Genomic DNA, 57,671 nt, shown 5'->3' on the forward strand with positions numbered 1-57,671 from the left:
GATGCCGCTGCGCCTCGCCCGGTACGGCGTCCCGCTCTCGGACACCGCCCCGGCCGGCCTCGCCGGCGGAATCGAACTCCCCGAGCAGTTCCCGCCGACGGACGCCCGCAGCAACCAGGACAGCGCAGCAGCGATGGAAGCGACTCAAGCGGCGCGGCTCGATGTAAGTGCCCTCGCGCACCTGGATTCTCAACATCCGCAACCAGACATGGCCACGGCCCAGGGATCCTCGTTCGCAGAACCAGTTCACACAGTCCATGACCAAAGCGCCGACTCCATAGGCTCCTTCGAGGCCCGCCAGCGTTGCGATTCCGAAGATCCCGTCGGGTCGGTGCAGGTGCCGCCCACACGCCAGCTGCCCGATGGGCACGACCACCGGCCACTTGACGACAACTCCCCATCCCCGCACGTAACGGCCCCGCTCGAAGCCGCCGACCGCGCCCAGAAATCTGCACCACACCCCGCGATCCTGGATCCCCGCGAGCATCGGTCCGCCGACACCCACCGGGCCACACCCGGCAGCCAGCAGGCCGTACCGCACGAGCAGTTGGCCGATGCGCACCCGGATGAGACTGGGGGAAGCCGGCCCGACGCCCCGGGCCCCGCTGACCGGCACACACCGGACAATCCGAATGCGGGGCTGCTGCCCGACCACTCCCCCACCGAGGCGAACCCACGTGGACCCGGCACAGACCGCCCCGCAGCCGCGCAACAGGAGCACGGCCAGCATCGGAAGCCAGCCCCGGTGCCCACCCAACGGCAGCGGGCCACCGTCGACGCCCCCCTGCAACCCACCAGTACTCAGCCCGGCGAGCACGCCGCCGAAACAGACTCCTCACCGGAGCTGCCGGCGATGAAGGCCCCCGACCACTACTACCTCGCCTACACCCACTACCTGGACCGGCACGGCCGAGAACCTAAAGGCGCCACCGCCTACACAGAACTGGCCCAACACCTCGCCAACCAAGGCATATTCGGACCGACAGGACGCCCCGTCAGCGCCAGCACCCTGCGCCGCTACGCCCTCGAACAACGCATCTATCACCGCTGGACCCACGCCTACGACACCCACGGAAAGCCGCCGACCTCAGAACAACTGCTGCAACGCCTCGCCGACGACCGCGTCAAGGCAGGCAACCGCCCCCTCACCGTCCACGACCTTCAACGCGCCGAACACCTCGCCACCGGCTTCCACCGCCGCCACACCACCCTCCACCACCACAACCACCCCCCACAACAACCACCACGCCCCACACACACCCCACCCGAAGACACCGCCACGACACCAGAACCCGCCGGCGAACGACAGCACCACACCACGGACGACCACCCACCCCTCCCTACGGAAAGGTGAATCCACCGGCATGACTGCTCTACGCATCGGCACCGACCTGAAGATGTCCCCCATCACGCTGCCCGACCACCCACAGAAGGCCCACGAGATCATCCAGTCGGTCGCCTACCTCCTCGCAAGCGGGCATTCCAGTTAGGGCGTGTATCGAAAGTGGATCTTGAGCGGTGCATGATCTCGGTTCATTAGTCGGGGAGATCTCACGGACGAGCAGTGGGCGACGCTGGAGCCGTTGCTGCCGAAGGGGACGAGGACGGGGCGGCCGCCGGTCTGGCCTCGGCGGCAGTTGATCGACGGCATACGGTTCCGTGTCCGGACCGGTGTTCCATGGCGGGACGTGCCTGCCGAGTACGGACCGTGGAGTCGGGTCTACGACTTGTTCCGCCGATGGCAGCGAGGCGGAACCTGGCAGCGGATACTTACACGGCTCCAGTCCCAGGCCGACGCGAAGGGTGCGATCGTGTGGGACCTGAGCGTCGACTCCACGGTCTGTCGTGCTCACCAGCATGCTGCCGGGGCGCGCAAGCAGGGTGACCTGCAGAAAGAACCACCGGGCGGAGTGCTCGCCGAGCCTGGTGATCACGGGCTGGGACGCTCGCGCGGCGGGTTCACCACCAAGCTGCACCTGTCCGTCGAGCAAAGCCAGAAACCCCTGTCGATCGTGGTCACCGCAGGACAACGCGGGGACTCACCTCAGTTCGAACCCGTGCTGGAGAAGGTCCGCGTGCCTCGCATCGGGCCGGGCCGGCCGCGCGTCCGCCCTCATCGCGTGCGGGCTGACAAGGCGTACGCGTCTCGCAGGAACCGCGCTTACCTGCGCCGACGCGGGATCCGTTGCACCATCCCGGACAAGGCTGACCAGGCGCGCAACCGCCGAAAGCTCGGCGCCCGTGGCGGCCGACCGCCACGCTTCGACCCGGTCGACTACCGGAAACGACATGCGGTCGAGTGCGGGATCAACCGTCTCAAACGGCACCGTGCGGTCGCCACCCGGTACGACAAGCTTGCGGTCCGCTACGAGGCAACCGTCCATGTCGCCGCCATCAACGAGTGGCTGTGACCTCTGTGCGAGCGTCATCCGTGGGTGGGCAGTGCGGGGCGGGCAGGCTGAGCATCGCGAGGGGCCGAATAGACGGTCGGCGAGGGCTTCGGTGCGGTCGGTGGAGTGAAAGTCGTGAGGCGAACGGTCGACGCTGTCGCGGCGTCTTATACGGTCGGCGGCTCACCCGATGGGACTGCGTGCGAACCGTGCTGCGCGGGCCGTGTCAGGTGGGGGGCACCTGGCCGAGCCGGCTCTGGTAGGCGAGGACGACGAGCTGGGCGCGGTCCCGGGCGCCGAGTTTCGTCATGGCGTGCTGGATGTGGGTGCGGACGGTCAGGACGCTGACGACGAGTTGTTCGGCGATGTCCTGGTTGGACTTGCCGAGGGCCGCGAGGGCGGTGATCTCGCGTTCGCGGGGCGTGAGTATGGCCAGCTGGTCCGGATCCACGTGCGGGGCACTGGGGCGTGGGGTGCTGAGGAAGCGGGCGATGAGGGTGCGGGTGGCGCCCGGGGAGAGGAGGGCGTCGCCGGCGGCGATGGTCCGGATGCCCGCGAGGAGGGTGTCGGTGGTGACGTACTTGCCGAGGAACCCGCTGGCGCCGGCGCGCAGGGCCCGGGCGACGTGTTCGTCGGTCTCGAAGGTGGTCAGGACCAGGACCCGGGTGGCCGCGAGTGCGGGGTCGGCGCAGATCGTCGCGGTGGCGGTGAGGCCGTCGGATCCCGGCATGCGGATGTCCATGACCACCACGTCGGGGTGGTGGGCGCGGGTGAGTTCCACGGCGTCGTCGCCGTTGGCGGCTTCGGCGACGACTTCGAGGTCGGGGCAGGAGTCGATGAGGAGCCGGAAGGTTCCCCGCAGGAGGGCCTGGTCGTCGGCGAGGAGAACGCGGATGGTCAACGGGGGGCCTGTCCGTTCAGGGTGTGGGGTTGCAGGGGCAGGGCGGTGGTGACGAGGAACCCGCCTTCGGGACGGGGTCCGGCGCGCAGGTCCCCGCCGACGGAGTGGGCGCGTTCCCGCATGCCGATCAGTCCGTAGCCGCCCCGCCCGGTGCCGATTGCCGGCGCCGACGGGGCGGTGGTGCCGTCGTCGGTGACGGTGAGGACGATCCGGTTGCCGGTGTAGGCCAGGGTGACGTGGGCCGTGGTGCCGGCCGCGTGCTTGGTGACGTTGGTCAGGGCTTCCTGGATGATCCGGTAGGCCGTCAGGTCCACCCCGGGCGACAAGGGCTCGGGGGTCCCCTGGGTGGTGAGGGTGACGTCCAGCCCGGCGCCGCGGTAGGCGTCGAGCATGGCGGGAAGCTGATCGAGACCGGGAGCGGGCTCCAGAAAGTCCGTATCGCTCTCACCGTCCTGGCGCAGGAGCCCGACCACGGAGGTGAGTTCGTACAGGGCCGAGGACGTGGTGCGCGACAGATCCGACAGGATGCGCTGCGCCTGCTCGGGGTGGGTGGGGGCGAGATGGGCGGCGGTTCCGGCCTGGGCGTTGGCGAGGGCCATGTGGTGGGCGACGACGTCGTGGAGTTCGCGGGCGATGCGCACGCGTTCCTCGGTGACGCGCAGCCGGGCTTCTTCCTCGCGGGTGTGTTCGGCGTGTTCGGCGCGGGCGTGCACGGAGTCGAGGTAGGCGCGGCGCAGGCGGACCCGGCTGCCGATGACGAGCGGGAGCACCAGCCAGAGGAACGGGCCGGTGATCTGCAGGGCGGGTGAGGTGTCCGGCGGGAGGCGGAGCAGGCTGGTGCCGATGACGACGACGATGATGACGCCGCCGTACAGGCGGGCGGTGCGCTGCTCGTTGAGGGCGGCCATCCAGTACAGGGCGACCATGGCAGGGGCCAGGGTGAGCGGGGTCAGGAGGTAGCCGAGGTCGGTGGTGGTGATCGCGCCCGCGGCGGTCAGGACGGCGATGGTGCGCGGGGCGCGCCGGCACGCGAGGATGCCGAGGCAGGCGACGGCGGCGACGAGCTGCGCCGGCCATTCCCGGCTGGGGTAGGGGGTGCCGGGCGTGCTGATCTTGGATCCGTAGACGGCGCAGCCAAACAGCGCGAGCGCGATCAACGCGTCGGCGATGTGGGGGTGCCGCTCGGTGTGTCGTTCCAGCTTCGAGGCCATGGCCACAGGTCTTCTCCAGGGGGTGGTGCCCTTTCCATGCTCCCCGACGCGCGTGCCCGCGACCCCCGGGACCTGCCGGTGACATGTGTCTCGGCGGGTCCCGGGGGCCGGCGGGCCGTCGTCAGCCGCGCGGGGAGCCGATCGTGTGCAGGGGGTGGGCCTCTGCCGGGGTGGGCGCCGGGGCGGAGTGGGACAGGGACTCGCCTTCGATGTCGACGCGGGGAAGGACACGGTCGAGGCGGGCCGGGAGCCACCAGGCCCGGCTCCCCAGGAGGGCGAGGACGGCGGGCACGATCGTCATCCGGACCACGAAGGCGTCCAGCAGGACGGCCGCGGCGAGACCGAAGCCGATCATCTTCATCATCGCGTCGCTGCCGCTGACGAACCCCGCGAAGACCGCGATCATGATCAGAGCGGCGGCGACCACGACCCGCGCGCTCTGCCCGAAGCCCGACAGGACGGCCTGGCGGGCGTCCTCCCCCCGGGCGTGGGATTCACGAATGCGGGAGACGAGGAACACCTCGTAGTCCATGGCCAGACCGAAGGAGATCCCGGCGAGGAAGATCGGCATCATCGACTGGATCGGCCCGGTGGCGTTCACCCCGAGCAGACTGCCGAGCCACCCCCACTGGAACACGGCGACGAGCATGCCCAGCCCGGCCAGCAGCGACAGGACGAAACCGACCGTCGCCTTCAGCGGCACCAGCAGCGACCGGAAGACGACCAGCAGCAACAGGAACGCCAGACCGACCACGGCCAGGACGTAGGGCAGCAGCGCCCCGCTGACCTTCTGCGCGATGTCGATGTTGGCGGCGGTCAGTCCGGTGACGAGGTAGCCGGCGCCGGTCTCCTTCTCGATCGCGTCGCGGTGGTCGCGGATCGTGTTGACCAGGTCGGTGGTCTCCTGGGCGTCCGGCGCGGCGGCCGGGATCGCGCTGACCACCGCGGTGTTCCCCCGCTCGTCGAACTGGGGCGGGGAGACGGACACCACGCCGGGCAGATCACCGATCTTCTCGGCGACGGCAGCAGCCGCCCGCGCCGGGTCCGGCGCGTCGCCGGCGGTGACCACGAGGGTGAGCTGCCCGTTGTAGCCGGGGCCGAACGCGCGGCTGATGTCGTCGTAGGCCCGCCGCTGGGTGTCCGACGTCGGAAGAACGGCGTTGCCCGCTTCGCCGAGCTTGAGGCTCGCGGCGGGCACGGCCAGGACTCCCAGGCCGATGACGGACACCAGCAGCACCGTCAGCGGGCGGCGCATGACGAACGCGGCCCACCGGCTCCCGAGGTTCGGCTTGACCCGCCCCACCGCCACCGGCTTCTTGCGGCGGGTGGCGCGCGGCAGGACCGCGCGCGGCCAGAACCCGAGCAGCGCGGGAGTGACCGTCACCGCGACCAGCACGGCCACCGCAACCGTCGCGGCGGCGGCCAGCCCCATCTTCGTCACCGACGGAATCCCGACCACGGCCAGGCCCCCCAGCGCGATGATCACGGTCAGCCCGGCGAACACCACCGCGGAGCCCGCCGTGCCCACCGCCCGCCCGGCGGCCTCACGCGGATCGTGCCCCGCTTCCCGTTCCTCACGGAAGCGGGAAACGATGAACAGCCCGTAGTCGATCCCGACCGCGAGCCCGAGCATCAGCCCCAGCGACAACGCCGACCCCGACAAACCCAGAGCACTGGAGAGGGCCATGATCGCGGCGAGGCTCAGACCCACCCCGATCGCCGCCGTGAGCAACGGCAGCCCGGCCGCCACCAGCGACCCGAACGTCAGCACCAGCACGAGCGCGGCGATCGCCACACTCACGATCACCCCGGCCCCCTCCGACGGAGCGGTGTGCAGCGCGTTGCCACCGATCTCGACCGTGAGCCCCGCCGCGTGCCCCCGGTCGACAGCGTCCTGCAACGCGTCCTTCGTGGCCGTGGTGAGATCGTCCGAGACAGCCGTGTAGTTCACGGTCGCCAGCGCCGTGGAACCGTCCTCGCTCACCGTGTGATCGGCGAACGGATCACTCGCACCGGCCACCTGCGAGGAATTCGCCGCCTCACCGACCGCCTCGCCGATCGCCTTCTCGTACGCCGAAGCCGTGACCTTGCGCCCGTCCGGCGCCACGAACACCAACTGCGCGCTCGCACCGTCCGCGTTCGCGTGGAAATCCCGATCCAGCAGATCGTTCGCCTGCTGAAGCTCCGTCCCAGGAATGGTGTCGTCGTCCGGCGGGGCCGCGGGAGCCTGAGCAGCAGCCGCCGCCACACCCCCCACCACCGCCAGCCACAGCACCACCACGAGCCACCGGCGTCGGAAGGCACCCCGGCCCAGCCGGTACAACAAAGCTGCCATCAGCAGAACACCCCAGATCAGAGCAGAAACGAACCTGCCCAGCCTCACCCCCGAACCCGGCGCGGGTCTTCATGCTCCTGCGGGTACTTCCCCACTACCGCAACCGCACGAGCCCTACTGCCAGAGCAGTAGGTCAACTCTTCACAACCGCGTCAGTCACTGATCTGGATTCACTTTCGATACACGCCCTAGCGGGCTCAGCTGGCTCACCCTCCCCGCCACGGCTGAGCGAGTCCCAAATTGCCCAATTGAACTTCGAGTTGATTAAGGGCCCGCTTGCACATGGCTGGCCTGATCAACTGAAGTCGGCCTCGCTCAGCGGCTGTTGCCGGTCAGTCAGAGCGTGGGGCTTGGCGAGGTCGGCACGAACACTGGAGCCTGATTTCTGACCTCCAGGCGCCAACTAGTAGTCCCGGAACTCATCGATGGATCCCGCGCTGTCGCCACACAGGCCAATGACACCCAGGTCTTCCTCGGCCCGGATTAAGACGCTGTCGTGGAGAACCTTTATGGCTTCGGCGGACGTACCTCAATGGGCCCCGTCGGGCCTCCGGCGGAAACTACCGTTCCTCGCTCGCGCAGCTGATCTTCTGATGTCCAACGGCTGGCCATGGATGCCTGTTCGGCTCAAGTCACCCGCTGGTCGGCGTGGTCGTTTTCGAGCGTACGACGGCGTTCCTGTTCGCGCTTGGAGTAGGCGGTCGCCCGGATTGCCTCATCGCTCTCCAGGCCCGATCCCAGCGCACCGCCCACGGTAGCGACCGAAGCAACGAACCATGCCAGCGTCACGTAGTCCGCCGCGCCCAACGGGGACCGTGTGAGAGACGCGAATACGCGGTCGTTGAGAATGAACAGCGCCCACAGGAAGTTGATGACCATCAAGCCGATGTAGCAGACAAGTACTCCGATGCCGACGGTCACGATCGTCGAGGTGTTGTAGAGCCTCGCCTTCTGTCTCGCCTCCGGCGAAATCTTCGACGGGTGATGCCATAGCTGCGCGTCCACGATCAGCCATCCGATCATGATCGCGAGAGATCCGACCGTGGCAATGACAAGACGGGGCGTACTGAGAGCTTGAGCCAGACTCCAGACGGTCGAGTTCACGGTGGCGATGGCCCCGGTTGCGAGCGCGGCCGCCAGCGCTTTCGACAGGCCCGGTACCAGCCGCCACGGCCGGTTGGCGCGGACCATCCCCAACAGCACCCGTAGATTGCCCCTCAGGCCGCTGACGACGTACCGAAGATCAGCCGCACCTTCGCCGCCGGCCGGGTCCGGGTGGACAGATCTGAAACGTCCGGCCAACGGTGCCGGCAGCTGTTGGCGTCGCAGTCCCCCGCCAGCCTCCTTGATCTGCGAATCCACCAGGCCGAGTACGGCTTCTTCCACGATCCGCCTAGTAGGACTTTGTTAGGTGGTGTCGTAGGGCTGCCAGGGTGCGGGTTGGTGTCAGGTCGGGCAGTGTCCTGACCAGGTGGCCAGCATCTGCTGGAGGAGGTCGAGGGCCTGGTAGAGGGTCAGGCCCCGGCAGGGGCTTTTGGGGCGGTGCGCTGTTCGGTCAGGAACAGGTGGGCCGCGGTCACCAGGGTGACGTGGCGGTGCCAGCCGTCCCAGGACCGGCCCTCGAAGTGGTCGAGACCGAGGGCGGTCTTCAGCTCGCGGTAGTCGTGCTCGATGCGCCAGCGGGTCTTGGCGAGCCGGACCAGGACACGGGGTGGCAGGTCGGCGGGCAGGTTGGAGAGCCAGTACCTGACCGGCTCGTCGGCATCGTGGGGCCACTGGGCGATCAGCCAGCGCAGGCCGATGGTGCCGTCGTCGGCCGGTTCGGGGCGACGACCGGCCGGACGGACCCGCACGAACACGAACCGGGCCCGCATCCGGCCTCTTGAGCCCCGCCGCCAGTCGACGGTGACGGCCTGGCCGCGGCCCGCGGCCCGCACGTGCTCGCGCAGGCTGACCGGACGGGTCCGGTAGCGGGGCAGCGACCGTGGCCCCAGTCCGCTGTAGGGCAGGGTGACGGGTTCGCTGTCCGCCGGGTAGGCGGTCAACTCGCCCTTGACCTGCAGAACATAAGCCAGCTGCCGCTCCTCCAGCCCTCTGCGGAAGAAGGCACTGTTGCCGTATCCGGCATCCGCGGCCACCACCGCGGGCCGCAGGCCGAGCCCGGCCAGCTCATCCAGCATCGCCAACGCCAGCGTCCACTTGGGCCGGTGGTGCACCTCGGGCGGGATCCGGCAGGCCCGGCGCCGCTCGGCAGCCGCCGGCCGGTCCCAGCTCTCGGGCACGAACAGCCGCCAGGCCAGCGGGCAGGACGCGCGGTCGGTGGCCGCGTGCACGCTCACCGCGACCTGGCAGTTGGCGGTCTTACCCAGCGGCGGGCAGTACTGCGCCGCCGCTGCGGGCGAATGGCCGCCATCCTTGGGGAAACCGGTGTCGTCCACCACCCACGCCTCGGGCCGGACCACGGCCACCGCCCGGCGGGCCAGTCGCTGCTGAACCGCGGCGACGGACCAGGTCGACGACGTCACGAACTGCTGCAGCCCCTGGTGATCGACACCGAGCCGACGGGCCATCGGCAGCATCGACTTACGCCGCCCGTCCAGCAGCAGGCCCCGCAGATACAGCCCGCCCTTGGCCCGCTGATCCGACCGCACCAAAGGTGCAAACACCTCCGCCGCAAAGTCCTCCAGCCGGTCACGGCAACCGGCAAGCTCCTCCGGAGTCATACACCCAGCGAACTACCAGATCCTCAACCTGACCAGCCACCTAACAAAGTCCTACTAGCTCGTGTCTGAAGCCGAAAGCCACCCAGCGGAGGCAGGGACAAAAGTGCCAGGCCGCGCTCGTGATGCACATCGACGACCAGCGTGTGTCCATCGGCGTGCAGGGGAAGGTCTGTGAGAGCCACGACCACGTCCCAGCTCTCCGCGCCCGCGCGGTCCCTGATCCGTCGCATCAACGTGAGCGGGTCCTCACTGCCCGAGGTGAAGGGCTCGCTCACCACCTCTACATCGAACCGCCGGCCTCGGCCGGACTTGGCGGCGAGCCGGGCCGGAAGAACGCGAGCCATGCGCTGCGCCACCTCCGTCGGCGCGTCCGGATCCGCCAGAAGAGCAACGACCGCAACTTTTGAAGAAGACACCCGCACGACCCAACCTCCTCACGACTGCCGCTGGAACACATAGGCCGCCAGGATGCCCCAGCGGGTGGTGGCACGGCCAGGCGAGGGTGATCGTCAGAAGGGTGCCCGGTGAACCGGAAGGCGTCCTGACGTGCCGGACCACTGCATGCCGTTGACATCCTCGGCGGCGCAGCGCGCTCGCCGCCGGGCACCACCACCTGTTCAAACCGGCACCTCGACTGGGGCGGGCGTTCACCGGCGCGGCCTTGGGCGAGGGACTTGAGGAGGACCTCCGTCCGGCGGCAGCACTCGGTCGGCCCCGCTGGACGCCCCCGGCAGTCGGCGCGCAGGCCGCCTGCGTCGGCGGGGCGCCGGAGCCGTAAGACGGGGCCTGGTGGCGGCGCCTGTCGCGCGGTTCCCGGGGTGATGAGGTAGTCAGGAACGGTGAGCAAGGACTCGATCGACGCCTTCGTGCGTGTCCGGGGCGCCAGTGAGAACAACCTGCGGAACGTCGATGTCGACGTTCCGCGGGACGCGATGGTCGCCTTCACAGGCGTCTCCGGTTCAGGCAAGTCCTCGCTCGCGTTCGGCACGCTCTATGCGGAGGCCCAGCGGCGTTACTTCGAGTCCGTGGCACCGTACGCCCGACGGCTGCTGCAACAGGTCGGGGCACCGCACATGCAGGAGATCACTGGGCTGCCACCCGCTGTGGCCCTGCAGCAGCGGCGCGGGTCGCCCAGCTCGCGCTCGACGGTCGGCACCATCACCACGCTGTCCAATCTGCTGCGCATGCTGTACTCCCGCGCCGGAACCTATCCGCGCGGGGCCGACCGGCTGGAAGCCGAGTCGTTCTCGCCCAACACCGCGGCCGGCGCCTGCCCGGAATGCCACGGGCTGGGCGTCGTGCACGACGTCGCCGAGGACCTGCTCGTCCCAGACCCGTCGCTGAGCATCCGCGAGGGGGCGATCGCCGCCTGGCCGGGGGCATGGCAGGGCGCCAACCTGCGCAGTGTCGTGAGCGGCCTGGGGATCGACATCGACCGGCCATGGCGCAGGCTCAGGAAGAAGGACCGGGACTGGCTGCTGTACACGGAAGAGCAGCCCTCCGTGTACATCGAGCCGGAGGAGGACCGCGTCGACTACGGGTACCAGGGCAGGTTCTGGAGCGCCCGCAGCCACGTCATGCACGTCCTCGCCGACTCCAAGAGCGAGAAGATGCGCGAACGGGCGCTCCGGTTCGTCAGGAGTGTGCCCTGCCCCGCCTGTCACGGGAGCGGACTGCGGCCCGAGGCGCTCGCCGTGACCTTCGCCGGACGCTCCATCGCCGAGATCAACGGGATGCCGCTCACCGAGGTCGTGGCGCTGCTGCGGCCCGTCACGGGGCGGTCCGAGGCCGACGCCACTACGTCGACCGCCGGATCCGGCGAGACGACCGAGGTCGCGGTCCGGATCTGCGGCGACCTGGTCGCGCGGGTCGACGTCCTGCTCGGCCTGGGCCTGGGGTACCTCAGCCTCGGGCGCCGCTCGACGACCCTGTCTCCCGGCGAGGCGCAACGCCTGCGGATCGCCACCCAGCTGCGCTCGGGGCTGTTCGGCGTCGTCTACGTCCTCGACGAACCCTCCGCGGGCCTGCACCCGGCTGACGCGGAACCGCTGCTGGACGTGCTGGACCGCCTCAAGGCGGCGGGCAACTCGCTGTTCGTCGTGGAGCACGACATGGACGTCGTACGGCGGGCGGACTGGGTGGTCGACATCGGCCCCGGCGCGGGCGAGGGCGGCGGACGCGTGCTGTACAGCGGCCCGGTCGCCGGTCTCGAACGGATCGGGGAGTCGGCCACGAGCCGGTACCTGTTCGGGCGCGCCCGGCCGCGCGGCCACCGCCCGCGCACACCGCACGGCTGGCTGCACCTGCGCGGCGTCTCCCGCCACAATCTGCACGACGTGTCCGTCGACGTACCCCTCTGCGTACTGACGGCGGTGACGGGCGTGTCCGGTTCCGGAAAGTCGACGCTGGTGACGCAGGTGCTCGCCGAGGTCGTCCGTGGCCACCTCGGGCTCGCACCCGAGGAGCCCGACGAGGCGCAACTGGAAGTCGACGTCCAGGACACGTCGGGGGTCGAGTCGTTCGACCGGCTGGTCCGGGTCGACCAACGGCCCATCGGCCGGACCCCCCGGTCCAACCTGGCCACGTACACGGGGATGTTCGACGCCGTGCGCAAGCTGTACGCGGCGACGGACGAGGCCCGGGCACGTGACTACTCGGCCGGGCGGTTCTCCTTCAACATGCCCGACGGGCGGTGCGAGACCTGCCAGGGCGAAGGATTCGTCGCGGTAGAACTGCTGTTTTTGCCCGGCACCTACGCCCCCTGCCCGACCTGCCAGGGCGCCCGGTACAACGCCGAGACGCTGGAAGTCACCTACCGCGGCAAGAACATCTCAGAGGTGCTGGCCATGCCCGTCGACGCCGCCGCCACGTTCCTGTCCGGCGTTCCAGCCGCCTCCCGCAGTCTGGAGACGTTGCGCGACGTGGGCCTGGGGTACCTGCGTCTGGGCCAGCCCGCCACGGAACTCAGCGGCGGTGAGGCGCAACGCATCAAACTGGCCACCGAACTGCAGCGGGCACGCCGCGGGCACACGCTCTACCTTCTCGACGAGCCCACAGCGGGACTGCACCCCTCGGACATCGCTCTGCTGCTGCGCCAGCTGCACCGGCTCGTCGACGCCGGCAACACGGTCGTCCTCGTCGAACACGACTTGGACACGATCGCCACCGCCGACTGGGTCATCGACCTCGGCCCGGGCGGCGGCGACGCGGGTGGGCGGCTGGTCGCGGCGGGACCGCCGGCCAAGGTGGCAAGGTCCCGCCGCAGCGCCACCGCGCCCTACCTCGCCGCCCGCCTCGCCCGCTCCTGACAACGATGCAAAGGGCAGATGCAGCTCTCGCTGCCGGGCTACCCACCCGAGACCGGATGACTGCCTGGGCGAACTGCTCGACGATGGCGGCGAAGAAGGCCGGCAGGTCAGTGGGTGATCAGCTGCAAGTGACCCGGCCGTCGGTGACGACCTCCTCGTCGAAGTATGGGTTCTCACCACGACGTCGCTGCCCGCGTCTTCACCGACCGGCCGATGATCGAGGCCCTGACGACCGTCTCCCTGACAGTGGTTGCCGCCGAGGAGAAGGACCGCACCGTCGGCGTGTTGGATTTGTTCATGTCCCAGGAGAGGCAAGGTCGAGTTCCTGCCGGATGCGGTTGGCGACGGCTCTGGCGCCATCAGGTCGGATGGCTTCTCCAGCGTGTCACCACGCACTTCAGTGACTGGACGAAGACGTTCACGCAACAGCGCCTTCGCCCAGACCGGCACCAAGTCCTTCCGCCTCGCCCGCACCAAGGCCCAGAACGAACAAACCCGGAGACACTGCGTCGTTGCGACGCACTCGGCCTGCTGACCGATGCGCGCGTCGACCCGGTGACCGGCTACCGCCTCTACGCACCGGAACAACTGGACCAGGCTCGACTGGTCGCCTGGCTCCGCCGCCAAGTAATGCCCCTGACTCGCATTCAACACGTCCGCACGCTGAGTGCAGGCGCGGCAGCCCTGAAGGTCCGCGCGATCTGGGCCCAGGTCGAGGCCGCCACGCCGCACAGCGGGATGTGGCCACCTTCCTCATCGGCCATCTGTCCCGGAAGCAGCCCGCCATGTCTCGACTGCCAAGTCCCTGGTAATCCCTGACGCCGCCAGTGCCCACGTATGGAGCCACGTCACCAACCCCGGTTCTCGTGTGCTGATTCGTCACCTTCCGCGGCCAAAGCCGCCCGCGCCCGCTGCTGTTCGCGAGCGGAGCCGATGTCCCGTTCCAGGGGTGTACGGCTCACCGCGGTCGCGAGGTCTTCCAAGGCCTGCTGCTGCAATTCCGCACCGCGCCGCAGCACGGGGTCCACCACAGCGTCTGGCGGCCACTCCTGGAGCGCCTCCTCCACGCGTCCCCAGTCCGGATTTCTGTGCCCGCGCATGTCGACCGCTGCCTGCGCAGTGTCCGCTTCCAGGGCCTCGGCGAGCCGCTCCGCCTGTGGTATAAACGTGCTGTCGGCCCGCGGGACGCGGCTCTTCATGAGCATCGTCGCCCTGTCGAACCTCTTGAGCGCCTCCTGCGCCTCCTCCGCCTCGCGTGATGTCAGGCCCCTAGGAGGGATCGGTTCCTGTCGTGCCCGGTCGTATGCTTCCTTCCAGGCGGCACCTGTTTCCCTGCTCGCCAGTTGGGCCCGGCGCACGTCGGCGCGATGCTCCCTGGTCGGTTCGGCGTAGCTGCGGAGCACCGCGGCTGCGTAGCGGCCGTTCGCGGCCAGCCAATCCGCCAGACGCCCCGGCAGCCGGGGCGTCTCCCACGCGGGAAACACCACGTACGCCAGCATTGCCAGGGCCCCGCCCAGCAGAGTGAGCACCACTCGCTCCGGGACCGTCTGCTCCCATGCCTGGCCGCCCATGGCGAGCAGGAAGACGACGTATGCGGCGGTGAAGCACTGGGAGTAGGCGTAGCCGGTACGGATCAGCGTGTAGGCGAGACCTGCCGAAACCACAGCCAGTACGCCGAACAGCCGGGCGTCCGGGCCCAGGGCCCGCACCATCCCGGTGGCGAGCGCGACCCCCACCAGGGTCCCGGCGAGACGGGCGACCGCGCGCGCGTACGTCCGATGGAAGTCCGGCCGCATCACCATCACCGCGGCGACGGGCGCCCAGTAGCCGTGGCCCAGCGGCAGCCGGGTGGCGATGAGATAGCCGAGCACGGTTACCGTCGCCAGGCGGACGGCGTGCCGGAACACGGGCGAGTCCGGGCGCAGCTCCCGGCGGACCGAGCGCACGACAACCGGGACCAGCCGCAGCATCGTGGGGCGCACGAGGAACTGGGTGCCCGCAGGGCCGTCCGGGGTGGGCGTCCTCCCCCGCGTCCTACTACGCATGCTGACCCGCGTGCTGCCGCTCCCGGCGATCTCGAGCGCCTCGCCGAGCGATTGCACGAGGCGCTCGGCGGCCTGCCGCGCGGAGCCCTCCAGCACCTCGTGCTCGTCATCGATGCGCAAGACCTCGGCGCTCTCGGGCGGCACCTCTGCCGGAGTGCCCCGGCGGATCGAACGGGCGGCCGCGTCCAGCACGTCGGCGGCTGCGCCGAGCAACTCCCGTGCGCGGTCCCGCCCGGCTCCCTCCGCCGGGGCGCCGACGTCCGGGTCGGCGAGCGCGGCGACGGCCGGCAGAATGCGCTCGGCAAGGCCCCGGGGGCCGTGGAGAACGGTGGGACGGGTGCGCGCCTGTGACGGCGTCACGGCCGCCGCGTCCCGGGCCGTCATCAAGGGCTCGGGGTCGAACGCGGCGGTCGGGTCGTGACGCAACCGACGGGCGTAGTCCGCGACGGCGGCCAGGGCATCGGCGAGCGCGTCCCGGTGCGCCCCCCACCGGCGGATCGGGAACAGCAGGATCAGCACGGCCTGCGCCACGCCCCCGAGCGCGATGACACCGGCGTGCTCCAGAGCTCGCCCGGCGCTCGTGGGCAGGGTGATGGTCACCAGCATGCTGCCGACCGTCGTCGCCGCGACGATCCCCGCGGTCGACCCGAGGGACCAGGTCATCCCCGCGGCGAAGGCCCATACGGCCAGCAGCGGGAGGAACGTCACGAGGGTCCCCGCTGCCAGATAGCCCACGAAGGTGCTGAGCGCCAGGCCGGCGCCCGCGCCGAGCGCGATCACTTTGCGTGGACGCCAGGTGCGCTGGAAAGTGGATGCGCCCGCGGAATAGGCGCCGAGAGCGGCGGACGCGGCGTATGCAGGGGAGGCCAGCCACAGAGCCGGAGCGATGATGATCGCCAACCCGGCCGCCGTGCGCAAGGCGAGCAGAGGCTCCAGTCGCGCCTCCTCGATCGTGAGCCCGGATCGCACGATTTCCCGGAGGGCCCGCAGCCACGTCACGGATCGAGGCTAGCCCGGCCCTCCACCGGGCCGCGCCAGCCACGCCGCGCCCTCGGATCCCTCACCGCTTGCGCCCGTGGCCGGACCCGTCACGAACCGCCGGCGCATCGGCGACTCAGGCCACCGGCTGGTCACCGTAGTCGCCTTGGAGCATGTGGCGACGTTCCTTTTCGCGCTCGGAGTAGGTAGCTGCGCGGATCGCCTCGTCGCTCTCCAACCCTGATCCCAGGGCACCGCCCACCGTGGCGACAGACGCGACAAACCAGGACAAAGTTAGGTACGCCGAGCCGTCCAGGGGCGTACGTGTCATGGAAGCGAACACTCGGCCGTTGAGGATGAACAGCGCCCACACCAAGTTGATGACCATCAAACCCGCGTAGCAGGCGAGCGCCCCGATGCCCACGGTCAGGACCGTCGAGGTGTTGTAGAGCCGCGCCCTCTGCCGCGATTCCGGCGATGCCTCCGATGATCGATGCCAGAGCTCTCCGTCGACGATCAGCCAGCCAATCATGAGTCCGACGGACCCGGCCGTGGCGATCACGAGGCGTGGTGCGCTCAGGGCCCCGGCGAGGCTCCAGGTGGTGGAGTCCAGGGTGGCGATGGCCCCCGTGGCGAGTGCGGCCGCCAGGGCTTTCGACAGACCCGGCACCAACCGCCAAGGCCGGTTGGCGCGGACCATACCGACGAGCACCCGCAGGTAGCCGCGCGGCCCGCTGACCACGTAACGGAGATCGGCGGTTTCCGTCTCACCGACCGGGCCCGGATGGACAGGCGTGAGGCGACCGGCGAAAGGCCCCAGAAGCGGCTGACTCCGCGGAAGCCCGTCGGTCCCAGTGGCCTGTGGGCCCGCCAGGCCGAGCACGGCTTCCTCCACGGCCCGCCGAGCCCTCGTCTGCAGCCGCAAGCCACCCAGAGAAGGAAGAGACAGCAGCGCCAAGCCGTGTTCGTGACTCAGATCGACCACGATCTTGCGCCCTTGTGAGTGCAGCGGAAGGTCGGTGAGGGCCACGACGATGTCCCAGTTCTCGCTACGTCCGCGGTTCATGATCCGGTGCATCAAGGTGGGCGGGTCCTCGGTCCCTGAGGTGAATGGCTCACTGATCACCTCAACGTCGAACCGTCGGCCCTCGCCCGCCTTTTCGGCGAGCCGGTCAGGAAGTGTCCGAGCCATGCGCAGCGCGATGTCCGTGGGCGCGTCCGGATCCGCCAGGAGAGCCACGACCGTAACGCCCTGCGACGACACCCGCACGACCGGCCCACTCTCCTCGGCTACCCCTCCGCAACTGGCAAGGGTTCACAGGATGCCCCGGGGCGCGGCCGAAGCCGCGGTGACACGCTGCTCTTGCGGGTCCCCTTCATGGGCTGCTCGTCGACCATGAAGGCGGCGGGGCCAGACGTGGCCGTTGGGGCAGCTACGCGGATCCATCAGAGGCAGGCTCAGCGCGAGGAGACGGGTCCGTCCGCGATGGGCCGATGTCCCTCGGAGTCGGCGGCGGCCAGGTTCCCCCTCCTTTCCCGGTGCTCATGGACGAGGCGGATCGCCATGGCGCCTTCACCGGTCGCCGAGGCCACCCGTTTCACGGAGCCGCTTCGGACGTCGCCGGCGGCGAAGACCCCGGGAAGGGTGGTCTCCAGCAGCATCGGATCGCGGCCCAGCGCGGCCAACTGATCCGCATCGGCCACCGCCTGGGCGTCGGCGCCGGTGAGGACGAAGCCCTTCTCGTCCAGAGCCAGCACACCCCTGAGCCAGTCGGTGCGCGGCCGGGCTCCGATGAACACGAACAGCGCTGCGGCCCGCAGCTCGCGGTGCTCACCGCTTGCGTTGTCCTCCACCGTCAGCGACTCCAGTCTCTCCCTCCCACCGGCGCCGCGTACTTCGGTGTGGAGCAACACCTCGATCTTGGGGTGCTGTTCCACCTGGTCCACCAGGTAGCGGGACATGTCGGCGTTGAGGTCACCGCCCCGGACGAGGAGGTGAACCCTGGGCGCGTGGTTGGCGAGGAACAGCGCAGCCTGCCCGGCGGAGTTCCCGCCGCCGACCACGGCCACCGGATCCGCCTGGCAGAGACTGGCCTCGTGGACCGTCGCCGCGTAGTAGACACTGGTGCCTTCCAGGCGGTCGAGGCCCGGCACTTCGAGCCTGCGGTACAACACGCCCGAGGTGAGCACCACGGCGCCCGCTCGGACCCGGGACCCGTCCGTGAAGGTGACGGCGTACTCATGGTCCTGCGGGATGAGCCCGCTGACCTCCGCCGGCACCATGAGACGGGCACCGAACTTGTGGGCCTGGAGCACCGCGCGTTCGATGAGCTCGCCCCCGGAGATGCCCGATGGGAAGCCGAGATAGTTTTCGATGCGTGACGAGGTGGCAGCCTGGCCCCCGGTGGCGACCGCGTCGACGGTGACCGTGGTGAGACCGTCGGAAGCCCCGTACACGGAGGCAGCGAGTCCCGCGGGGCCGGCTCCGACGACCAGCACGTCGCACCGTCCGCCATCGGACGAGGAGGTGGGGGCAGGCAGCCCGATCAGCCGGGCGAGTTCGGCGTTGCTCGGATTGCGCAGCACCCTGTCGCCCTGCCAGAGGACCACCGGTGTCTCCTCGGTACGGATGGCGAACCGGCGCAGTAGTGCCTCGGCCTCCTTGTCCTTCTCCAGATCCACCCAACGGTGGGGCAACCGGTTGCGTGCGGCGAACTCCCGCAGCCGCAGGGTGTCCGGTGAATAGCACGATCCCAGGATCCGGAAGCCGGCGCCGAGGCCGATGAGCAAGTATCTGCGGCCCAGGTAGGCGCGGAGGATCAGGTCGCCGAGGACCGGATCGCGGCCGACCAGAGCGCGTTGCCGCTCCACCGGTACGGCCAGGATCTCGCCCGCCTGGCGCATCACGGCGGTGTCGAACGCTGCCTGCCCCTCCAGCAGCCCGAGTTCGCCGAGGAACCGGCCGGGTCCGTGCACGGCCACTGTCCGCTCGTCGGGCCCGCCCTGGTCGTGGATGATCTCGACGGACCCACTGAGGATCGCGAGGAACTCGCGGATCGGCCGGCCCTCGCGGTACAGCACCTCGCCCTCGGCGGTCCTGCGGCGTTCGCCGTGCGCTGCGAGGCTCTCGAGCTGCTCCGGCGTGAGGCGCGGGAACGCTCCGTACCGGTCAGGCGTCTCAGCGACCGCACCGTCCCTGGGCTCGGTCGTGCTCATCAGACCAGGGCCTCGTGAACGAAGCACCAGCGCCAGTCCTCTCCCGGCTCGAAGGACCGCACGACGGGGTGGCCGACGGTTCCCGCGTGCTGTCGAGCGTGCTTGTGAGGAGAGGAGTCGCAGCAGCCGACGTGCCCGCAGGTGAGACAGAGGCGCAGGTGCACCCACGGGGAATGCTCCTTGAGGCACTCCTCGCAGCCGTCGGGGGTGCGCGGGGTCACTGGGCGCACCATCGCCAGGTGGGGGTCGGGAAGCGTGGCCATGAGGGTCTCCTTCGGGGAATGAGTCTGATCGGCCGCAGCCCGTGGGGTTCGGATGCGTGGGGGTCCCAGATCACCTCGCCATCGGATTCACTCTCCTGCCGTCGTGTGCCGGCCCTCCATCGCCTGCTCGACCCACGAGCGCAGAGCGTGCGCTGGTGCCGCGCCGGCCTTTCGGGCGATCGTCTCGCCCTTGTCCAGGACGAGGAGGGTCGGCACGGCCTGCACTTCGAAGCGCCGACTGAGCCGTGGGTTCTTGTCGATGTCGACCTTGGCGAGCTTGATCCGTCCGGCGAGGTCGCGGGCGACCTCTTCGAGGGCGGGGCTGACCATGCGGCAGGGGCCGCACCACGTGGCCCAGAGGTCGACGACGACGGGCACGGTGGCCTGCTCGACGACCTCGGCGAAGTCGTCGTCGCCCGCGTCCACGAGCCAGGGCAGGGGTTGCTTGCATCGGCCGCACCTGGGTCGTCCCTCGGCGGCCACGGGAATCCGGTTGCCGCGCCCGCAGTTGGGGCAGGTCACCGTCGTCGTCCGGGTGGTGCTCACGCCGCCCTCGCTCCCTTCACGTCCTCGGGCTGGTCGTAGGTGACCACCAGCTCTCCGTGCTCGGCGTCGACGCGGATCTTCGCGCCGTCCTGGACGTCGCCGCGCAGCAGGGCGCGTCCGACGAGAGTCTCGACCTCGTGGGAGATGTAGCGCCGCAGCGGTCGGGCCCCGTACACCGGGTCGAAACCCTGATGGGCAATCAACTCGCGTGCCGCGTCGGTGAGTTCGACGGTGATGCGGCGATCGGCGAGGCGGTGGCGCAGCTCGTCGAACTGCAGCTCCACGATCCGCTCGATCTGCCGCTCACCGAGCGGCCTGAACAGCACGATGTCGTCGACGCGGTTGAGGAACTCCGGACGGAAGTGCCCGCGCAGCTCGCCCATCACCAGGGCGCGGGCGTCCGGCTTGACCTCGCCTTCGGCGGTGGCGCCGTCGAGGAGGTGCTCGGAGCCGATGTTGGACGTCATGATGATCACCGTGTTGCGGAAGTCGACGGTGCGGCCCTGAGCATCGGTGATGCGGCCGTCGTCGAGGATTTGCAACAGAGTGTTGAAGACATCGGTGTGCGCCTTCTCGATCTCGTCGAACAGCACCACCGAGTACGGCTTGCGGCGTACGGCCTCGGTGAGCTGGCCGCCCTCCTCGTAGCCCACATATCCGGGCGGTGCGCCCATGAGCCGGCTGACGGTGTGCCGCTCCTGGTACTCGCTCATGTCGAGCCGGACCATGTTCTCCTCGGAGTCGAACAGGGCCCGGGCGAGGGTCTTGGCCAACTCGGTCTTCCCGACGCCGGTGGGACCGAGGAAGATGAACGAGCCGATGGGGCGGCGAGGGTCACGGATGCCGGAGCGGGCGCGGATGATGGCATCGGCGACGAGCTTGACAGCCTCGTCCTGGCCGATCACGCGCTCGCGCAGGATCTCGTCGAGGCGCAGCAGTTTCTCGCGTTCGCCCTCCTGGAGACGGGCGACGGGGACGCCGGTCCAGGCGGCGACGATCTCAGCGATCTCCTCCTCGGTAACGACCTCGCGCAGCAGCCGGTTCTGCCCTTGTTTGGCAGCCAGTTGCTCCTCCTCCGCGGCAAGCCTGCGCTCCAGGTCCTGGAGGCGGCCGTAGCGGAGTTCGGCGGCGCGGTTGAGGTCGTAGGCCCGTTCGGCCTCCTCCGCATCGAGGCGGACCTGCTCCAGTTCCTGGCGCAGCTCCTGCACACGGCGGATCGCCTGCCGTTCGGCATCCCACTGGGCGTGTTTGGAGTCGGCCTCTGCGCGCAGGTCGGCCAGTTCCTTGCGCAGCTCTGCCAGGCGGGCCTCACTGGCGGGATCGGTCTCCTTCGAGAGGGCGGCGTCCTCGATCTCCAGGCGGGTGACGCGGCGGGTGATCTCGTCGAGTTCGGCGGGCATGGAGTCGATCTCGGTACGCAGCCGGGCGCACGCCTCGTCGACGAGGTCGATGGCCTTGTCGGGCAGGAACCGGTCGGTGATGTAGCGGTGGCTGAGGGTGGCCGCGGAGACCAGTGCCGTGTCCTGGATCTTCACTCCGTGGAAGACCTCCAGGCGTTCGCGCAGTCCGCGCAGGATGGAGATGGTGTCCTCCACGCCCGGCTCGTCGACCACCACCTGCTGGAAGCGGCGTTCGAGAGCGGCGTCCTTCTCGATGTGCTTGCGGTACTCGTCGAGGGTGGTGGCGCCGATCATGTGGAGTTCGCCGCGCGCGAGCATCGGCTTGAGCATGTTCCCCGCGTCCATGGCCCCTTCGGCGGCGCCCGCCCCGACGACGGTGTGGAGTTCGTCGACGAAGAGCAGGATGCCCCCCTGAGCGGCCTTGACCTCGCTAAGCACAGCCTTGAGCCGTTCCTCGAACTCACCCCGGTACTTGGCGCCGGCGACGAGCGAGCCCATGTCGAGGGCGAACACGATCTTGTCGCGGAGCCCTTCGGGCACGTCGCCGCGGACGATGCGCTGAGCGAGACCCTCGATGATGGCGGTCTTACCGACACCGGGATCGCCGATGAGAACGGGGTTGTTCTTGGACTTGCGGCTGAGGATCTGGGTGACGCGGCGGATCTCGGAGTCCCGGCCGATGACCGGGTCGAGGCTGCCGGTCCTTGCCTCGGCGACGAGATCGCGGCCGTACTTCTCCAGAGCCTCGTAGGCCACTTCGGGGTTGGCGGAGGTGACGCGCTGGTTCCCTCGGACCTGGGTGAGCGCGCTCAGGAACGAGTCCCTGGTGATGCCGGCCTCCTTGAGCAGGCGCCCGGCGGTGGTCGACGAGCCCTCATCCGCCAGGGCGAGCAGGAGGTGCTCCACGGACACGTACTCGTCCTTGAGGCGTTTGGCCTCCCGTTCGGCAGCATCGAGCAGGCGGGACAGACGCTGGGTGACGAAGACCTGGCCGGGGGCCGCGCCGGGGCCGGTGACCCTCGGGCGGCGGGAGAGTTCCTCGCGCACAGCCGCGCGCAGTTCGTTCGGATCGGTACCGGCCTGTTGCACCAACCGCGATATCAGACCGTCCTCCTGATCGAGGAGTGCGAGCAACAGGTGTTCCCCGTCGACCTCGGTCTGCCCCATGCCGACGGCCGCGGTCTGGGCTTCCTGGAGGGCTTCCTGGGACTTCTGGGTGAGACGGTTCATGTCCATGGGGGGTTTTCACTCCTCGTGCCGCGCCCTTGCAGGGCGGCTTCGAGCAGGCTGATGCGATCGAGCAGGTCGAGCACCAGGCCGATCGAGGCGTAGTTGAGGCAGAGTCCGGAGCGCAGCCGTTGGATGCGGCCGAGCACCGCCGGGGCCGTGGGATCGAACACCAGGTGCCCCGCGGCGTCGCGGTCGGCGTCGACCAGTCCGAGGGCGACGAACCGGCGGATCAGGTCAGGGTGGAGGCCCGAGCGACGGGCCACGGCGTCCAGGGAGAGTCCGCGGACGGGCACGAGCGCGTACCGGACAGCCGTCGCGGCGGTGAGGCCGGTGCCCGTTCGTACCGGACGGTCGCCCATGCCGGCCCGGCCGGTGCCTGCCGCTCCCGCGGGTCGATCGTTCATCGCGTCCTCCTGGGGTCGAAGGAAGATGTGGCGGCGAGTTCCTCGAACAGTTCGCGCTCCCGATCGCCCAGGGTGGGCGGCACCATGACGCGGAGTTCGGCGTACAGGTCGCCGTCGGCGCCGCGCGGATTGGGCATGCCCTCGCCGCGCAGCCGCAGTCGCCGACCGCTGGACGAACCCGCGGGCACGGTGACCTTGGCCGTGCCACCGCCAGGGGTGGGCACGGGCACGGTCGCACCGAGGGCCGCTTCCCAGGGGGTGACGGGGACCTGGACGTGGACGTCGCGGCCGTCAAGACGGAACTGTGGGTGGGGCTGGATACGCACCCGCAGGTACAGGTCGCCTCCGGGGGCGTCACCACTCCCCCGACCACCCTCCCCCGCGAGCCGGATGCGCTGTCCGTCGGTGACGCCCGGCGGCACGTTGACCTCGTACCGCCGCGGCTGCCCGGTGGGCCCGGCGAGCGTGACGGTGCGACGGCCGCCCTTGAACGCCTCCTCCACGGTGAGCGGCAGCTCGGCCTCCTGGTCGGCTCCCGGTGCGCCGCCGCGGGCGGCGCCTGCTCCGAAGATCGAGCCGAGCAGGTCCTCGAAGTCGACACCGTCTGCTCCGAAGTCGTCGCCGAAGCCTGTGGCGTACCGGACTCGGGGGCCGCCCGCGCCCGCGGTCCTCCGGGCGCGGGAGCCACCGCCCGCCCCGGCCGCGACCCGTTCGTCAAAGTCCTCGGGGATCTTGCGGAAGTCCTCGCCGAAGCGGTCGTAACGGGCCCGGGTCTTCGGGTCTGACAGGACGCTGTATGCCTCGTTGAGGTCCTTGAAGCGTTCCTCCGCTCCCGGGTCCTTGTTGACGTCGGGGTGATATTTGCGGGCGAGCCGGCGATAGGCCTGCTGGATCTCGTCCTGGCTCGCTGTCCGGGACACGCCCAGTACCTCGTACAAGTCCTGTGCCATGACGGGTCACTCCCGCTTCGCGACAGTCACGGCGGCGGGCCTGAGCTGCCGTTCGCCGTCCCCGTATCCGGGGCGCAGCACGTCGACGACCGTGCCCGGCGAGGCGTCGGGGTCCTGGACGACGCCGATCACCTCGTGCCGGGCCGGGTCGAAGGCGACGCCGTTCTCCGCGTGCCGCGGGTAGCCGAGCAGTTCGAGAACGTTCACCGCCTGGTCGCGGACGGCTCGAACGCCCTCCACGACCGGGCCCGCGTCGGCGCCGGCGTGGGTCAGGGCGAGTTCGAGGTTGTCGAGGACGGGCAGGAAGGCGGCGGCTGTACGGGAACGCTCGGCGGTGCGCTCCCGCTCCAGTTCCCTGACGTGGCGCTTGCGCAGGTTGTCGAGGTCGGCGAGCGCGCGACGCCAGCGGTCCTCCAGTTCCTTGAGCTCGGCCGTGTACTCGTCCTCGGACGGTGCGGGGCCGCCGCCGGCCCCGCCGAGGTCGGGTTGCTCGTCCGTGGCAGGCCCGCGACCCGCCGGCGGAACCGCGGGTGGCGAAGCGCCGGGAAGAGGACCTGCGGCGTCCTCCGAAGCCGGATCGGTGTGGTCGGGTCCGGCCGGGTCAGGCTGGTTGGGGTGGATCGGCATAGCGGTGCCTCAGTCCTTGTCGAACTCGGCGTCGATGACGTCGTCGCCACTGCCGCTCGTGGGACCGCCGGTGGTGGCGTCCTGCCCCGGGCCACCCGTGTCGGCGGCGCCCTGGTGGGCCGCCAGCCCCGCGAGCAACTGCTGGAGTTCGGAGGTCAGGGGCCGCACGCGTTCGACGTCCGCCTCTTCCTTGACCGCCGCCCGGGCATCGGACACGAGCATCTCGGCGCGTGCCTTTTCGTGCGCGGGCGCCGCGTCGCCCAGTTCCGCGAGGCGCTTCTCGACCTGGTAAGCCACGGCGTCGAGCTCGTTGCGGGCGTCGACGGCCTCGCGGAGTGCCTGGTCCTGGCCCTGGTTCCGCTCGGCCTCCTGGACCATGCGTTCGACCTCACTGCGGTCCAGGTTGGAGCTCTCGCTGATCGTGATGCCCTGTTCCTTGCCGGTGTCCTGATCGCGGGCCGTGACGTTGAGGATCCCGTTGGCGTCGATGTCGAAGGTGACCTCGATGTGCGCTTCGCCCCGCGGCGCCGGCCGGATGTCGGTGAGCTGGAACTTCCCCAGCACCCGGTTGTCGGCGGCCAGCTCGCGCTCGCCCTGGAGGACGACGATGTCGACGGCGGGCTGGTTGTCCTCGGCCGTGGAGAAGGTCTCGGAGCGGCGCACCGGGATGGTGGTGTTCCGCTCGATGATCTTCGTCATCACGCCGCCACGTGTCTCGACCCCCAGCGACAGAGGGGTGACATCGAGCAGCAGGACGTCCTTGACCTCACCCTTGAGCACCCCGGCCTGGATCGCGGCGCCCAGGGCCACGACCTCATCGGGGTTGACGCTCATGTTGGGTTCCTTGCCGCCGGTCAGTCGGCGCACGAGGGCCTGAACGGCGGGGATACGTGTGGAACCGCCGACGAGGATGACCTCGTCGATGTCGCTCTCGCCGACCTTGGCATCGGTCATGGCCTGCTGGACTGGTCCGAGGCACCGCTCCACCAGGTCGCTGGTGATCTGTTCGAAGGTGGACCGCATGATCGAGTCGGTGAGGTGCTTGGGGCCCGAGGCGTCGGCCGTGATGAACGGCAGGCTGACCTGCGTCTGTGTCACCGAACTCAGCTCGGTCTTGGCCTTCTCCGCCGCCTCGAACAGTCGCTGCAAGGCCTGCGGGTCCTTGCGCAGGTCGATGCCGTTCTCCTTCTGGAAGCCGTCCGCGAGGTGATCCACCAGACGCCGGTCGAAGTCGTCGCCGCCCAGGTGGCTGTCACCGGCGGTGGAGCGCACCTCCACCACGCCGTCGCCGACGTCGAGGATGCTCACGTCGAAGGTGCCGCCGCCCAGGTCGAAGACGAGGACGGTCTCGTGCTGCTGCTTGTCCATGCCGTATGCGAGGGCTGCGGCTGTCGGCTCATTGATGATCCGCAGCACCTCCAGTCCGGCTATCCGACCGGCGTCCTTGGTGGCCGTGCGCTGGGCGTCGTTGAAGTAGGCGGGAACCGTGATGACCGCCTCAGTGACCCGTTCCCCCAGCTGCTTTGAGGCGTCCTCGGTGAGTTTGCGCAGCACTTGGGCGCTGATCTCTTCAGGCGCGTACAACTTGTCGCGCACCTTGAAGCGGGCCTCCCCGCCGTCGCCCTCGACGACGTCGTACGCGACCGCCCTGGCCTCGTCGGAGATCTCATCGAAGTGCCGACCGATGAACCGCTTGGCCGAGTAAATGGTCCCCTTGGGGTTGAGAATCGCCTGGCGCCGGGCCATCTGGCCCACCAGACGCTCGCCGTTGTCGGTGAAGGCCACTACAGATGGTGTCGTGCGGTTGCCCTCGCTGTTGGGCACCACGGACGGCTCGCCGCCCTCCCACACGGCGATCACCGAGTTCGTGGTACCCAGGTCGATACCCACTGCCTTGGCCATGAGAATCTCCTCCCGGTGCGGCGGCCCTGCGCCGACTCTCCGGATCACGTTCGTTCAGGTTCGAGTGGAATCTCCGCCGGTGGTACGCAGCGCCGAGCAACCGTAGGGCCTCGTCGGCGACCGCCCCGCAGCGCGTTCGGCTTCCTCGTACGTCTTGGGCGAGAAAACCGGCCTGCGAGGTTGCTCGGTCATCGCCATCGCCCCGTCCTTCCTGCCGATACCGGCGGAGGCTGCAGCTCTGTCCACGATCGCCAGCCGGGTGGCTTCGCGCCTCCACCTGACGAGTCAGAAGTGCACGGGCCCGGTAGCCCCACGAGTATGAGAGAGAAGAATCTGGACATCTCGGATGAGCCGCCCCCGAGTGGGTAGGCGTCAGAGCGATCGCCTCCCCGGAGCTCTGGGGAGAACGGAGTGATCCCATGGCCGGCAGCCGGGCACACAACGTGTACGGCCGCTGCTCCGACTGGGAGGGCAACCTTCCGCCGGGTAGCGCCGGGCGGCATCCCGCGGACACACGGAGAAAGCCGCGACCATCCGCTACGAGCCCGGTCGACGAGGCCCTCCACGAGCTGGTGGCCCTTTCCCGCGCCCTGCTCGAAGCCCCGGACGAAGGCGAGATCCTGCGCCTGGCCATGCACCACATTGCCGCCGCCGGGCCATACAGTGCCGAAGCCGGATACCTCGAGGTAGACGGTGATCTGGTCCCCAGTCCCAGGAACGATTACACCCATGCCGCAGCCGTGGACCGAAGGGTCCGGGAGCTGGAGGGGCAGGACGGTCCAGTGACCGTCCCCGGCAGGCCCTGGGGCAGGGCCCTGGCGCTGCGCGGGCTGGAGAGACTTCACGGATACCTTGTGGTGACGTCCCGAACCCGCCCTACGGGGGCCCAGCGATCCCAGCTCGCCACGCTCGTCCGGCAGACCGCTACTGCTCTGTCAGTCGCTTTCGCGCAGCGCCGCCAACGCGAGGACGCGGTGGAGCTTCACCGGGTCAAGGAGGAACGCGCGACTCTTCAGCAGCAGCTGATCTCCGTGGTGGCTGAGCTGGGGTACCAGCAGGCCGTTCATGCGCTCATGGCCGACATCGCCGCCTCGGGCGGCGGTGAGGAGGCCGTCACCCGCGCACTGCATGAGCTCACCGGACTTCCCGCGCTGGTCGAAGACCGCTTCGGACGGCTGAAGGCCTGGTCGGGTCCCGGCCGACCCGACCCCTACCCGGAACCGGACCCTGTCCGCCACAACGACATGCTGCACGCAGTCGCCCGGGAGGTCGGGCCCGTACGGATCAAGGACCGGCTGATCACTCTGGTCCGCCCACACGGCGAGATCCTGGGCGTGCTGGCGCTGGTCGACGCCCTGAATGAGGCCGACGAACACACCGTGTTCGCCCTGGAACACGCCGCCGCGTCGCTCGCCCTGGAGCTGGCGCACCTGCGCAATCTGGCCGAAGTGGAGTTGAGGCTGCACCGTGAGCTGGTCGACGACCTCCTGGCAGGGACGGACACCGCGAGCGCCTACGCCCGGTCCGAGGCGGTCGGACACGACCTGCGCCGCAGCCACTACGTCGTCGTCGTGAAGTGGTCGAACCGGACTGCGGACGATTCGTTCGCCCAGACCGTGGGCCGGGCGGCCTCTGCCGTCGGCATGCGCTCGCTGCTGACCCGACGCTCCGACCACGTAGTCCTGGTCGCTGACGACAGGCCGCACGCTCGCGCGCTGCACGAGGCGCTCACCCGGGAAACCGGAACACGGTCCGGGACGATCGGGGTGAGCGCTCCTTCCGACTCCGTGCCCGACATCCCCCACCGCTACCAGGAGGCGCAGCGCGCCCTCGAAGTGCGCCTCAATTCCCGCGAGCGGTACGGCACGACCTTCTTCGACGAGCTCGGCCTGTACCGCATCCTGGGACCCGGCGCCGGTCATCAGGAACTGGAGACGTTCGTCCACGATTGGCTCGGGCAGCTCATGGCCTACGACTCCCAGCATCACACGGCCATGGTGGAGACCCTCACCCGGTACTTCGACTGCGGCGGCAACTACGACGAGGCCGCCGCGTCCCTCGCGATCCACCGCAGCACGCTGCGCTATCGGCTGCAGCGCATCCGCGAGATCAGCGGAAACGACCTCGCGAACGTCGAAGACCGGCTCAACCTCCAGGTGGCGACCCGAGTGTGGAAGATCGTGCTGAGCGGATCCGACTGATGCCACTTACAACAGCTGTGTCGGCGGGGGAATCGAGAGAGCCCGGGTCTCAAGGTCGATCTGCTGAGCCTCTCCGGTAGGAACTACCACGACAGGAATGCGTGCGTCGGGTGCGCTGACGATCTCAGGCCGTTCGGCGATCACTGGTCGCAGACCGCCCGTGAGGCCCAACACAGACAACCGGGCGCACACCTCTTCACGTACCTCAGGCTGATCCTCACCGATCTCACCGGTGAAGACCAGGGCGTCCAGGCGGCTCAAAGACGCGGCCATCCCGGCGATACCGCGACGGCAATGGTGGGTGAAGACATCAAGGGCGAGTGCAGCACGTTCGTCGCCCGCCGCCCGACTGCGGACCAGGTCGCGCGTGTCGTCCGAAGTGCCGGAGAGGGCGAGGAGACCGGACTTGTGGTTCAGAGCGTCTTCGATCTCGTCCACCGACACATTCTTCCGTTTCAGCAACCAGGTCAGGGCGCCAGGGTCGACGCTGCCGCTGCGACGACTCATCACCAAACCCTCCAACGGCGTAAAGCCCATCGTCGTGTCGACGCTGTGCCCCTCACGCACGGCGCAGGCGGAGCAGCCGCCGCCAAGGTGCACCATCACCAACTGCAGTTGCACCGGGCGGCGGCCGAGGAGTTCAGCGGTGCGGGCCAGCGCCCAGGCGTAGGACAGACCATGGAAGCCGTAGCGGCGCAGTCCGTACGCCTCGCGCCAGCGGGCAGGTACGGCGTACTCCCGTGCGCAGGCCGGTAGGCCGGAGTGGAATACGGTGTCGAAGCAGACCACGTGCGGAACGTCGGGCAGCAGATCCCGAGCCGCGTCCAGAACGGTCAACGCCTGCGGGACGTGCAAGGGCGCGAGGTCTGCCACCCGATCCAAGCGAGCACGCACATCGTCATCGAGCAGGGTGTGGCTGCGCATTTCCAAGCCGCCGTGGGCGATGCGGTGACCCACGGCTGTAGGAGCCGGCCCTTCCCTCAGCAATTGCCACAGGGAATCGAACGCGGCTTCGCCTGGAGGAGAATCGCTGTGATGTTCGTTGAGGACCTCACCGCCTTCCCCGAAGACCGTCAGACGCAAACTCGATGACCCCGCGTCTGTCACCAATACCGGGCTGATTCGTGTTCGCACACACCGATCCTCTCCATCGTTCCGCAACGTGTTCCGAAAGAGGCATCACGACTTTCGTATCGGGCTTCCATGCCCCGGCCCTGAGTACCCGATCCGACCACCCAGGAAACGGAAAATTCTGCGAGACGATTCCAGCGGACCAGTAACGTTCGGCGCAAAGATTGGCCGAGTGCTCGGATTTAGAGGCCCTGATAGAAGCCGGTTGTGGTGTGGCCGTCGGGCCTTGTGCGGGATCTTGTTCGTGCTGCATACCGGCACTCAGTGGGAGTACCCAAGACGCCATTTCTGCGGCCGGGGAAACGACCGTCGTGGTTCTTCAGGGCCCGAGTCAGCATCGTCCGGTCCATGAGATCGCCGCCAACGTGGCCCCAGAGCCAGGCCGGATGCGGCCGCGACACCAACGCGGTGGCCGCCGCCGGTTCACGCGGTCGCGGCGGTGTGGACGTATGCCCGCGCCGCCTCGACAGGAGTCGTCGCCGCTGTTGGGATGACCGATGCGAGGCCGCAGCACGCGTCCGACCACGGCCGAGCCGGGGTAGGACGCCGCCCGTCGGCCGGCACGGTCCGGTAATCGGACGGCCGGTCGCCTGGGATCCTTAACGTTCGTGGCCGTCGGGATGCAGGACCACCTTCGTCCAGCCCTCGTCACGGGCGTCGAAGTGCTCGTAGGCGCTGGGAGCTTCGTCCAGGCCGAGCTCGTGGGAGACGAGGAAGCTCGGCTTCGCCTTCCCGCCGGCGACCAGATCCCGCAGCGCCCGGTTGTACCTCTTCACCGGCGCCTGCCCGGTGCCCATGCGCTGGCCCTTGAACCACATCGTCCCGAAGTCGATCGGAACCTTGCCCTTCGCCTCCAGCTCGCCCTGGGCCTCTGCGCCGCCTGGGTCCTCGGGCAGGAAGACGCCCACCACGCCGATGCTGCCCGTGAACCTGACCGAGTCGATCAGTCCGTTGAGTGTGAGGCTTGCGTCCTCTTGGCCGTCGGGGTCGTGTGCCTGGTAACCGACGCATTCGCAGCCGTTGTCGGCATCCAGGCCGAGGGTGGCCTCCTTAACGACCTCCGCCGGGTCCTGCTCGGCGGTGTTGATCGGGATGGCGCCGATCTCCTCCGCCTTGCGCAGCCGGTCGGGCTGGTGGTCGGCCACCCAGACGCGGCCGGCGCCCTTGAGGACGGCGGAGTAGGCCGCCATCAGCCCGACGGGTCCGGCCCCGAAGACGATGGTCTGGTCGCCATCTCGGTGGCGTGGTAGCCGGTGGGGAAGATGTCGGCGAGCATCACGTAGTCGCTCTGCCGCTCGGCGGCGTCCTCGCCCAGGCGCAGCGCGTTGAAGTCGCCGTAGGGCACGCGCAGCAGTTCGGCCTGGCCGCCCTGGTAGGGGCCCATGTCGGCGAAGCCGTAGGCGGCTCCCGCGAGGTCGGGTTCCGGCTGCATGGTGAGGCAGTAGTTGGTCAGCCCGCGCTCGCACTGCTTGCAGAAGCCGCAGGCGATGTTGAAGGGCAGGACGACGTACTCGCCGACCTGTACCTTGCTGACGGCCGGGCCGACTTCGACGACCTGGCCCATGTTCTCGTGTCCCAGTGTGCGGCCGGACTCGAACGAGGTGCGGCCCTCGTACATGTGCAGGTCCGAACCGCAGATGTTGGTGGCGGTGATCTTGACGATGATGTCGCAGGGGTGCTCGATCTTCGCGTCCGGCACGTCCTTCACTGTGACCGTGCGCGGTCCGTCGTATACCGCTGCTTTCATGATGACTCGCCTTGGTGTCACGGCACGGCGAGAACTACGAAGGGGTTCACGGCTCAAGGGTTCCCAGCGAACCAACAGCCTGAGTCGCGAAAGCGGTCATGGGTGACGCCGTCCCGCCGGGGAGGATCCCCCATCAGCTCGGCGGGCATACCTCACGGGGCTCCGTCAGCCTCCGGCACGAACGACTGCTCTCTGATCGCTCAGCCGATGTTCTGATGTCCACCGGCCGGCCCTGGATGCCTGTATGGCCCAAGTCACCCGCTAGTCGCCGTGGTCACCTTCCACCGTACGACGGCGTTCCTGTTCGCGCTTGGAGTAGGCGGCCGCCCGGACCGCCTCGTCGCTCTCCAGGCCCGATCCCAGCGCACCACCCACGGTGGCGACCGAAGCAACGAACCAGGCCAGCGTCACGTAATCCGCCGCGTTCAACGGCGATCGCGTGAGAGAGGCGAATACCCGGTCGTTGAGAACGAACAGCGCCCACAGGAAGCTGATGACCATCAAGCCGACGTAACAGGCAAGTACGCCGATGCCGACGGTCACGACTGTCGAGGCGTTGTAGAGCCTCGCCCTCTGTCTCGCCTCCGGCGAGCTCTTCGACGGGCGATGCCACAACTGCGCGTCCACGATCAGCCATCCGATCATGATCGCGAGAGATCCGATCGTGGCAATCACGAGACGGGGCGTGCTCAGGGCTTCGGCCAGACTCCAGACGGTCGAGTTCACGGTGGCGATGGCCCCGGTCGCCAGTGCAGCCGCCAGCGCCTTCGACAGACCCGGCACCAGCCGCCAGGGCCGGTTGGCGCGGACCATCCCCGCAAGCACCCGCAGGCGGCCCCGGCTGCCGCTGACGACGTACCGGAGATCAGCCGCGTCCTCACCACCGACCGGGTCCGGGTGGACAGGCACGATGTGTCCGGCGAACGGCGTCGGCAGCGGTTGACGTGGCAGGCTGCCTTCATCGTCACCAATCCGCGGGTCCATGAGGCGGAGTACGGCTTCTTCCACAGCCTGCCGGGCTCTCCTCTGCAGCCGCAAGCCACCCAATGAGGGCAGTGACAACAGTGCCAGCCCACGCCCGTGCTGCATGTCCACCACCAGCGTGTGCCCGTCGGCGCGCAGTGGAAGGTCGGTGAGGGCGACGACCACGTCCCAGTTCTCCGCGTCCGCGCGGTCCCTGATCCGGCGTATCAACGTGGGCGGGTCCTCGCTGCCCGAGGTCAAGGGCTCACTCACCACCTTGATCTCGAACCGTCGCCCCGGGGATCTCGCGGCGAGCCGAGCAGGGGGAACCCGGGCCATACGCTGCGCGACCTCCGTCGGCGCGTCCGGATCCGCCAGAAGGGCGACGACCGTCACTTCGAAGACGACCCGCCCGTACGACCCGATCCCTCACGGCTGCTGCTGGAGCTCATGTGTCGAAAGGATGCCTCATCGGCAGCCGAGGTCCGGGGGTGACACGCTTGCCCACACATGCCTGGTGCCGTCCTCGTCACCATTTCGGTGGTGCTCGTACTGCCTGGTTCTCCAGCGCTGTGGTCCAAGTCAGGCGGACAGCTTCGCGGTCCCTACAGGCGTGTCTCGGAGAGGGTTGTCGAGGGTGTCACGCCATAGCGCTGTCGGTAGGCGGCGGCGAACCTGCCGAGGTGGGTGAAGCCCCAGCGGTAGGCGACGTCGGTGACGGTCGCCTGCCCCGGTTCCTTCGCGCGCAACTCCTCATGGGCGCGGACCAGGCGTGTCCGGCGCAGGTAATCCATGGGAGACATGTCCACGTGCCGGCGAAATCCCTCCTGCAGCCCTCGAATGCCCACCCCGGAGATCTCCGCGAGGGCTGCCACGGTGAACGGATGCTCCGGGTGTGCCTCCATGGCGTCGATGGCGCGCTTGACCGGAGCGGGACGGCTGGGTGGAGCCGGCCGCGCCAGTTCTTCGCGGTACGGATGATCCGCTGCCAGCAGCAGGCCGTTCAACAGCGCCTCGCGCACGCTGGCAGCCACAAGTTCCTGCCCGAGAAGCCCTTGGGATGTCTGAGCGTCCTCCGCCGCCATCCGTGCCAGTCGGGCCCAACTGCGCCCAGGGCCACTGGAAACGTCCATGGAAGGGTACAGCCGGAGGGGCAACCGGATCGGGGTGTCGAGCAGACGCTCCAGTTGGAGTTCCAGTGCGGGCCGTTCGATCTTCACCGCGAGAAGTCGGCAGTCACCGCTCCATCGGTCCAGCACCGTGTTGCGGCCCGGCTGGAAGACGGCGGCTTCGCCCACGGTCGCGAGGAGTGGATCGCGACTTCCTTGATGCCATGCCATGGATCCGGACAGTGGTATGTCGACGTGGTACGCGCCGAGCTCGCCGAACCCCATACGCAGATCTGCGCCGAACTCCAGGGCGCCAAGCGTCACACCGTGGAGTCGGCTGACCGCGAAGTACCCGGAGAGGACTGACGATGGCTGGAGCAGGTCGACGACGTTGTTGTAGAAGTTCTGCCCGATGATCTGCCGGGCCTCGTCCAGGTCGCCGGTGCGGAGTCGGACCGGCCGGGTGGTTTCGGCGTGGAGAGCCGAAACCACCTCGGGCCGTGACCCAGTCTGTGACATGGGGGCCGGTACAGGAGCGATCCCTTCGGGAGGACACGGTTCCCCGGCGGCGGCCCGATTGCGGGCCGCCGCCGAGTCGGCAGTCCGCGGATCGAGCGACGGAATCATGCGTTCCTGCGAATCACCGGCATCAGAATCGTTCGGCATTCATGCAAGTTTGCCGCCCCACCCGTCTGAGCTTGCGCCACATCGCGCCGCAGTGGCTGATCGGCTGCGTTAAATGGATCATCGCGTGTGTTGACCGGACTAAGTCGGCAGAGAGCTCTGACTAACGTTGCCCCGGAGGGCTCATCAGCCCTCCCGCCGTACCGGCCGACGGACCATCGCCCGGTGCGACCGCGACCGTCGTCCTGGGCGCCCGGACCCCGCGCTCAGGACGACGGACTGCGCCGTGTGCCGAAACCGCCGGCCGACAGCGCCCCCCGTTCCGCGGACCAGGCCACTAGTAGGACTCCGTTAAGTCTGCGTGGATCTTGTCGCGGTTCGCTGCCCGGAATTGAGGAGTGGACGGTGGCAGGTGGTGCAGGTGCCGGTCCAGCACCTCAGGACGTCCTGGAGGAGCTCGAGGACCTGGTAGAGGGTGAGGCCGGCATGGGGGCTTTTGGGGAGAGCCGCTGTTCGGTGAGGAAGGCATGGGCCGCGGTCACGAGGGTGACGTGGTGATGCCAGCCCGGCCAGGAGCGTCCCTCGAAGTGGTCAAGACCCAGGCCGTGCTTGAGCTCTCGGTAGTCGTGCTCGACCCGCCAGCGCAGCTTCGCGCAACTGACGAGGTCCTTAAGCGGGGTCTGGACCGGGAGGTTCGAGAACCAGCATTCGGTGGGTGTTTCGGAGTTCAGGGGCCACTCAGCCAGCAGCCACAGGTCGGGCAGAACGCCGTCCCACCAGCCTTGTTCGGCCGAGGCTTGGGCTCGCAGCGGGCGGGTGATGGAGTTGCTGGCGGGGCGGACACGCATGGCTGCGAAATGTGAGCGCATCGGACCGTGGGAGCCGTGGCGCCAGGTGATTTCGGTGAAGGCGGACCGTCCCAGATTGATGGCGTGGGCAGTCACGGCCGGTGGGGCCTGACGGTAACGGGGCTGGGGCCAGCAGCCGTTGATGCCCTTGCGGGCGGGTGCCTCGGGCACGGCGTCGAAAGGGTGGGCCGTAACGTCGGAGCGGATGGAAAGCACGTAGTTGAGGCCGCGTTCGGTGAGTTCGCCGCGGAAGGTTGCGTTGGCTCCGTAGGCCGCGTCGGCGAGTACGACGCGGGGCGGGACGCCCCAGCCGGTGAGTTCGTCGAGGATGTCCAGGGCGAGCCGCCATTTCTCGCGGTGCCCGATCTCGGCCGGCACCTTGCAGGCAGCGCGGCGCTCGGCATCGTCGGCCCACTCCTTGGGCAGGAACAGACGCCACTGCAGGGGGCACGACGCCGTGGCGGTGCAGGCGTGCACGCTCACCGCGACCTGGCAGTTGGCCCGTTTGCCCATCGCCCCGCAGTACTGCGGGGCGACTGCTACGGGCATCCGGCCGTCCTTGGGGAAGGACACGTCGTCGACCACCCACGCCTCGGGGCTGATCCGCGCACTCATCCGCTCAGCAATGCGCCGACGCACCGGCAGCGGGTCCCAGGTGGACTGGTTCACGAACTGCTGCAGGTTCTGCTCGTTGCCGTCCGGAAGCCGCGACGCCATCGCCTGGACCGACTTCCGGCGCCCGTCCAGCATCAGACCCCGCAGATAGCAGTCACTCTTGTCCCGCTGGTCCTTGCGCGGTACTGAGGCAAACACATCAGCGACGAAGAAGGCCAACCTCGCCCGGACACGGTTCACTTTGACCTGCCCCACGTCCCGGGTTCCAGTTCTGGTGGCTACTGCTCTATTCGGGGTGTTGTCGGGAGGAGTGACGGGCGGTGATCCCTGCGGTAGGCCGGTGGTATGCGGTATGCACAGGGCGGTGGGCTGACCGCCGAACGGCAGCACTTTCGTGAACGGATCCGGCTCGAGGCCGGTGAACGGTTCGAGCAGGGTGAGAAGAACGCGCTGATCGCGAAGGAACTGCGGGTCAGTGTGCGCTCGGTGGAGCGCTGGCGGCGGGCCTGGCGCCAGGGCGGGACGGCCGCCCTGGCCTCGGCCGGGCCTTCGAAGCTGCCCAGACTCAGTGATGACCGATTCACCGAACTGGAACGGGAGTTGGCCCGGGGGCCGGCGGTGCACGGCTGGGAAGACCAGCGCTGGACCCTGGCGAGGATCCGCATACTGATCTTCCGGCAATTCGCACTGGAGGTCTCGCAGGCGGCGGTGTGGCGGCTGCTGCACCGGCACGGCTGGTCCTGGCAGTCACCCGCCCGCCGGGCCGTGGAACGCGACGAATTCGCGGTCCAGCTGTGGAAGAAGAACGTGTGGCCGCAGGCGGAATGACTGCGGCGGCGCTGGGCGCCTTCCTTGTCTTCGAGGACGAGGCGGGGTTCGGGATGACCCCGGCACGGGCCCGGACCTGGGGCCGGCGCGGACAGACGCCGGTGGTGCGGGTGCGCGGCCGGTCCTGGCGCCGCTATTCGATCGCCGCCCTGTGCTGCTACCGGCCAGGCGAGCCTTCCCGGCTGATCTTCCGGCCCCGCCGTCACCGCAAGCACCACGGAAAGGGACGCAACAGTTTCGCCTGGACCGATTACCGCGACCTCATCGTCCGCGCCCACATCCAGCTCAGGGCTCCCATCGTCCTCATCTGGGACAATCTCAACACCCACCGGACCGCCGGGATGCGCCAGTACGCGGCAGGCCACGACTGGCTCACCATCGTTCATCTGCCCTCCTATGCACCGGACTTGAACCCGGTAGAGGGCGTCTGGTCACTGCTGCGGCGCGGCCCGCTGGCCAATGTCGCCTTCACCGACGACGACCATCTCGAACACACCCTCCGCCGCGGCCTGCGGCACATTCAACGCCACCCCGAACTCATCGACGGCTGCCTCACCGGCACCGGACTCAGGCTGACTCACTATCCGACGACAACACCCCGAATAGGTCAGTAGTCACCGAGACTGGAGCCCAAATGGTGGGGCAGGTCAAACCTGTCACCCAGAGCTGCAGCAGACCCCTCTCCTCAGGGCCGCGCAGGGCACTGAGTAGCCACAGCGGGCCCGCCGAGTCCGTGCAGGTCGTCGGGCTTCACCCGCCTCGCCCTGTTCGACACGCAGGGAGCACGGGCATACGGCGTCCGCAGTCGGGCCACGTGGAAGAGTGCGTTCCCGTCAGCCGCCTTTGCCGGTCAGCCGGCGCATCCGGCACCTTCCCGCCGGATTCCGGCGGTACCTCCGTGTGCGCGCCCCTCAACAGGGCACCCGACGCCGCCAGGGGAACGTGCCCTGGACGAGGAGAACACCATGCCTGTAGCCACCTACTGTCTGACCGCCGTGGATTGCCCCGATCCTCCTGCTCTGGCCGACTTCTACGCCGCCCTTCTCGGCGGCGAGGTGAAGAAGTTGAGGGACGACTGGTACGACGTGTACGCGCCGGGCGGCCATCGCATCGCCTTCCAACGGGCTGAGGGCCACCAGCCGCCGCAGTGGCCCCGCGCGGACGACTCTCAGCAGCTCCACATCGACCTGAACGTCACGGACATGGCGGCAGCGGAGGCCGCCGTACTGTCGCTCGGCGCCATGCCCCTGGATCTGGAGGACCGGAACGGGCAGCGCGGGTTCCGCGTCTATGCCGATCCCGCAGGTCACCCGTTCTGCCTGTGCCGCGCCTGACCCACGGCTCGTCCGACGACGGGCGCAGCGGGCAGCGGGGCGGCGGACTCCTGCGCTCCGGTGTCGAGTTCCTGGGCTGGTGGGCAGCTCTTGTCGCGCTGTGGATTGTGCTGATCAGCGGCATCGACGCGTGGGAGCTGGGGGTCGGAGCCGCTTGCGCCTTCGCCGGAGCCCTGGCGGCCACCGCGGCTCGTCGCGCGGCGGGTGCCGAGTGAACGCCTGGCTGTGGTGCGGAACCACCTTTCTGGGACTCGGCCTGCCTCCCGTGATCTGGGGTGTGGCGTCCGGACCGCTGTCCCGCAGAGTGCTGGCGCAGAACACGGGCAGCACGGTCGTCGCTCTGGCCTTCCTCCTACTCGCCCAGGGGTACGCGCGCCCCTCGTACACGGATCTCTCCCTGGTCCTGTCGCTGCTCGGCCCGGTCGGCACTCTCGTCTGCGTGCGGCTGCTGGCCGACGACCTGTCGGCAGGTGCATCTCGCTGGTCCACGGCGGTGACTGCCCTGTGCGTCGCGGCCTCGCTGGCGGTGACCGCCGCCGTGTGCGCGGCGGCGGCTCCCGGCAGGCCGATGGTGAAACTCCTGCTCATCGGGGCGCTGGTGGCGCTCGGCAATGTGATCGCCGCACGGGCGCTGTCCGTGGGCGTGCTGGAGGAGGCGGACGGTACGCGATGAACGACGTGAACCCGGAGACGAGACGTGAACTCGGAGGTGAGGTGTGGTGAGCGAGGATCTGGTCGTCTCCGTCTGCCTCGTGCTGGTCGCCGCGTCAGCCACCGTCGCGGTCGCGGTACGTGAGCCGGTCCGGCAGGCACTGGTGCTGGCGGTGCTGGGACTGGCTCTGGCCGCGCTCTTCACGGTCCTGCAGGCACCGGACGTGGCCCTCTCCCAGCTGGCCGTCGGATCCGTGCTGACGCCGTTGCTGATCCTGCTGTCGGTGCGCAAGGTCAGACGCCGTGGGCATCCGACCGGTGACGAGGCGCAGCGGTGACGATCCGGATGCGGCGCTGGGTCATGGGGACCGGGGCGATCGGTCTGGCGGCGCTGTTCGTCGCCGCGTTCATGCGTCTGCCGCGCTTCGGTGGCGACCGGCATCCCTACGGTGACCGCGCCACCGACGCGGCCCTCACCCGGCACACCGCCAACGTGGTCTCCTCGATCAACTTCGATCTGCGGGCGTTCGACACCTTGGGCGAGGAGTCCATCCTGTTCGCCGCCGTCCTGGGCACCGTCGTACTGCTGCGGCAGACCCGCGAGGAGGACCGGGTGCCGCCGCGCTCCGCCGCCGTCGACCCCTGGGTGCGGCGCTATGCGCTCGCCGCGCTGCCCGTCGCCCTTGTGGTCGGCCTGTACGTGGTCGCACACGGTCAGCTGAGCCCGGGCGGCGGTTTTCAGGGCGGCGTCATCGTGGCCACCGCCGTGCATCTCCTCTACATCGGGGTGGACTACCGGGCTCTGGAGAGGATCCGTCCGGTGGCCCTCTACGAGGTGGGCGACGCGGTCGGCGAAGCCGCCTATCTGCTCGTCGGTGCAGCCGCACTGATCGGCGGCTCCGCCTTCCTGGCCAACACCCTCCTGCCGTACGGGACGTTCAACACCCTCACCTCCGGCGGGGTCGTCCCACTGCTGAATCTGGCGGTCGGCATCGAAGTGGCCTGTGCGGTCGTCGTGCTGGTGTCCCGGTTCCTCGACCAGGCCGTGGAGATCACCGACGCGGCATCGGACGCGGAGGGGGCGGGCACGAGGTGACGCACCTCTTCCCCTATCTGATCGCCGGATGGATCTTCCTCGTCGGCTGCTACGGGCTCGCCACGAGCCGGCACCTCGTGCACGCCGTCGGCTGCCTGGCGGTCTGCCAGTCCGCCACCTACGTGCTCCTGCTCGCTGTCGGCTACCGCGAGGGTGGCACCGCGCCCGTCCACTCCGATCTGGCCCCGCACTCCCGCCCTCTGGTCGACCCTGTGGTGCAGGCGCTCACCCTCACCGACGTGGTCGTGGGCGCGACGGTCACCGCCCTGCTCCTGGCCCTCGTGATCCAAGTGGCCAAACGCCACGGCACCGTCGACCCCGATGAACTTTCTGAGCTGCGCGGATGAACTCACTTCTGCCGCTGGTCGTGACCCTGCCCCTGATGGGCGCCGCGTTCCTCGTCGCGGTCGGCCGTGTGCTGCCGCGTATCGCCGCCGACGCCGTCGCGGCCTCGGTGGCGGTCTCGACCGCCGCGCTCGCCACGGTGCTCCTCGCGCACGCTTCGCCGGATGCCACGGAGTGGGTCGGGGGATGGGAACCCGTCGGCGGGAGGAGCGTGGGCATCGTTCTGATCGGTGACGCGCCCGGCACCGGGCTCGCAGCCCTCGTGTCCCTGCTCACCGTGTTCGTCCTCGCCTATTCCTGGCGCTACTTCGACGAGATGCCGCACGGGAACGCGGGTGCCTTCCCGGCGCTCGTCCTGCTCTTCCAGGCGGGGATGTGCGGATTCGCGCTGACCGGTGATCTCTTCAACGCATTCGTCTTCTTCGAGCTGATGGGAGTCGTCGCGTACGCCCTGACGGGGTACCGCGTGGAGGAGCCCAAGGCCGTACAGGGAGCTCTCACCTTCGGCGTCGTCAACTCCCTTGGCGCGTACGCCACGTTGATGGGGATCGCCCTGTTGTACGCCCGTACCGGTGAGCTGGGTATGCGGCAGATCGGTGCCGCGCTCTCGGCCGGGGGTCCACCGGACGGGCTGGTTCTGGGCGCCTTCGTCCTGGTGATGACGGGCCTGCTGGTGAAGGCCGCGGCTGTCCCGTTCCATTTCTGGCTGCCGGATGCCCACGCAGTGGCGCCGACCCCGGTGTGCATGCTGCTGTCCGGGGTCATGGTCGAGCTCGGTGTCTACGGTGTGTGGCGGGTGTACACCACCGTCTTCGCCGGACCGGGCGGGCTGCCCGCCGCCGACTTCACGCACTGCCTGGTGGTGCTCGGAGCCGTCACCGCCGTACTGGGTGCGGTGATGTGCTGGCAGCAGCACCACCTCAAGCGCATGCTCGCCTATTCAACGATCGCCCACACGGGGCTCTTCCTGGTGGGGATCAGTCTCCTGCGGCCCGAGTCGACCGCCGGGGTCGCCCTCTATGTGGTGGGCCATGCCGGTGTGAAGGCCGCCCTGTTCGCCTGCACCGGGATCTTGCTCGACCGGTACGGCAGCGTGGACGAACGTGAACTGCACGGTAGGGGACGGGAGCTGCGTGCCGTCGGCGTCCTGTTCGGCGTGGCCGCAGTCGCCCTGCCGGGCTTGCCGCCCTTCGGAACGGGGCTGGGCAAGGGCGTCATCGAGGAGGCCGGGGGCGGCACCGTCACCGCGCTCTTCCTGGCCGTCTCCGTGGCCACGGGAGCGGCCGTACTGCGCGCCGGGGCGCGGGTGTTCCTGGGCGCCGGTCCGCACCCCAGGGAGTCGGCGGAGTCGTCCGGGTCGACGTCCGGGGACGAGGAGCCCGAGACCCGCGAGCGGCTCGGGCGGCGGGTCCCACTGCCGATGGTGGCCGTTCCGGGGCTGCTGCTGGCGGGCGCGCTGGCCCTGGGGATCTTCCCGTCCGTGGCGGCCGGGTTCGGCAGGGCGTTCGGCGCCCCGGAGGCCGCCGCGCCACACTGGACGCTCGCGGCCGTGCTGACCGGCGTGCTGTCCACCGCGTGCGCGGCCGGGGCCGCGGCCCTCGCCGTACGACGGACAGCGCCGGCGGAACCGTACGCCTGGACCGGACCGCTGCGTCGCCTCCACTCGGGGCACGTCGGGGACTACATCGCCTGGTTTCTGCTCGGCACGGCCGCCCTGGCAGGACTGGCCCTGCCCGGCATCGTCAGCGGCGGCCTGCTGCCCTGAGCCCGTGCGTCGGACAGCGCGGCCCGCGCCTGGTCGAGGAGCTCCGCGGGCGTGAACCCCTGGCTCGCCAGGGCGTATTCGTAGCGTGCCGTCACTCGCTCTTCGCGTGGTCGCTCCCCGCGTCCCGGGTGAACGTGACGTCCTGGCCCCGGACGATGCGCGCGCCCATGTTCCTGCGCATCATCTCCATTGCCGCGTCGGCGAGTTCGGGGTGAATGGGGGCGACGGCATCGGAGACTACCGTCACGTCCAGGTGCCGGATATGGGCATCCAGCGCCGAATACAGCACGCATTGCTCGGTGACCTGGCCGCACAGGACGACGTGACGCACTCCCAGTTCCCACAACAGATACGTCAGCGGTGTCTCGTAGAAGATCGAGTGCCGCGCCTTAACGACGAACAGCGCGTCGTCGTCCGGCAGGATCGGCTCGACCAGATCCGCATGGGGACCGGTCAGGGCCGCGTCGACAAGTTCGCCATGGTGAGAACGCCATTGGCCGAAGTTGTCGTTGGCGTACACCACCAGGACGCCACGGGCGCGTGCCGCCACGAGCAGCTCGGCGATGACCGGCACGACCTTCCGGGCCTCGGGCACCAGTAGGCCTGCATCGCGGTGGTCGTACGTGTTGATCATGTCGATCACGATCACGGCGGACGACGGGTGGACGGTGCTCATGGTCACGGCTTCAGCAGGGTCCCCACCATGCCGTCTTCCTTGTCGACGGCACGGACCGCGCGCTCCTCGGCGCACTCGTGCCTGCGTCCCTCTGTGCAATTCGCTCCTGCGGGCATGACGCGTTCCTCTCCTCGGCGAAGGGCCCCCTACCAGGGGCTCACATCGCGCGGCGTCCTGCCAGGTGAACGTCTGTGGCGGAGGGCGCTGCGCGTACCGCGCCGGCGCCTCATGTCTGTGAGGGATCCACGTCCGCGGCCGCGTACTGCGGGCCGACCGTGTAGCGGGGATCCTCGGCCGACGCGATGCCCGCCGCGAAGATGCCGAACCGTGTGCACGCGGAGCCGGCGAGGAGGGCCAGTCCCGCCACGACGGCCGCAGGGCGGCTGCGCCGGGCGAGAAGGGCCGCGCCCGCCGCGCCCGCGACGGTAAGTGCCTCGGCGTAGCGCAGCAGCGTTCCCGCACGGCCGGACCGGTAGGTCTCCGCCACCATGCCCAGGTCGCGTTCGGCTGCCCGGATCGCGATCTGCTCGGACGCGGCGGCCAGCGCCGCCGCGCAGGTCGCCGGGGCGTTCTCCCCTGTGGGGCCAAGGACGAGAGCCATGCCGGACGCGGCGGCGGTGGCCGATGCGGCGAAGACATAGGGCAGTTGACGGTGGGCGCCGTGCCAGGCGGGTACCGCGGTGTCCGCCGCCAGCACCCCCGTGTAGGTGGCGAGGGCGGGACCGAGCAAAGCGGCGCCGGTGGTCGCCGCCACGCCGGTGCGGGGCAGACGGCCGGTGGCGGCGGTCAGTGCGGCGACGCCGGCCGCCGGGCCGTAGACGCTGAGGAGCCAGGAGCCGACGCTCATCGGTGAGGTGGGCTTGATGACCCTCAGCATATTCGGGAAGCGGCTCGGCACACCGAGGTCGTTGACGAGCGCGGCAGCGGACAGGGTGACCGACGCGAGCGAAGATGCCTTCAGTGCGGTGGCCGTCCTCGGCCGCCCGGTGAGGTGAGCGCCTGCCGCGAGCACCGAGCCCGCGCCGGCGAGCCCGCCCAGGAAGAAGTAGCCCGCGATGTCGCGCGCCGCCCAGGACGGGGCCTTGATGATCGGCCTGCCGTAGTACGAGCCGAACTCGGCGCGCGGGACCATGAGTTCCTCGCCGCGTCCCTTGCGGCCACGCCGCCGCGATCCCGTGGCGCTCATCGCCGTGCCTTTCCTCGCAGGACGGCCGGGGCCGCGAAGGACATCGCGAGACCACCGACCAGGGACAGAGCCGCGACGCCCGCGTGCTTCCACATGGCGGGGAGGTCCCGGGTCGTGACGACCGGGTCAGGGGGCAGCCCGTACACCTCGGGCCGGTCCAGGAGGAGGAAGAACGCTCCGTCGCCGCCGACGCCGTCCTCGGGGTGGTGCCCGTAGAGACGCGCCTCGCTCACCCCCGACTCGTGCAGTTGGTCGACGCGCAGCGCGGCACGCTCACGCAGCTCGTCGAGCGGGCCGAACTGGATGGATTCCGTCGGGCAGGCCTTCGCGCAGGCCGGTTCCTGACCGGCGCCGAGACGGTCGTAGCAGAGGGTGCACTTGAACGCCCGGCCGTCGGACGGGCGTTGCTCGATGACGCCGTACGGACATGCGGGCACGCAATAGCCGCAGCCGTTGCAGATGTCCTCCTGCACCACGACGGTGCCGAACTCGGTGCGGAAGAGTGACCCCGTGGGGCACACGTCCAGACACGCGGCGTGCGTGCAGTGCTTGCACACGTCGGACGACATCAACCAGCGCATGTCGGAAGCGCTACCGCTGCCCTGTGTCGCGGCGTCTTCCGGCCCCTCCGGTTGCGTCCCGGCCATCGGCAGAACCGTGCGTCCTGCCGGGGTGGGCGGGCCGTCGGCGGGCGCCGACTGTTCGATGAATGCCACGTGCCGCCATGTGGAGCTGCCCAGACCCTGGGTGTTGTCGTAGCTCATGCCGCTCAACGACAGCCCGTCCTCCGGGATCGCGTTCCACTCCTTGCACGCGACTTCGCAGGCCTTGCATCCGATGCACACGGACGTGTCGGTGAAGAACCCCACCCGTGGCGGGGCGTCCTCGTGACCCGCGTCGCGTGCCGGATCCGGTTCTGGGCCGCTGAGCAGGTTGCGGGTCACTTCTTCGGCTCCGTTCCCGTCTCGTCGGTGATGCCCGCCCTCCGGCGGTACGCGGCGACCAGCTTCGGCAGGTCCGGGCCCCGTGGGCGCCTGCCCGCGATGATGTCCGCCGTCAGCGCCTTGTCCTCCTGGATGTGGGAGTTGGGATCGAGCGCGATCGCGACCAGTTCGTTGGCCGCGTCCCCGGTGGCCACGCCGTTCGGCCCCCAGTGGAACGGCAGCCCGATCTGGTGCACCGTCCGCCCGTGCACGGTCAGCGGCTTCAGCCGCTCGGTCACCATCACCCGCGCCTCGATGGCGTTACGCGCGGTGACGATGGTCGCCCAGCCGCCGTGCACGAGGCCCCGCTCGGCGGCGAGCTGGGGAGAGAGCTCGCAGAAGAACTCCGGCTGCAGTTCGGACAGGTAGGACGACCAGCGGCTCATTCCGCCCGCGGTGAAGTGCTCGGTCAGACGGTGGGTGGTGACGATGTACGGATAGACGTCGGCGCCGGGTTCGTCGCCGCTCGGGTGGTAGCGGTTGCCCTCGCGCGGACGCAGCTGCCGGGTGGGAGAGCGCGACCACGAGGGATACAGGGCGTTGGCGAAGGGCGAGTCCTGCGGCTCGTAGTGGGTCGGGAGCGGTCCGTCCTCGAGGCCGGCCGGCGCGTACAGCCAGCCCTTGCCGTCGGCCTGCATGATGAACGGGTCGTCGCCGCGCAGCGCGTCGGGCCCGGTGGCGCCGTCCGGCGGCACGTAGTCCGGGGGCCGATCGGGCACGAAGTCGGGCACGTCGTGGCCCGTCCACCGGCCGGCGTCCTCGTCCCACCACACGTAGGACTTGCGGTCGCTCCAGGGCGTTCCGTCCGGGGCGGCGGACGCACGGTTGTACAGAATGCGCCGGTTCGCCGGCCACGCCCAGGCCCAGTCGGCGGCCACCCAGTCCTGTTCCGTGTGCGGAGTGCGGCGGGCCGCCCGGTTCACGCCGTCGGCGAAGACACCGCAGTAGATCCAGCATCCGCACCGGGTCGAGCCGTCGCCCTTCAACTGGGTGTAGGAGGACAGCGGCTCCCCGTTCGGGCCATGGCCGTTGATCTCGGCGAGGACCGAGGCGGCGACGGGTTCGCGCAGCGGGCCGTCCACCGGATAGTCCCAGGTCAGGTCCTGCACGGCCCGGTCCATGGGGTCGTTTGACGCGGCCAGTCTCTCCTTGATGCGTCGGCCCAGGTGGTACATGAACCACAGATCGCTGCGAGCGTCGCCGTCCGGCTCGACCGCCGCGTGGTGCCACTGCAGCCAGCGGTTGGTGTTGGTGAACGAGCCGGACTTCTCCGTGTGCGCCGCGGCGGGAAAGAAGAAGACCTCCGTGCCGATGTCCTCGGTGCGCATCTCCCCGGTCTCGATCTCCGGGCCGTCCTGCCACCAGGTCGCCGATTCGATCAGCGAGAAGTCCCGTACGACCAGCCACTCCAGCTCCGCCATGCCCATGCGCTGCAGCCGCGTGTTGGCCGAGCCGACCGCGGGATTCTCGCCCATCAGGAAGTAGCCCTTGCACGTGCCGTCGAGCTGCGCGAGCACGGTGTCGTACGTGCTGTGGGAGCCGGTCAGGCGCGGGAGATGGTCGAAGCAGAAGTCGTTGTCCGCCGTGGCTGCGTCGCCGTAGTACGCCTTGAGCAGGCTGACGAAGTAGGAGCGCATCTCGCCCCAGAAGCCCTTGTCCGTCCGGCTGGCCGTGACGAACGCGTCCAGGTCCTCGTGCGCATGCGCGTGCGGCATCGGCAGATAGCCGGGCAGCAGGTTGAACAGCGTCGGGATGTCGCTGGATCCCTGGATGGAGGCGTGCCCGCGCAACGCCTGGATGCCGCCACCGGGGCGGCCGATGTTGCCGAGCAGCAGTTGCAGGACGCTGGCCGCGCGGATGTACTGCGACCCCACGGAGTGCTGCGTCCAGCCGACCGCGTAGGCGAAGGCGCTGGTCCGTTCGCGCCCGGAGTTGGACGTCAGGGCGTCGCACACCTCCAGGAACGTCTCCCGCGCTACTCCGCAGGTCTGTTCGACGAGTTCTGGGGTGTAGCGCGCGTAGTGACGCTTGAGGATCTGGAAGACGCAGCGGGGGTGCTGCAGGGTCTCGTCCCGGGCCGGGTCGCCGTGAGCCTGGGCGCCGCCCGAGCCCTGCGTCTCCGCTCCCCCGGCGGCACTGATCCTGGCCTGGGCGCCCTCGCCGACGCGACGCTCGTACTGTTCGTCGACCTCTCCGGTGGGCTGCTGCACCTCCTCGCCCTCGTACTGCCAGCTCTCGGGGTCGTAGTGGCGCTCTTCCTCGTTCAGGCCGGAGAAGACGCCGCCCAGATCCTCGGTGTCCTGGAAGTCCTTGCTCACCAAGGTCGCCGCGTTCGTGTACGCGAGCACGTACTCGCGAAAGTCCTTCTCCTCGGTCAGGACGTGGTTGATGATGCCGCCGAGGAAGGCGATGTCGCTGCCCGCGCGGAGGGGGACGTGCAGGTCTGCCAGCGCGCTGGTGCGGGTGAAGCGCGGGTCAACGTGGATGATCCGCGCGCCCCGCGCCTTGGCCTCCATCACCCACTGGAATCCGACGGGGTGGGCCTCGGCGAAGTTCGAGCCCTGGATCACGATGCAGTCGGCGTGCTGCAGGTCCTGCATGAACGTGGTCGCGCCACCGCGTCCGAAGGAGGAGCCGAGTCCCGCGACGGTGGAGCTGTGACAGACCCTCGCCTGGTTCTCCACCTGGACCACGCCGAGCCCGGTCAGCAACTTCTTGATCAGGTAGTTCTCCTCGTTGTCCAGCGTCGCGCCGCCAAGACTGGCAATCCCGAGCGTGCGGGCCGTGCGGAGTCCGTCGTGTTCCCACTCCCAGGTGCGGCGCCGGGTCTCGACCACTCGGTCGGCGACCATGTCCATCGCCGTCTCCAGATCGAGCGGCTCCCAGTCCCGCGCGTAGGGGCGACGGTAGAGGACCTCGTGACGGCGCGCGGATCCGGTGGTGAGCTGGAGCGTCGCCGAACCCTTCGGGCACAGGCGCCCCCGGCTCACCGGGGAGTCCGGATCGCCCTCGATCTGAACGACCCGGTCGTCCTTGACGTAGATCTCCTGACCGCATCCGACCGCACAGTAGGGGCAGACCGACTTCACGACCCGGTCGGCGGTGTCAGTCCGCGGGCGCAGGGTCTCGCTGCGCGGCGACATCGCGGCCGAGCCCCGCCCCAGCGGGTCGGCTCCGGTGATCTGGCGCAAGACCGGCCAGTCGAGGATCCGGTTGCGAGCACCCATCGCTCCTCCAACGCTCACGGCACGTAACGAGTCTCCTGCGGGCCCGTGCGACCGGCGACTTCAAGCACTACAGCGCGTGACCGGGGCGGTGTGCCCGTCGCCAGGTACCCCTCCTCCGACGGACGACACTTCCGTCTCGGTGCCGCATGTCGTCCCCGGCTCGTGTCCGGGTGCTGTTTGGAGACCAGCACGTCCTGTGCGGGAGGACACCGGTCCGCGCCCGATGCGTCATCCCCATGGACGTGGGTACCCAGCTGCCGGATCGCGACATTCCGGTCCTGACGGCACTGTTGGCCGAACCGGTGACTCGGGTGAAGGCACAGACAGGGACGGTGAGGACGATGAAGGCACTGGTCTACGAGGGACCGCGGGAGGTGCAGGTCAAGGACGTTCCCGATGCGAAGATCGAGCGTCCCACCGACGTCCTCGTACGGATCACCTCCACCAACATCTGCGGGTCCGACCTCCACATGTACGAGGGCCGCACCACGATGGAGCCCGGTCGTATCCTCGGCCACGAGAACCTCGGGGAGGTCATCGAGGTCGGCGCGGGAGTGGACCGGGTACGCGTCGGGGACCGCGTGTGCCTGCCGTTCAACGTGGGATGCGGATTCTGCGCCAACTGCGAGCGGGGCTTCACCGGGTTCTGCCTCACCGTCGACTCCGACACCCCGGGCGGCGCCTACGGATTCGCCGAGATGGGCACCTACTCCGGCGGTCAGGCCGAGATCCTTCGAGTGCCGTGGGCGGACTTCAACTGCCTGGTGCTTCCCGAGGACGCCGAGGAGCGCGAGAACGACTACGTCATGCTGGCCGACATCTTTCCTACCGGCTACCACGCTACGGAGCTGGCCGACGTGTCGCCGGGCGAGTCGGTGGTCGTCTACGGCGCCGGGCCGGTCGGACTCATGGCCGCCTACTCGGCGCGACTGCGCGGGGCGGCCCAGGTGATCGTGGTGGACCGACAACCCGACCGGCTCCGGCTCGCCGAGAGGGCCGGGGCGATTGCCGTGGACGACTCCGGCGGTGACCACGTCGAGCAGATCAGGGAGCTGACCGACGGCGGGGCCGACAAGGGCTGCGAGTGTGTCGGCTACCAGGCTCACGACCCGCAGGGCAACGAGACACCCGAATCGACGATGAACGACCTGGTGGCATCGGTACGCGCGACTGGCGCCATCGGTGTCGTCGGCGTGTTCCTGCCCCAGGACGACGGCGCCCCGACGAAGCTGACGCAGGACGGCAGGCTGCCCTTCGACTTCGGCCAGTTCTGGTTCAAGGGGCAGCGCATCGGAACGGGGCAGGCCAACGTCAAGAGGTACAACCGCTACCTGGGCAACCTCATCCATCACGGGCGCGCCGAACCGTCGTTCGTCGTCTCCCACGAACTCCCCCTCTCTGAGGGGGCCGAGGCGTACCGCAAGTTCGACGACCGCGAGGACGGCTGGACCAAGGTCGTACTCAAGCCTTGACCGGCCGGAAGCAAGCGCGATGGGGACAGCGGATACTTCGAGCACATAGCCGGTCGGCCGGCCACGAAATGGCGACTTGGGGTCCCCTCCGGTACAGGAGGGCTCGGCCGGGTCAGGACAGTAGGGTGCCGCCCGTGGCATTGCGGGTCTCCGCGGTAATGAAGCTCGCCTCGCCGAAGGCGTTTGCGTGTACGACGCCTGGCACGGCCCCGGACAGTGGGCGGCGACGAAACGCGCGCTGTCCGGACTGGGCACTGCGAGCGTGGCCGTCGACACGCCGGGGCTCGGCTTCGACGCACCCCTGCCCGGCCGAGCAGCACCTGATGATCGCGGAAGCCGACTGGGCCCTCCCCGGTAACCCGTTCACCGTGCACACCCCGCCCGGCAGCCACCGCCCGTTCGCCGACTGCCCTCGTGACGCTCGGGGTGCGGGCGTGTCTGCCCCGCGGGATCCCCGCGATCCTGCCCGGCGAGCGTCTGACCGAGCCCGTGCTGACCTATCTGCGCACGGGAGTGCAGGCTGGAATGAACCTTCCCGACGCGGCCGACCCGACCGTCACCGCCGTGCGTGTCGTCAAGTGAGCCCAACGCGCCGTACGCCGTTTCGCACCCCGAAAACGCGAGGAGGAAGCCGTGCCGCACCACCACCCGGACAGCGGGCGCGAGGAAACCGCCGAACAGCGGGCGGACCGACGATGGGCGGACCTCGTCCAAGAGATGCGGGTCGCCCTCACGGGCGTGCAGATCCTCTTCGGATTCCTGCTCACCGTCGTGTTCATGCCCCGCTTCCCTCAGCTGTCCACCACAGACCGGAACATCTACATCGTGACCGTGCTCCTCGGCTCGGCATCGACGGGTGCCCTGATCGGGCCGGTCGCCTTCCACCGCCTGGTCACCGGACGTCGCATCAAACCCCAGGCGGTGATCTGGGCGTCCCGGCTCACCGTGGTCGGGCTGGTCCTGCTGCTGTGCACCCTGACCTCGGCTCTGCTGCTGATTCTGCGGGTTGCGATGCACGACGCACTCGCACCGCTCCTCGTCGCGGCCATCCTCGTGTGGTATCTGGTGTGCTGGTTCGCCCTGCCTTTGTGGGCACGGACCCGCTACACCGAGTCCGGTCCGTCATCAGCGGACAACAACACGGAGTGACACCGCGTGCGGAGGCCGGCTGCTTCAATGCAGGACGCTCACCGCTCGGGCGATGACCAGGAGCGACGTCAGGAGCGCGGGGCCGTCCTTCACTCCCGCCTGGACCAGTTGCTGGATCAACGTGGCGAGCGCGGCCAGATTACTCACCGCGATGATGGCCACGAGGGTGAGCGACAGGACGCGGAAGTGGCGGGTGAGCCGGCGTGGGTTGATCGCCACCAGCGGCACCAGCAGGACGACTTCCAGTGCGGGCAGGACGTAGCGCGGGGCGAGCAGGAGTTGCTCGGGCAGCAGGAGGTAGAGCCCGACCGCTGTCAGCGTCGCGACGACGGCGGGCAGCCGGGCCTCGCCGCGTCGCTGGTGACGGGGGTGTCGGTGCTGGGCATCGGCCCGGGTAAGAGGCACGGGTCATCCTCCGGTCCGCCGGCGCTCGTCCGGTTCCCTCCGGTCAGCTGCCGGTGAGGTGTTCGCGGATGGCGGTGACGAAGGCGTCCAGATCCTTCGGGGTGCGCGAGGTGATCAGCGGATAGCCGCCCGCCCGGTCCCCCACCACCGGTTCGTCCAACCACGCCTTGGCACCCGCGTTGGTGACGTCGGTGCGCAGGGACGGGTAGGAGGTGAGGGTCTTGCCCCGCAGCACGTCGGCCTCGACCAGCGCCCAAGGGCCGTGACAGATAGCGGCAACGGGCCGGCCGCTCGCCGCGAACGCCTTCACCGTGTCGACAGCGGCCGTCTGCAGTCGCAGCTGGTCGGCGTTGAGCGTGCCGCCGGGAAGGAGCAGCAGATCGTGCGGGGCGGCGCCCAGGGCCTCGAAGGGGACGTCCGGGTCCACGCTCTCGCCCGGATCCTTGTCGCCCTGCAGCGTCTGGACGGGATCCGTGCTGACCGCAGCGACAGTGACATCGGCGCCGCCGTCGCGCAACTGCCCCAGCGGCACAAGGAGTTCGTCCTGCTCGACGCCGTAGTTGGTGACCAGGGCCAGGACACTGCGGCCCTCGAGTCGTCGTTCAGTCATGAGCTCGGCCTTTCTGTACGGGCTGTGTCGGGCGAGCGGAGGCCGGTCATTCGGCCGCCGGGTATGGGTGTTCCTTCAGGAGCTTGGCGAGGTGGACGGTGTTGGCGGCGAGCGTGTGCGTGGTGTCCGCCACGGCTTCAGGCGTCTCGCCGAGGTCCTGGTAGTCGGTGCCCTGCTGGGCCTCCCCCACCCAGTAGGTGACCGCGCCGGGGGCGAGGGAGAACCCAACGTCGTTCAGGGCCTGGAAGACGTCCGCGCTGACCTTGTGCGCGCCGTCCTCGTTGCCGACCACGGCGACCGCGGCGGCCTTGCCGTACATGAGCGGGCGCCCGTGTTCGTCCATCTGCGAGGAGTCGGCGTTGAGCCGTTCCAGGACGCGCTGGCAGATGCTGGAGGGGTGCCCCAGCCAGATCGGCGTGGCGATGACGAGGATGTCGGATTGCAGCACCTTGTCGCGCAGCAGTGGCCAGGCGTCCCCCTCCCCCATATCCGTCTCGATGCCGGGGCGTACGTCATGGTCGGCGACGCGGACCGTCTCGGTCGCCACGCCGAGTTTGTCCAGTTCGGTACAGACCTGGTCCGACAGCAACTGGCTGCTTGACCGGGCCGGGGAAGCGTTAAGAGTGCAGACCAGGGACAGGGCGAGCATGGTCGGTTCCTTCCTGTACGGAACGGGACGGTCGGCGGGAGGCCACCGGGTCAAAGGGATGCCGGCTCGGGCAGCGGGGAGCGCAGGGCGCTGCGGCCGTCGCGCCACGCGTTCAAGAGCGTGGCGGCGAGGCGGTCTTCGAGGAGGCCGGTGGCCTGCACGCCGAAGGCGACGTCGGCGTCGAGTTCGGGTTCGCACGCCAGCAAGCCGCCCACGACCTCGCGGCGGACGACCTGTTCGTGCACAGCGTCCGCCTCGACGTGTTCGTCGTAGAAGCGCTGTGCGGCCGGCCCCGCCTTCATGCGGCGCAGGGCCTCGGCCAGCCGCCGGGAGCCGGGTGAGGAGGTGATCTCGACGGCGGCGAAATGACCCACGAGCGCGCCACGCAGGGACCGGTGCAGGCCCAACAGCGACATGAGGTTGACCGTGGCGAGGGCTTCGGCAGGCGCCGTGTCGAGGTAGAAGCCGTACGTGGCGTCCAGGGACAGATCCCGCATCAGGTCGGCGAAGAGACTGGCGTGGATGTCCTCGGCCCGGCCGGCACCGAACTCGTCGTACTCGACCGCGACCATCGCGGCCTTCGCCGTCCCGTGCAGACGGGGAATGACCCAGGCGTGCGGGTCGGCTTCCTTGAGGTGGTAGAGCGAGCGCAGGGCCGCGTACTCGCGGACCTGCCACCGCTCGCCGTCGCGGTGCAGGTGGTGGCTGACACTGTGCGGGTCGTGGCCGGCCGGTTCGATCAGGAGTGCGTCCAGGGTGCTCGCCGCGTCCATGTCTGGCGTCGCATCGGCCCTCAGCGCTCCGAGGAAGTACTCCTCCAGGTTCCGGCGCAGGGCGAGAAGGGTGGGGTCCCACTCGCGGTCGTCGTCGACACTGTCGAAGCCCTGGTAGTGCAGTTCGTAGAGCACGTACAGCGCGAGGTGCAGATCGTCGCCGTACGGATCCAGCGCCAGGTTCACGGACGAGGCCGACGCGGGAACAGCCGCGCGCCGCAATGCTGCCAGCAGACCCTCCGAGACCGGGCCGCGGGCTTCGGGCAGCGGCGGCCTGCGACAGCGGGACTCGAACGTGACAGTCACGGTGATCCCTCCTGTTCAGCGGGACCGTTCTCTGGCGACGGCCCCGCGTCCTTGGGACGTTTCCGGTGGCTGGTGTCGCACCAGGGGAAGGTCCGGCTGCGGCGGCACGTGCACAGCGCCACGCGGAACCGGTGGGAGGTGTGCACGGTCCCCGCCTCGTCGACGACCTCCACGGGCCCCTCGACCAAGAAGGGGCCCATTTCGCGGCTCACCGTCACGCGGGGCGTACGGTCATGAGCGCTCGGCACGAACGATCACCAGCCCTTCCTTCTCCGCGTCACCGTCCAGGTACCCCTGGGCACACAACCAGTCACGCCGGCCTCGCGTGACTGGACCGAACGGCACCTGGGCCCGGTCCATGACCCGCGCCGCCATCCCCAGCGCGCCCAACCCCTCGATCGTCTGCGTGACGCCGCACAGTTCGGAGTGGACCATCAAGAGGGTGCCGCCCGGCCGCAGGACACGAGCGGCGGTGGCACAGACTCTGTCCACCACACCACGGCCGCCCGCTCCGCCTTCCCACGCCCGGGCCGCACCGCGCGGTGCCCGCCGCCCGGGCGCGCTCGGGACGTAGGGCGGATTGCTGACAACCAGATCGAACGAGGCGTCCTCCAGTCCCGTGCCGACCGCTGCCAGATCGCCCCTGCGCACCGTGATCGAGGCGCCGTTGAGCCAGGCATTCAGGCGTGCCGTCCACACCGCCCGCCAGGCGACGTCGAGGGCCGTCACCCGGGCACCGCGCAGTGCGGCGGCCACGGCCACGGCTCCCGAGCCCGTGCCTAGATCCACAGCCGTAGTCCGTTCGCCGACGTCTTCATCGTTCAGGGCGCGCAGCAGCAGCCACGTGTCGGCTTGCGGCGCGTATACGCCGTACGGGGAGAGGAGGCGGAGCCCTGAGCGGGCCACCGCCCCGTCGCGGGGCCGGGCAGTCGTCGTCACAAGTGCCTCGTGACAGACCGTGTACGGGATGGGATGCGGCGTGCCCCGGGCCTCATCAGCTGTCCAGCTGCGGCAGGACGTTGCTGCGGTAGAAGTCGAAGAAACCCTGCTGTTCAGGGCCGATCTGACCGATATACACCTCGTCGAAGCCCGCATCGATGTATGCGGTCACGGCCTGCACGTGTTCGTCCACGTCGTCGCCGCAGACCATGCCGTCGGCGACCGCTTCCTCGGTCACGAGCGTCGACGCCTGCTCGAAGTGGGCGGGGTCGGGGAGCACCTGGCCGAGTTCGCCGGGCAGGAACTGGGTCGGCCACAACCGATGGGCCGTCTTGACCGCCTGGTCGCGGTCGGCGCCCCAGCACACCTTCACCCCGCCGAGCACGGGCTTCTGCCCGCCGCCGGCCCGCCGGAACTGGCCCACCAGATCGGGGTCCGGCGTCATGGTGACGAATCCGTCCCCGATCCGGCCGGCTACTGCGGCGGCCTTGGGCCCGAACCCGGACACGTAGATCGGCACCGGCTCGTCGGGCACGGTATAGAGGCGGGCGTTCTCCACCGTGTAGTACTTGCCGCGGTGCGTGACCTCCTCGCCGCTCTGCAGGCTCCGGATGACCTGGACAGCTTCCTCCAGCATGTCCAGGCGTACGTCGACGGCCGGCCAATGGTCCCCGAGAATGTGCTCGTTGAGGGCCTCGCCGCTGCCCACCCCGAACCGGAATCGGTTATCGGTGAGCACGCCGGAGGTCGCGAGGGCCTGGGCGGTGAGGGCCGGGTGCATCCGCATGGTGGGACAGGTGACGAACGTCGTCACGGGCAGTGACGTCACCTGGGCAAGTGCCCCGATCATCGACCAGACGAACGGACTCTGCCCCTGCTCCCCGGTCCACGGGTGGTAGTGGTCGGAGATGGCCAACGCGGTGAAGCCGGCCTGTTCCGCAGCTCGTGCCTGCTCCAACAACTGGGCGGGCGTGAATTCCTCGCTCGCCAGGAAATACCCGAAACGCGTCACGACCTGCTCCTCACTGCACCCTCGTGCACGACACCGAAGCCCGCTCGTCACATGAGCCTCGTGGGAATGCAGCTCGGCCCGCGCACAGGTTGCGCGGGGCTCGCAGCCGCCTCTCGGCCCGGCCGCCCTTCCCAGCTTGCGCGCCCCTGACCAGGAACACCACACGAGTCACTTCGAAGGCCCCGTGTACCCGAAGCAGACATTCCAAAGCCTCGCCGCTTTGATGCGACGCCGCCCGTGACACACACCGGCCATCCCGGTGCCGGGACACGGCACATGCCCTTGCATGCGGCAGCAAGTGTGCTTCGGCTCCTGCCGTCGGGACACCCGAGGACGCATGGCCGCTCTCCTCGCTCTGGCCTCTGCTGTCTGTTACGGCGTGGTCGACTTCGCGGGCGGGATCCTGTCCCGCCGCCTTCCTTTCCTTACCGTCACCGTCCTCGGCCAATTCGGCGGCCTGCTGTGCGCTGTCATAGCCGCCTTCCTCATTCCGGCACCGTCCGTGGACCCGGCCGACCTGTCCTGGGGAGCCCTGTCCGGCATCGGCAGCGGCCTCGCCATGCTGTGGCTCAACCGTGGCCTCAGCCGTGGGGCGATGAGCGTGGTGGTGCCGATCAGCGCCGTGACGTCCGTGGCTCTGTCCGTGCTGGCCGGAGTGCTCGTCCTCGGCGATCGGCCCAGTCCTCTGGCATGGGTCGGTATCGCCGTCGCCGCGCCCGCACTGTGGCTGGTCTCCGGTGGCCGCAGCGCCGCGCCACGCAGAACCGGCCGGAGCGCGCCCACCGGCGCAGGCTCCGGTGCCCGGGACGGCCTGCTGGCGAGCGTGGCGGTCGCCGTGCAATATCTGGCACTGGCCCAGGCAGGGACGTCGAGCGGAGTGTGGCCGGTGGCGGCGGGGCGGGCCGCGGCCGTCGTGGTGCTGCTGCCGGTCGCCGGGCGGTCGCTGCGCGTGCCGTCGCCGGTCCGCGGTGCGCAAGCCCTTGCGATCGGTGCGGGCGCGGCCCTGGGGCTGGTCCTGTATCTGCTGGCGGCCCAGCGTCAGATGCTCGCAGTCGTCGTGGTCCTGGCGTCCCTGTATCCGGTTTTGCCGGTGGTACTGGGCATCCGGCTCCTTCATGAACGGGTCGACCGGCGCCGGGCGGCAGGACTGGTGGGCACGCTTGCCGCCACCGTGCTGCTCGCGCTCGGTTGAGGCTCTCCCGCCGCCGCCCAATGCCCGCGTTTCCCGAAGTGATCGACGGGCACCCGCAGGCGAACAACCCCTACGCAACGATGAAGAAGGTGACGTACATGTTCAAGGCCATCGCGGACGTGATCCGGTCCATCGGCGGCGCCGTCGCCACGGTCGTGACACTGCCCTTCCGCGCCGTGGCCCGTCTTTTCGGCGGAGCGTCTGACACCGCCCACGGCCACCACTGACTCCTCCCGATCGACTCGCGCGGCCCCGGGCACAGCCTGCGGGTGGTCCGTGTGACCGTCTCCCCTCAGCCCTGCGGGCCCGCTCCGACGACCGGGGGCGGGCCGCGTTGCTCAGCGGCGCCCCTTGAGCTGTTCGACGCCGACCGCGGCGAGTGCGATCTGGATGGCGAGTTCGATCCAGGGCAGAGCGTCGGCACGACGGACGTGGCCTGTCACCGTCCGCAATCCATGGACCGCCTCGCCCGTCGAGCGGGCGGAAGCCGCCGCCGACAACGTGGCCCGCCTGCTTCTCAAAGACCGCGGGGCCTCACGTCGTCAGCCATGAAGAGGCCCTGGAACACGGAAGTCGTCGATGCGGCGCTGGAGCCGAGCACACCGCGCCGGCGGCCAACTCGCCGTAGGCCGCCACGTCCTCCCCCACCAAGCCCTGGACTTGATGCGGACCCACGCCATGGCCACCGGCATCCCTCTGCCGCCCATCACCGAGGCCGTCCTGGACGCCCCACCCTCGTGGGACGAAGGACCCTCCGAGCTTTAGGAACGGCTGCGGCGCACCGTGCGTCAGCCCGCTCCCCCAGGGGCACGCGAAGTGTCTACCGCCAACCCCCGTGTGGCGCCTCGGCGGACTGTATGAGCAACCTGATAGGGACCGCGAATACGGAAGGAACACGTCATGCCCGCAGGATCGAACCAGAAGCGAGAACGCCAGTACGAGCACGTCAAGGAGAGCGCGAAGCAGCGCGGGGAGTCCACGAAACGGGCGGAAGAGATCGCCGCCCGCACGGTGAACAAGCAGCGCGCCCGCTCCGGCGAGTCCCGCACCGCGAGCAGGAGTTCCGTCAGGGACCCCAAGTCGGCACCGCAGCGCGGTGGTTCGCGCTCGCACGAGGGCGCCCAGGGGCCCACCAAGGATCAGCTGTACAACGAGGCCCGGCAGAAGAACATCAAGGGCCGGTCGACCATGACCAAAGCCCAGCTGGCCCGAGCCGTGGGCCGCTGAACACCGCACGGCGATCCCATGGCGCACTGCTCCGCCGAGCGACAGACCGCCCTTGTCATCATCGACATGATCAATACCTACGGCCACGAGGACGCCGAGCTCCTGCTGCCCTCAGCGCGGAAGATCGTGCCGGTGATCGCCGGCTTGCTGACGGCGGCGCGCGCCGCCGGCCTGCCTGT

Annotated in this window: 51 protein-coding genes and 3 pseudogenes (1 of these 54 running past the window's edge); 22 read left to right on the top strand and 32 right to left on the bottom strand. The window is 69.5% G+C overall.

Going from position 1 to position 57,671, the window contains the following annotated elements; all coding sequences use genetic code 11:
* The coding region (locus M4J07_RS00005; protein WP_255965561.1) for a hypothetical protein at positions 1–562 on the bottom strand (562 nt) is incomplete at its 3' end.
* Between the two features lie 183 nt (positions 563–745).
* On the opposite strand from M4J07_RS00005, the gene M4J07_RS00010 reads away from it, so the two are divergent.
* Genes M4J07_RS00010 through M4J07_RS00020 form a run of 3 tightly spaced genes read left to right on the top strand, consistent with a single transcriptional unit; the run spans position 746 to position 2,411 of the window.
* Positions 746–1,354 carry a hypothetical protein gene (locus M4J07_RS00010; protein WP_255965564.1) on the top strand — a complete coding sequence of 203 codons (609 nt, stop codon included), beginning with the start codon at positions 746–748 and terminating at the stop codon, positions 1,352–1,354.
* A 10-nt stretch (positions 1,355–1,364) separates the two neighbouring features.
* The gene (locus tag M4J07_RS00015; RefSeq protein WP_255965566.1) at positions 1,365–1,490 is read left to right on the top strand and encodes a hypothetical protein; all 126 of its coding nucleotides are present in this window, start codon (positions 1,365–1,367) and stop codon (positions 1,488–1,490) included.
* A 45-nt stretch (positions 1,491–1,535) separates the two neighbouring features.
* A complete protein-coding gene (locus M4J07_RS00020; RefSeq protein WP_255965854.1) occupies positions 1,536–2,411 on the top strand; it encodes an IS5 family transposase in 876 nt (291 codons plus the stop codon).
* 205 nt (positions 2,412–2,616) lie between these two features.
* Here M4J07_RS00020 and M4J07_RS00025 read toward each other — a convergent pair whose 3' ends face one another.
* From M4J07_RS00025 to M4J07_RS00045, 5 genes and pseudogenes are all read right to left on the bottom strand, one after another.
* Positions 2,617–3,291, bottom strand: a complete 675-nt coding sequence (locus M4J07_RS00025; RefSeq protein WP_255965567.1) for a response regulator — start codon at positions 3,289–3,291, stop codon at positions 2,617–2,619.
* Positions 3,288–4,502: a sensor histidine kinase gene (locus tag M4J07_RS00030; protein WP_255965569.1), complete on the bottom strand. Its 1,215-nt coding sequence runs from the start codon at positions 4,500–4,502 to the stop codon at positions 3,288–3,290. Before M4J07_RS00030 ends, M4J07_RS00025 begins: the two co-directional genes overlap by 4 nt.
* A gap of 121 nt (positions 4,503–4,623) precedes the next feature.
* Positions 4,624–6,837 carry an MMPL family transporter gene (locus tag M4J07_RS00035; RefSeq protein ID WP_255965572.1) on the bottom strand — a complete coding sequence of 738 codons (2,214 nt, stop codon included), beginning with the start codon at positions 6,835–6,837 and terminating at the stop codon, positions 4,624–4,626.
* Positions 6,838–7,464: 627 nt separating this feature from the next.
* Positions 7,465–8,244, bottom strand: a pseudogene (locus M4J07_RS00040) (hypothetical protein); the annotation flags it as partial.
* A 107-nt stretch (positions 8,245–8,351) separates the two neighbouring features.
* Entirely contained in the window at positions 8,352–9,560 is a 1,209-nt protein-coding gene (locus M4J07_RS00045; protein ID WP_255965574.1) for an IS701 family transposase, read from the bottom strand.
* 119 nt (positions 9,561–9,679) lie between these two features.
* On the opposite strand from M4J07_RS00045, the gene M4J07_RS00050 reads away from it, so the two are divergent.
* From M4J07_RS00050 to M4J07_RS00060, 3 genes and pseudogenes are all read left to right on the top strand, one after another.
* Positions 9,680–9,967 (top strand): hypothetical protein, encoded by a 288-nt coding sequence (locus M4J07_RS00050; protein ID WP_255965577.1) that lies wholly within the window; start codon positions 9,680–9,682, stop codon positions 9,965–9,967.
* Between the two features lie 432 nt (positions 9,968–10,399).
* Positions 10,400–12,868, top strand: a complete 2,469-nt coding sequence (uvrA, locus tag M4J07_RS00055) for an excinuclease ABC subunit UvrA (protein WP_255965579.1) — start codon at positions 10,400–10,402, stop codon at positions 12,866–12,868.
* Between the two features lie 504 nt (positions 12,869–13,372).
* Positions 13,373–13,659 (top strand): annotated as a pseudogene (locus M4J07_RS00060) (hypothetical protein); the annotation flags it as partial.
* A 57-nt stretch (positions 13,660–13,716) separates the two neighbouring features.
* Here the strand turns inward: M4J07_RS00060 and M4J07_RS00065 are convergent.
* The 10 genes from M4J07_RS00065 to dnaK form a co-directional block, all read right to left on the bottom strand.
* Entirely contained in the window at positions 13,717–15,912 is a 2,196-nt protein-coding gene (locus M4J07_RS00065) for an FUSC family protein (protein WP_255965581.1), read from the bottom strand.
* A gap of 115 nt (positions 15,913–16,027) precedes the next feature.
* The gene (locus M4J07_RS00070; RefSeq protein WP_255965582.1) at positions 16,028–17,131 is read right to left on the bottom strand and encodes a hypothetical protein; all 1,104 of its coding nucleotides are present in this window, start codon (positions 17,129–17,131) and stop codon (positions 16,028–16,030) included.
* A 218-nt stretch (positions 17,132–17,349) separates the two neighbouring features.
* A complete protein-coding gene (locus tag M4J07_RS00075) occupies positions 17,350–19,107 on the bottom strand; it encodes an FAD-dependent oxidoreductase (RefSeq protein WP_255965584.1) in 1,758 nt (585 codons plus the stop codon).
* Entirely contained in the window at positions 19,107–19,370 is a 264-nt protein-coding gene (locus M4J07_RS00080) for a UBP-type zinc finger domain-containing protein (protein ID WP_255965586.1), read from the bottom strand. The genes M4J07_RS00075 and M4J07_RS00080 overlap by 1 nt, the downstream gene beginning before the upstream one ends.
* Positions 19,371–19,457: 87 nt before the next feature.
* The gene (gene trxA / locus M4J07_RS00085) at positions 19,458–19,916 is read right to left on the bottom strand and encodes a thioredoxin (RefSeq protein WP_255965588.1); all 459 of its coding nucleotides are present in this window, start codon (positions 19,914–19,916) and stop codon (positions 19,458–19,460) included.
* A complete protein-coding gene (gene clpB / locus M4J07_RS00090) occupies positions 19,913–22,552 on the bottom strand; it encodes an ATP-dependent chaperone ClpB (protein WP_255965591.1) in 2,640 nt (879 codons plus the stop codon). Before clpB ends, trxA begins: the two co-directional genes overlap by 4 nt.
* A complete protein-coding gene (locus M4J07_RS00095; RefSeq protein ID WP_255965593.1) occupies positions 22,543–22,950 on the bottom strand; it encodes a chaperone modulator CbpM in 408 nt (135 codons plus the stop codon). The genes clpB and M4J07_RS00095 overlap by 10 nt, the downstream gene beginning before the upstream one ends.
* The gene (locus M4J07_RS00100; protein WP_255965595.1) at positions 22,947–23,900 is read right to left on the bottom strand and encodes a DnaJ C-terminal domain-containing protein; all 954 of its coding nucleotides are present in this window, start codon (positions 23,898–23,900) and stop codon (positions 22,947–22,949) included. The genes M4J07_RS00095 and M4J07_RS00100 overlap by 4 nt, the downstream gene beginning before the upstream one ends.
* A 6-nt stretch (positions 23,901–23,906) precedes the next feature.
* Positions 23,907–24,527: a nucleotide exchange factor GrpE gene (locus M4J07_RS00105; protein WP_255965597.1), complete on the bottom strand. Its 621-nt coding sequence runs from the start codon at positions 24,525–24,527 to the stop codon at positions 23,907–23,909.
* A 9-nt stretch (positions 24,528–24,536) separates the two neighbouring features.
* A complete protein-coding gene (gene dnaK / locus M4J07_RS00110; protein ID WP_255965599.1) occupies positions 24,537–26,429 on the bottom strand; it encodes a molecular chaperone DnaK in 1,893 nt (630 codons plus the stop codon).
* Positions 26,430–26,848: 419 nt separating this feature from the next.
* Here dnaK and M4J07_RS00115 point away from each other — a divergent pair, with 419 nt between their 5' ends.
* A complete protein-coding gene (locus M4J07_RS00115) occupies positions 26,849–28,630 on the top strand; it encodes a PucR family transcriptional regulator (protein WP_255965601.1) in 1,782 nt (593 codons plus the stop codon).
* Between the two features lie 6 nt (positions 28,631–28,636).
* Here M4J07_RS00115 and M4J07_RS00120 read toward each other — a convergent pair whose 3' ends face one another.
* The 5 genes and pseudogenes from M4J07_RS00120 to M4J07_RS00140 form a co-directional block, all read right to left on the bottom strand.
* Positions 28,637–29,764, bottom strand: a complete 1,128-nt coding sequence (locus M4J07_RS00120; protein ID WP_255965603.1) for an acetate/propionate family kinase — start codon at positions 29,762–29,764, stop codon at positions 28,637–28,639.
* A 596-nt stretch (positions 29,765–30,360) separates the two neighbouring features.
* Positions 30,361–31,508: pseudogene (locus M4J07_RS00125) on the bottom strand (glutathione-independent formaldehyde dehydrogenase).
* Positions 31,509–31,769: 261 nt separating this feature from the next.
* Positions 31,770–32,810, bottom strand: a complete 1,041-nt coding sequence (locus M4J07_RS00130; protein WP_374214963.1) for a hypothetical protein — start codon at positions 32,808–32,810, stop codon at positions 31,770–31,772.
* A gap of 266 nt (positions 32,811–33,076) precedes the next feature.
* Entirely contained in the window at positions 33,077–34,246 is a 1,170-nt protein-coding gene (locus M4J07_RS00135) for an AraC family transcriptional regulator (RefSeq protein WP_255965605.1), read from the bottom strand.
* A gap of 395 nt (positions 34,247–34,641) precedes the next feature.
* Positions 34,642–35,922 (bottom strand): IS701 family transposase, encoded by a 1,281-nt coding sequence (locus tag M4J07_RS00140; protein ID WP_255965607.1) that lies wholly within the window; start codon positions 35,920–35,922, stop codon positions 34,642–34,644.
* A 90-nt stretch (positions 35,923–36,012) separates the two neighbouring features.
* Between M4J07_RS00140 and M4J07_RS48635 the strand changes: the two genes are divergently transcribed.
* The 8 genes from M4J07_RS48635 to M4J07_RS00185 all read left to right on the top strand — a co-directional run bounded on the left by M4J07_RS48635 (position 36,013) and on the right by M4J07_RS00185 (position 41,686).
* Positions 36,013–37,109 (top strand): IS630 family transposase gene (locus M4J07_RS48635; RefSeq protein WP_445276292.1). Its coding sequence is split into 2 segments (ribosomal slippage): positions 36,013–36,474 and positions 36,477–37,109, totalling 1,095 coding nucleotides; the frame shifts between segments, so codons are not numbered across the junction.
* 351 nt (positions 37,110–37,460) lie between these two features.
* Positions 37,461–37,829 (top strand): VOC family protein, encoded by a 369-nt coding sequence (locus tag M4J07_RS00155; protein WP_255965612.1) that lies wholly within the window; start codon positions 37,461–37,463, stop codon positions 37,827–37,829.
* Positions 37,817–38,044, top strand: coding sequence for a hypothetical protein (locus tag M4J07_RS00160; protein ID WP_255965877.1), 228 nt, complete (start codon positions 37,817–37,819; stop codon positions 38,042–38,044). Before M4J07_RS00155 ends, M4J07_RS00160 begins: the two co-directional genes overlap by 13 nt.
* Before the next feature lie 62 nt (positions 38,045–38,106).
* On the top strand, positions 38,107–38,502 hold the full coding sequence (locus tag M4J07_RS00165; protein ID WP_255965614.1) for an MrpF/PhaF family protein: 396 nt from the start codon (positions 38,107–38,109) through the stop codon (positions 38,500–38,502).
* 46 nt (positions 38,503–38,548) lie between these two features.
* On the top strand, positions 38,549–38,818 hold the full coding sequence (locus M4J07_RS00170) for a Na(+)/H(+) antiporter subunit B (RefSeq protein WP_255965616.1): 270 nt from the start codon (positions 38,549–38,551) through the stop codon (positions 38,816–38,818).
* Positions 38,815–39,576 (top strand): MnhB domain-containing protein, encoded by a 762-nt coding sequence (locus M4J07_RS00175; RefSeq protein WP_255965618.1) that lies wholly within the window; start codon positions 38,815–38,817, stop codon positions 39,574–39,576. Before M4J07_RS00170 ends, M4J07_RS00175 begins: the two co-directional genes overlap by 4 nt.
* The gene (locus tag M4J07_RS00180) at positions 39,573–39,923 is read left to right on the top strand and encodes a sodium:proton antiporter (RefSeq protein ID WP_255965620.1); all 351 of its coding nucleotides are present in this window, start codon (positions 39,573–39,575) and stop codon (positions 39,921–39,923) included. The genes M4J07_RS00175 and M4J07_RS00180 overlap by 4 nt, the downstream gene beginning before the upstream one ends.
* Complete coding sequence (locus M4J07_RS00185) at positions 39,920–41,686, top strand: complex I subunit 5 family protein (RefSeq protein ID WP_255965623.1); 1,767 nt, start codon at positions 39,920–39,922, stop codon at positions 41,684–41,686. Before M4J07_RS00180 ends, M4J07_RS00185 begins: the two co-directional genes overlap by 4 nt.
* Positions 41,687–41,777: 91 nt before the next feature.
* Here the strand turns inward: M4J07_RS00185 and M4J07_RS00190 are convergent, their stop codons facing one another.
* The 4 genes from M4J07_RS00190 to fdh form a co-directional block, all read right to left on the bottom strand.
* Complete coding sequence (locus M4J07_RS00190; protein WP_255965625.1) at positions 41,778–42,362, bottom strand: cysteine hydrolase family protein; 585 nt, start codon at positions 42,360–42,362, stop codon at positions 41,778–41,780.
* Positions 42,363–42,588: 226 nt separating this feature from the next.
* Positions 42,589–43,548, bottom strand: a complete 960-nt coding sequence (nrfD, locus tag M4J07_RS00195) for an NrfD/PsrC family molybdoenzyme membrane anchor subunit (RefSeq protein WP_255965627.1) — start codon at positions 43,546–43,548, stop codon at positions 42,589–42,591.
* Positions 43,545–44,492 (bottom strand): 4Fe-4S dicluster domain-containing protein, encoded by a 948-nt coding sequence (locus M4J07_RS00200; RefSeq protein ID WP_255965628.1) that lies wholly within the window; start codon positions 44,490–44,492, stop codon positions 43,545–43,547. The genes nrfD and M4J07_RS00200 overlap by 4 nt, the downstream gene beginning before the upstream one ends.
* Complete coding sequence (fdh, locus tag M4J07_RS00205) at positions 44,489–47,758, bottom strand: formate dehydrogenase (RefSeq protein WP_255965630.1); 3,270 nt, start codon at positions 47,756–47,758, stop codon at positions 44,489–44,491. Before fdh ends, M4J07_RS00200 begins: the two co-directional genes overlap by 4 nt.
* Before the next feature lie 341 nt (positions 47,759–48,099).
* On the opposite strand from fdh, the gene M4J07_RS00210 reads away from it, so the two are divergent.
* The 3 genes from M4J07_RS00210 (at position 48,100) to M4J07_RS00225 (ending at position 50,379) form a co-directional block, all read left to right on the top strand.
* The gene (locus tag M4J07_RS00210; RefSeq protein WP_255965633.1) at positions 48,100–49,230 is read left to right on the top strand and encodes a glutathione-independent formaldehyde dehydrogenase; all 1,131 of its coding nucleotides are present in this window, start codon (positions 48,100–48,102) and stop codon (positions 49,228–49,230) included.
* A gap of 414 nt (positions 49,231–49,644) precedes the next feature.
* Positions 49,645–49,812 carry a hypothetical protein gene (locus tag M4J07_RS00220; RefSeq protein WP_255965879.1) on the top strand — a complete coding sequence of 56 codons (168 nt, stop codon included), beginning with the start codon at positions 49,645–49,647 and terminating at the stop codon, positions 49,810–49,812.
* 51 nt (positions 49,813–49,863) lie between these two features.
* Complete coding sequence (locus tag M4J07_RS00225) at positions 49,864–50,379, top strand: DUF6328 family protein (RefSeq protein WP_255965635.1); 516 nt, start codon at positions 49,864–49,866, stop codon at positions 50,377–50,379.
* Positions 50,380–50,403: 24 nt separating this feature from the next.
* On the opposite strand, the gene M4J07_RS00230 is transcribed toward M4J07_RS00225, so the two are convergent.
* The 7 genes from M4J07_RS00230 to M4J07_RS00260 all read right to left on the bottom strand — a co-directional run bounded on the left by M4J07_RS00230 (position 50,404) and on the right by M4J07_RS00260 (position 55,073).
* Positions 50,404–50,784 carry a hypothetical protein gene (locus M4J07_RS00230; RefSeq protein WP_255965637.1) on the bottom strand — a complete coding sequence of 127 codons (381 nt, stop codon included), beginning with the start codon at positions 50,782–50,784 and terminating at the stop codon, positions 50,404–50,406.
* 43 nt (positions 50,785–50,827) lie between these two features.
* Positions 50,828–51,394, bottom strand: a complete 567-nt coding sequence (locus M4J07_RS00235) for a DJ-1/PfpI family protein (protein WP_255965639.1) — start codon at positions 51,392–51,394, stop codon at positions 50,828–50,830.
* 46 nt (positions 51,395–51,440) lie between these two features.
* Entirely contained in the window at positions 51,441–52,043 is a 603-nt protein-coding gene (locus tag M4J07_RS00240; RefSeq protein ID WP_255965641.1) for a flavodoxin family protein, read from the bottom strand.
* A gap of 50 nt (positions 52,044–52,093) precedes the next feature.
* Positions 52,094–53,122: an iron-containing redox enzyme family protein gene (locus tag M4J07_RS00245; protein WP_255965644.1), complete on the bottom strand. Its 1,029-nt coding sequence runs from the start codon at positions 53,120–53,122 to the stop codon at positions 52,094–52,096.
* A complete protein-coding gene (locus M4J07_RS00250) occupies positions 53,119–53,322 on the bottom strand; it encodes a CDGSH iron-sulfur domain-containing protein (RefSeq protein WP_255965646.1) in 204 nt (67 codons plus the stop codon). Before M4J07_RS00250 ends, M4J07_RS00245 begins: the two co-directional genes overlap by 4 nt.
* A 31-nt stretch (positions 53,323–53,353) precedes the next feature.
* Positions 53,354–54,028, bottom strand: coding sequence for a HemK2/MTQ2 family protein methyltransferase (locus M4J07_RS00255; protein WP_255965860.1), 675 nt, complete (start codon positions 54,026–54,028; stop codon positions 53,354–53,356).
* Between the two features lie 88 nt (positions 54,029–54,116).
* Complete coding sequence (locus tag M4J07_RS00260; protein ID WP_255965648.1) at positions 54,117–55,073, bottom strand: LLM class F420-dependent oxidoreductase; 957 nt, start codon at positions 55,071–55,073, stop codon at positions 54,117–54,119.
* A 337-nt stretch (positions 55,074–55,410) separates the two neighbouring features.
* On the opposite strand from M4J07_RS00260, the gene M4J07_RS00265 reads away from it, so the two are divergent.
* The 4 genes from M4J07_RS00265 to M4J07_RS00280 form a co-directional block, all read left to right on the top strand.
* Positions 55,411–56,265 (top strand): EamA family transporter, encoded by an 855-nt coding sequence (locus M4J07_RS00265; RefSeq protein ID WP_255965650.1) that lies wholly within the window; start codon positions 55,411–55,413, stop codon positions 56,263–56,265.
* A 98-nt stretch (positions 56,266–56,363) separates the two neighbouring features.
* Positions 56,364–56,492: an LPFR motif small protein gene (locus tag M4J07_RS00270; protein WP_255965862.1), complete on the top strand. Its 129-nt coding sequence runs from the start codon at positions 56,364–56,366 to the stop codon at positions 56,490–56,492.
* Between the two features lie 673 nt (positions 56,493–57,165).
* A complete protein-coding gene (locus M4J07_RS00275; RefSeq protein ID WP_255965652.1) occupies positions 57,166–57,492 on the top strand; it encodes a plasmid stabilization protein in 327 nt (108 codons plus the stop codon).
* A gap of 18 nt (positions 57,493–57,510) precedes the next feature.
* A protein-coding gene (locus tag M4J07_RS00280) for a cysteine hydrolase family protein (protein WP_255965656.1) crosses the window boundary here: on the top strand, positions 57,511–57,671 show its beginning. Its footprint extends 403 nt past the window's final position; only the first 161 of its 564 coding nucleotides appear in the window; the start codon lies at positions 57,511–57,513; its stop codon lies off the right edge, out of view.

This window comes from Streptomyces longispororuber, assembly GCF_024448165.1.
GTDB lineage: Bacteria > Actinomycetota > Actinomycetes > Streptomycetales > Streptomycetaceae > Streptomyces > Streptomyces longispororuber_A.

Bases quoted from the DNA above. Each gene is read 5' to 3' on its own strand.
- M4J07_RS00115 (WP_255965601.1), top strand. From the start codon at position 26,849: ATGGCCGGCAGCCGGGCACACAACGTGTACGGCCGCTGCTCCGACTGG.
- M4J07_RS00045 (WP_255965574.1), bottom strand. From the start codon at position 9,560: ATGACTCCGGAGGAGCTTGCCGGTTGCCGTGACCGGCTGGAGGACTTT.
- M4J07_RS00235 (WP_255965639.1), bottom strand. From the start codon at position 51,394: ATGACTGAACGACGACTCGAGGGCCGCAGTGTCCTGGCCCTGGTCACC.
- M4J07_RS00095 (WP_255965593.1), bottom strand. From the start codon at position 22,950: ATGAACGATCGACCCGCGGGAGCGGCAGGCACCGGCCGGGCCGGCATG.
- M4J07_RS00105 (WP_255965597.1), bottom strand. From the start codon at position 24,527: ATGCCGATCCACCCCAACCAGCCTGACCCGGCCGGACCCGACCACACC.
- M4J07_RS00130 (WP_374214963.1), bottom strand. From the start codon at position 32,810: ATGGCCCGGGTTCCCCCTGCTCGGCTCGCCGCGAGATCCCCGGGGCGA.
- M4J07_RS00275 (WP_255965652.1), top strand. From the start codon at position 57,166: ATGCCCGCAGGATCGAACCAGAAGCGAGAACGCCAGTACGAGCACGTC.
- M4J07_RS00135 (WP_255965605.1), bottom strand. From the start codon at position 34,246: ATGCCGAACGATTCTGATGCCGGTGATTCGCAGGAACGCATGATTCCG.
- M4J07_RS00190 (WP_255965625.1), bottom strand. From the start codon at position 42,362: ATGAGCACCGTCCACCCGTCGTCCGCCGTGATCGTGATCGACATGATC.
- M4J07_RS00035 (WP_255965572.1), bottom strand. From the start codon at position 6,837: ATGGCAGCTTTGTTGTACCGGCTGGGCCGGGGTGCCTTCCGACGCCGG.
- M4J07_RS00075 (WP_255965584.1), bottom strand. From the start codon at position 19,107: ATGAGCACGACCGAGCCCAGGGACGGTGCGGTCGCTGAGACGCCTGAC.
- M4J07_RS00100 (WP_255965595.1), bottom strand. From the start codon at position 23,900: ATGGCACAGGACTTGTACGAGGTACTGGGCGTGTCCCGGACAGCGAGC.
- M4J07_RS00210 (WP_255965633.1), top strand. From the start codon at position 48,100: ATGAAGGCACTGGTCTACGAGGGACCGCGGGAGGTGCAGGTCAAGGAC.
- M4J07_RS00265 (WP_255965650.1), top strand. From the start codon at position 55,411: ATGGCCGCTCTCCTCGCTCTGGCCTCTGCTGTCTGTTACGGCGTGGTC.
- M4J07_RS00155 (WP_255965612.1), top strand. From the start codon at position 37,461: ATGCCTGTAGCCACCTACTGTCTGACCGCCGTGGATTGCCCCGATCCT.
- M4J07_RS00270 (WP_255965862.1), top strand. From the start codon at position 56,364: ATGTTCAAGGCCATCGCGGACGTGATCCGGTCCATCGGCGGCGCCGTC.
- M4J07_RS00030 (WP_255965569.1), bottom strand. From the start codon at position 4,502: ATGGCCTCGAAGCTGGAACGACACACCGAGCGGCACCCCCACATCGCC.
- nrfD (WP_255965627.1), bottom strand. From the start codon at position 43,548: ATGAGCGCCACGGGATCGCGGCGGCGTGGCCGCAAGGGACGCGGCGAG.
- M4J07_RS00080 (WP_255965586.1), bottom strand. From the start codon at position 19,370: ATGGCCACGCTTCCCGACCCCCACCTGGCGATGGTGCGCCCAGTGACC.
- fdh (WP_255965630.1), bottom strand. From the start codon at position 47,758: ATGGGTGCTCGCAACCGGATCCTCGACTGGCCGGTCTTGCGCCAGATC.
- M4J07_RS00015 (WP_255965566.1), top strand. From the start codon at position 1,365: ATGACTGCTCTACGCATCGGCACCGACCTGAAGATGTCCCCCATCACG.
- M4J07_RS00240 (WP_255965641.1), bottom strand. From the start codon at position 52,043: ATGCTCGCCCTGTCCCTGGTCTGCACTCTTAACGCTTCCCCGGCCCGG.
- M4J07_RS00250 (WP_255965646.1), bottom strand. From the start codon at position 53,322: ATGGGCCCCTTCTTGGTCGAGGGGCCCGTGGAGGTCGTCGACGAGGCG.
- clpB (WP_255965591.1), bottom strand. From the start codon at position 22,552: ATGGACATGAACCGTCTCACCCAGAAGTCCCAGGAAGCCCTCCAGGAA.
- dnaK (WP_255965599.1), bottom strand. From the start codon at position 26,429: ATGGCCAAGGCAGTGGGTATCGACCTGGGTACCACGAACTCGGTGATC.
- M4J07_RS00185 (WP_255965623.1), top strand. From the start codon at position 39,920: ATGAACTCACTTCTGCCGCTGGTCGTGACCCTGCCCCTGATGGGCGCC.